Origin of the sequence: Streptomyces olivaceus (genome assembly GCF_000721235.1) — a bacterium.
Taxonomy (GTDB): domain Bacteria; phylum Actinomycetota; class Actinomycetes; order Streptomycetales; family Streptomycetaceae; genus Streptomyces; species Streptomyces olivaceus.
The window spans coordinates 1-56,094 of sequence record NZ_JOFH01000032.1; the positions used below are offsets into that span (position 1 = coordinate 1).

At 72.3% G+C, this 56,094-nt stretch carries 51 protein-coding genes, 1 tRNA gene and 1 riboswitch (1 of these 53 only partly in view); of the genes, 25 read left to right on the forward strand and 27 right to left on the reverse strand.

Annotated features, from left to right (window positions below):
• Positions 1 to 95: 95 nt before the first annotated feature.
• Together IG94_RS0129840 and fahA are read right to left on the reverse strand one after the other, a co-directional pair.
• On the reverse strand, positions 96 to 1,034 hold the full coding sequence (locus IG94_RS0129840) for a M56 family metallopeptidase (protein ID WP_031044192.1): 939 nt from the start codon (positions 1,032 to 1,034) through the stop codon (positions 96 to 98).
• Between the two features lie 165 nt (positions 1,035 to 1,199).
• Positions 1,200 to 2,567: a fumarylacetoacetase gene (gene fahA / locus IG94_RS0129845; RefSeq protein ID WP_224326565.1), complete on the reverse strand. Its 1,368-nt coding sequence runs from the start codon at positions 2,565 to 2,567 to the stop codon at positions 1,200 to 1,202.
• A gap of 407 nt (positions 2,568 to 2,974) precedes the next feature.
• Here fahA and IG94_RS0129850 point away from each other — a divergent pair, with 407 nt between their 5' ends.
• From IG94_RS0129850 to IG94_RS0129870, 5 genes are all read left to right on the forward strand, one after another.
• Positions 2,975 to 4,231 (forward strand): DegT/DnrJ/EryC1/StrS family aminotransferase, encoded by a 1,257-nt coding sequence (locus IG94_RS0129850; protein WP_031044196.1) that lies wholly within the window; start codon positions 2,975 to 2,977, stop codon positions 4,229 to 4,231.
• On the forward strand, positions 4,224 to 6,695 hold the full coding sequence (locus IG94_RS43705; RefSeq protein ID WP_043484921.1) for a lipopolysaccharide biosynthesis protein: 2,472 nt from the start codon (positions 4,224 to 4,226) through the stop codon (positions 6,693 to 6,695). Before IG94_RS0129850 ends, IG94_RS43705 begins: the two co-directional genes overlap by 8 nt.
• 81 nt (positions 6,696 to 6,776) lie before the next feature.
• On the forward strand, positions 6,777 to 8,801 hold the full coding sequence (locus tag IG94_RS0129860) for a glycosyltransferase (RefSeq protein ID WP_224326564.1): 2,025 nt from the start codon (positions 6,777 to 6,779) through the stop codon (positions 8,799 to 8,801).
• Positions 8,802 to 8,814: 13 nt separating this feature from the next.
• A complete protein-coding gene (locus IG94_RS0129865) occupies positions 8,815 to 9,315 on the forward strand; it encodes a hypothetical protein (RefSeq protein WP_224222449.1) in 501 nt (166 codons plus the stop codon).
• Positions 9,312 to 10,433, forward strand: coding sequence for a glycosyl hydrolase (locus IG94_RS0129870; RefSeq protein ID WP_031044209.1), 1,122 nt, complete (start codon positions 9,312 to 9,314; stop codon positions 10,431 to 10,433). Before IG94_RS0129865 ends, IG94_RS0129870 begins: the two co-directional genes overlap by 4 nt.
• Before the next feature lie 120 nt (positions 10,434 to 10,553).
• Here IG94_RS0129870 and IG94_RS0129875 read toward each other — a convergent pair whose 3' ends face one another.
• From IG94_RS0129875 to IG94_RS0129885, 3 genes are all read right to left on the reverse strand, one after another.
• Positions 10,554 to 11,390: a polysaccharide deacetylase family protein gene (locus IG94_RS0129875; protein ID WP_052410921.1), complete on the reverse strand. Its 837-nt coding sequence runs from the start codon at positions 11,388 to 11,390 to the stop codon at positions 10,554 to 10,556.
• Positions 11,387 to 12,679, reverse strand: a complete 1,293-nt coding sequence (locus IG94_RS0129880; RefSeq protein WP_372459491.1) for a glycosyltransferase family 2 protein — start codon at positions 12,677 to 12,679, stop codon at positions 11,387 to 11,389. The genes IG94_RS0129875 and IG94_RS0129880 overlap by 4 nt, the downstream gene beginning before the upstream one ends.
• Positions 12,680 to 12,807: 128 nt before the next feature.
• The gene (locus IG94_RS0129885) at positions 12,808 to 13,893 is read right to left on the reverse strand and encodes a GNAT family N-acetyltransferase (RefSeq protein WP_031044217.1); all 1,086 of its coding nucleotides are present in this window, start codon (positions 13,891 to 13,893) and stop codon (positions 12,808 to 12,810) included.
• A 274-nt stretch (positions 13,894 to 14,167) separates the two neighbouring features.
• Here IG94_RS0129885 and IG94_RS0129890 point away from each other — a divergent pair, with 274 nt between their 5' ends.
• Positions 14,168 to 14,983 carry a Cof-type HAD-IIB family hydrolase gene (locus tag IG94_RS0129890; protein WP_031044220.1) on the forward strand — a complete coding sequence of 272 codons (816 nt, stop codon included), beginning with the start codon at positions 14,168 to 14,170 and terminating at the stop codon, positions 14,981 to 14,983.
• Between the two features lie 32 nt (positions 14,984 to 15,015).
• On the opposite strand, the gene IG94_RS0129895 is transcribed toward IG94_RS0129890, so the two are convergent.
• Positions 15,016 to 15,504 carry a transglycosylase SLT domain-containing protein gene (locus IG94_RS0129895; RefSeq protein ID WP_031044224.1) on the reverse strand — a complete coding sequence of 163 codons (489 nt, stop codon included), beginning with the start codon at positions 15,502 to 15,504 and terminating at the stop codon, positions 15,016 to 15,018.
• Between the two features lie 4 nt (positions 15,505 to 15,508).
• Positions 15,509 to 15,665: riboswitch (cyclic di-AMP (ydaO/yuaA leader) on the reverse strand.
• Between the two features lie 623 nt (positions 15,666 to 16,288).
• Here IG94_RS0129895 and IG94_RS0129900 point away from each other — a divergent pair.
• The 4 genes from IG94_RS0129900 (at position 16,289) to IG94_RS0129915 (ending at position 21,057) form a co-directional block, all read left to right on the forward strand.
• Positions 16,289 to 17,299, forward strand: a complete 1,011-nt coding sequence (locus tag IG94_RS0129900; protein WP_031044227.1) for a polyprenyl synthetase family protein — start codon at positions 16,289 to 16,291, stop codon at positions 17,297 to 17,299.
• 314 nt (positions 17,300 to 17,613) lie between these two features.
• Complete coding sequence (locus IG94_RS0129905) at positions 17,614 to 18,894, forward strand: LolA family protein (protein WP_031044230.1); 1,281 nt, start codon at positions 17,614 to 17,616, stop codon at positions 18,892 to 18,894.
• Between the two features lie 77 nt (positions 18,895 to 18,971).
• Positions 18,972 to 20,090 carry an ABC transporter ATP-binding protein gene (locus IG94_RS0129910; RefSeq protein ID WP_107060733.1) on the forward strand — a complete coding sequence of 373 codons (1,119 nt, stop codon included), beginning with the start codon at positions 18,972 to 18,974 and terminating at the stop codon, positions 20,088 to 20,090.
• The gene (locus IG94_RS0129915) at positions 20,077 to 21,057 is read left to right on the forward strand and encodes an ABC transporter permease (RefSeq protein ID WP_224326562.1); all 981 of its coding nucleotides are present in this window, start codon (positions 20,077 to 20,079) and stop codon (positions 21,055 to 21,057) included. Before IG94_RS0129910 ends, IG94_RS0129915 begins: the two co-directional genes overlap by 14 nt.
• Here the strand turns inward: IG94_RS0129915 and IG94_RS0129920 are convergent.
• Positions 21,047 to 21,649: a flavodoxin family protein gene (locus tag IG94_RS0129920; RefSeq protein WP_031044238.1), complete on the reverse strand. Its 603-nt coding sequence runs from the start codon at positions 21,647 to 21,649 to the stop codon at positions 21,047 to 21,049. The genes IG94_RS0129915 and IG94_RS0129920 overlap by 11 nt on opposite strands.
• Positions 21,650 to 21,879: 230 nt before the next feature.
• On the opposite strand from IG94_RS0129920, the gene IG94_RS0129925 reads away from it, so the two are divergent.
• Entirely contained in the window at positions 21,880 to 23,340 is a 1,461-nt protein-coding gene (locus IG94_RS0129925; protein WP_031044241.1) for a hypothetical protein, read from the forward strand.
• 30 nt (positions 23,341 to 23,370) lie between these two features.
• Here IG94_RS0129925 and IG94_RS0129930 read toward each other — a convergent pair whose 3' ends face one another.
• From IG94_RS0129930 to IG94_RS0129970, 9 genes are all read right to left on the reverse strand, one after another.
• Positions 23,371 to 24,372, reverse strand: coding sequence for a M28 family metallopeptidase (locus tag IG94_RS0129930; RefSeq protein ID WP_052410922.1), 1,002 nt, complete (start codon positions 24,370 to 24,372; stop codon positions 23,371 to 23,373).
• Between the two features lie 220 nt (positions 24,373 to 24,592).
• The gene (locus tag IG94_RS0129935) at positions 24,593 to 25,063 is read right to left on the reverse strand and encodes a VOC family protein (RefSeq protein WP_031044247.1); all 471 of its coding nucleotides are present in this window, start codon (positions 25,061 to 25,063) and stop codon (positions 24,593 to 24,595) included.
• An 8-nt stretch (positions 25,064 to 25,071) separates the two neighbouring features.
• Positions 25,072 to 26,130: an EamA family transporter RarD gene (rarD, locus tag IG94_RS0129940; RefSeq protein WP_043484924.1), complete on the reverse strand. Its 1,059-nt coding sequence runs from the start codon at positions 26,128 to 26,130 to the stop codon at positions 25,072 to 25,074.
• Positions 26,131 to 26,297: 167 nt separating this feature from the next.
• Positions 26,298 to 27,152, reverse strand: coding sequence for an SDR family oxidoreductase (locus IG94_RS0129945; protein WP_031044253.1), 855 nt, complete (start codon positions 27,150 to 27,152; stop codon positions 26,298 to 26,300).
• A 180-nt stretch (positions 27,153 to 27,332) separates the two neighbouring features.
• Positions 27,333 to 28,334 carry a 2-oxoacid:ferredoxin oxidoreductase subunit beta gene (locus IG94_RS0129950; RefSeq protein ID WP_051159442.1) on the reverse strand — a complete coding sequence of 334 codons (1,002 nt, stop codon included), beginning with the start codon at positions 28,332 to 28,334 and terminating at the stop codon, positions 27,333 to 27,335.
• A 139-nt stretch (positions 28,335 to 28,473) separates the two neighbouring features.
• On the reverse strand, positions 28,474 to 30,402 hold the full coding sequence (locus tag IG94_RS0129955; protein WP_031044260.1) for a 2-oxoacid:acceptor oxidoreductase subunit alpha: 1,929 nt from the start codon (positions 30,400 to 30,402) through the stop codon (positions 28,474 to 28,476).
• 272 nt (positions 30,403 to 30,674) lie between these two features.
• Positions 30,675 to 31,364, reverse strand: a complete 690-nt coding sequence (locus IG94_RS0129960; RefSeq protein WP_230091624.1) for a response regulator transcription factor — start codon at positions 31,362 to 31,364, stop codon at positions 30,675 to 30,677.
• A 248-nt stretch (positions 31,365 to 31,612) separates the two neighbouring features.
• Positions 31,613 to 32,980, reverse strand: a complete 1,368-nt coding sequence (locus IG94_RS0129965) for a sensor histidine kinase (protein ID WP_031044267.1) — start codon at positions 32,978 to 32,980, stop codon at positions 31,613 to 31,615.
• Between the two features lie 110 nt (positions 32,981 to 33,090).
• Complete coding sequence (locus tag IG94_RS0129970) at positions 33,091 to 34,350, reverse strand: sensor histidine kinase (protein WP_031044271.1); 1,260 nt, start codon at positions 34,348 to 34,350, stop codon at positions 33,091 to 33,093.
• 195 nt (positions 34,351 to 34,545) lie between these two features.
• On the opposite strand from IG94_RS0129970, the gene IG94_RS0129975 reads away from it, so the two are divergent.
• From IG94_RS0129975 to IG94_RS0130035, 13 genes are all read left to right on the forward strand, one after another.
• Entirely contained in the window at positions 34,546 to 34,941 is a 396-nt protein-coding gene (locus tag IG94_RS0129975; protein WP_031044275.1) for an NADH-quinone oxidoreductase subunit A, read from the forward strand.
• Positions 34,932 to 35,555, forward strand: a complete 624-nt coding sequence (locus tag IG94_RS0129980) for an NADH-quinone oxidoreductase subunit B (protein ID WP_031044279.1) — start codon at positions 34,932 to 34,934, stop codon at positions 35,553 to 35,555. Before IG94_RS0129975 ends, IG94_RS0129980 begins: the two co-directional genes overlap by 10 nt.
• Entirely contained in the window at positions 35,552 to 36,763 is a 1,212-nt protein-coding gene (locus IG94_RS0129985; protein ID WP_031044284.1) for an NADH-quinone oxidoreductase subunit C, read from the forward strand. The genes IG94_RS0129980 and IG94_RS0129985 overlap by 4 nt, the downstream gene beginning before the upstream one ends.
• Complete coding sequence (locus tag IG94_RS0129990) at positions 36,760 to 37,728, forward strand: complex I subunit 1/NuoH family protein (RefSeq protein ID WP_031044286.1); 969 nt, start codon at positions 36,760 to 36,762, stop codon at positions 37,726 to 37,728. The genes IG94_RS0129985 and IG94_RS0129990 overlap by 4 nt, the downstream gene beginning before the upstream one ends.
• Positions 37,729 to 37,730: 2 nt before the next feature.
• Positions 37,731 to 38,315, forward strand: coding sequence for a NuoI/complex I 23 kDa subunit family protein (locus IG94_RS0129995; protein WP_031044287.1), 585 nt, complete (start codon positions 37,731 to 37,733; stop codon positions 38,313 to 38,315).
• Positions 38,312 to 39,127, forward strand: coding sequence for an NADH-quinone oxidoreductase subunit J family protein (locus IG94_RS0130000; protein ID WP_224326560.1), 816 nt, complete (start codon positions 38,312 to 38,314; stop codon positions 39,125 to 39,127). The genes IG94_RS0129995 and IG94_RS0130000 overlap by 4 nt, the downstream gene beginning before the upstream one ends.
• On the forward strand, positions 39,127 to 39,573 hold the full coding sequence (gene nuoK, locus IG94_RS0130005) for an NADH-quinone oxidoreductase subunit NuoK (RefSeq protein WP_031044294.1): 447 nt from the start codon (positions 39,127 to 39,129) through the stop codon (positions 39,571 to 39,573). Before IG94_RS0130000 ends, nuoK begins: the two co-directional genes overlap by 1 nt.
• The gene (locus tag IG94_RS0130010) at positions 39,570 to 41,564 is read left to right on the forward strand and encodes an NADH-quinone oxidoreductase subunit 5 family protein (RefSeq protein WP_031044297.1); all 1,995 of its coding nucleotides are present in this window, start codon (positions 39,570 to 39,572) and stop codon (positions 41,562 to 41,564) included. Before nuoK ends, IG94_RS0130010 begins: the two co-directional genes overlap by 4 nt.
• A 6-nt stretch (positions 41,565 to 41,570) precedes the next feature.
• Positions 41,571 to 43,169 carry a complex I subunit 4 family protein gene (locus IG94_RS0130015; RefSeq protein WP_031044298.1) on the forward strand — a complete coding sequence of 533 codons (1,599 nt, stop codon included), beginning with the start codon at positions 41,571 to 41,573 and terminating at the stop codon, positions 43,167 to 43,169.
• Positions 43,166 to 44,713: an NADH-quinone oxidoreductase subunit N gene (locus IG94_RS0130020; RefSeq protein WP_031044302.1), complete on the forward strand. Its 1,548-nt coding sequence runs from the start codon at positions 43,166 to 43,168 to the stop codon at positions 44,711 to 44,713. Before IG94_RS0130015 ends, IG94_RS0130020 begins: the two co-directional genes overlap by 4 nt.
• Before the next feature lie 252 nt (positions 44,714 to 44,965).
• Entirely contained in the window at positions 44,966 to 45,829 is an 864-nt protein-coding gene (gene htpX / locus IG94_RS0130025; protein ID WP_031044306.1) for a zinc metalloprotease HtpX, read from the forward strand.
• Positions 45,826 to 46,242 carry a YccF domain-containing protein gene (locus IG94_RS0130030; RefSeq protein ID WP_031044309.1) on the forward strand — a complete coding sequence of 139 codons (417 nt, stop codon included), beginning with the start codon at positions 45,826 to 45,828 and terminating at the stop codon, positions 46,240 to 46,242. Before htpX ends, IG94_RS0130030 begins: the two co-directional genes overlap by 4 nt.
• Positions 46,243 to 46,447: 205 nt before the next feature.
• Complete coding sequence (locus IG94_RS0130035) at positions 46,448 to 46,714, forward strand: GlsB/YeaQ/YmgE family stress response membrane protein (RefSeq protein WP_031044314.1); 267 nt, start codon at positions 46,448 to 46,450, stop codon at positions 46,712 to 46,714.
• A gap of 130 nt (positions 46,715 to 46,844) precedes the next feature.
• Here the strand turns inward: IG94_RS0130035 and IG94_RS0130040 are convergent, their stop codons facing one another.
• Complete coding sequence (locus IG94_RS0130040) at positions 46,845 to 47,333, reverse strand: YajQ family cyclic di-GMP-binding protein (RefSeq protein WP_031044317.1); 489 nt, start codon at positions 47,331 to 47,333, stop codon at positions 46,845 to 46,847.
• A 236-nt stretch (positions 47,334 to 47,569) separates the two neighbouring features.
• Here IG94_RS0130040 and IG94_RS0130045 point away from each other — a divergent pair.
• Positions 47,570 to 47,651, forward strand: a tRNA-Tyr gene (locus IG94_RS0130045).
• Between the two features lie 174 nt (positions 47,652 to 47,825).
• On the opposite strand, the gene IG94_RS0130050 is transcribed toward IG94_RS0130045, so the two are convergent.
• The 10 genes from IG94_RS0130050 to IG94_RS0130095 form a co-directional block, all read right to left on the reverse strand.
• Entirely contained in the window at positions 47,826 to 49,205 is a 1,380-nt protein-coding gene (locus IG94_RS0130050) for a site-specific integrase (protein WP_031044319.1), read from the reverse strand.
• A 56-nt stretch (positions 49,206 to 49,261) separates the two neighbouring features.
• The gene (locus tag IG94_RS0130055) at positions 49,262 to 49,447 is read right to left on the reverse strand and encodes a helix-turn-helix transcriptional regulator (RefSeq protein WP_031044323.1); all 186 of its coding nucleotides are present in this window, start codon (positions 49,445 to 49,447) and stop codon (positions 49,262 to 49,264) included.
• 445 nt (positions 49,448 to 49,892) lie between these two features.
• Positions 49,893 to 51,371: a hypothetical protein gene (locus IG94_RS0130060; protein WP_031044326.1), complete on the reverse strand. Its 1,479-nt coding sequence runs from the start codon at positions 51,369 to 51,371 to the stop codon at positions 49,893 to 49,895.
• Between the two features lie 2 nt (positions 51,372 to 51,373).
• Positions 51,374 to 52,222 (reverse strand): bifunctional DNA primase/polymerase, encoded by an 849-nt coding sequence (locus tag IG94_RS0130065; RefSeq protein WP_031044330.1) that lies wholly within the window; start codon positions 52,220 to 52,222, stop codon positions 51,374 to 51,376.
• Complete coding sequence (locus tag IG94_RS0130070; RefSeq protein ID WP_031044334.1) at positions 52,219 to 52,911, reverse strand: class I SAM-dependent methyltransferase; 693 nt, start codon at positions 52,909 to 52,911, stop codon at positions 52,219 to 52,221. The genes IG94_RS0130065 and IG94_RS0130070 overlap by 4 nt, the downstream gene beginning before the upstream one ends.
• 86 nt (positions 52,912 to 52,997) lie before the next feature.
• Positions 52,998 to 53,159, reverse strand: a complete 162-nt coding sequence (locus IG94_RS42965) for a hypothetical protein (protein WP_169752409.1) — start codon at positions 53,157 to 53,159, stop codon at positions 52,998 to 53,000.
• Entirely contained in the window at positions 53,156 to 53,344 is a 189-nt protein-coding gene (locus IG94_RS0130080) for a hypothetical protein (RefSeq protein WP_031044337.1), read from the reverse strand. The genes IG94_RS42965 and IG94_RS0130080 overlap by 4 nt, the downstream gene beginning before the upstream one ends.
• 21 nt (positions 53,345 to 53,365) lie before the next feature.
• Positions 53,366 to 53,617 (reverse strand): hypothetical protein, encoded by a 252-nt coding sequence (locus IG94_RS0130085; RefSeq protein ID WP_031044338.1) that lies wholly within the window; start codon positions 53,615 to 53,617, stop codon positions 53,366 to 53,368.
• A 151-nt stretch (positions 53,618 to 53,768) separates the two neighbouring features.
• Positions 53,769 to 55,871, reverse strand: coding sequence for an FtsK/SpoIIIE domain-containing protein (locus IG94_RS0130090; protein ID WP_031044340.1), 2,103 nt, complete (start codon positions 55,869 to 55,871; stop codon positions 53,769 to 53,771).
• Positions 55,872 to 55,962: 91 nt separating this feature from the next.
• Positions 55,963 to 56,094, reverse strand: partial view of a DUF6257 family protein gene (locus tag IG94_RS0130095; protein WP_078892477.1) — the 3' portion only. Its footprint extends 75 nt past the window's final position; 132 of the gene's 207 nt are visible here — the last part of the coding sequence; the start codon falls outside the window, past its right edge; its stop codon occupies positions 55,963 to 55,965.

Sequence of the window (56,094 nt, forward strand, 5' to 3'; positions counted from 1 at the left end):
GTCGCAATCCACACCGAACCGGAAGGCCCTCACCTGTTCAAGCTCCCCCAGCCGAGACCTGGCTCACCTGCCCACAACCTCCCCGGACAGAACAGCTAGGCCAGAGCCGTCAGGCCCGGGGCGAAGGTGATCAGGAGGGGGAGGAGGGGGACCAGGGCCGCTGTCGCCGTGGTGAGGGCGCGGTGGCGGGGGGTCAGGCGGGGCCGGGGCTCCAGGAGGCGGTCGACCCGTTCGCCGAGGAGGCGGTGACTGGAGGAGCAGGAGAGGACGCCCCGGTGCTGGTTCAGCTCGATCAGGGCCAGCGCGGTGGTCAGGTGGCCGCAGCGGCGGGACGCGGTGTCGTCCGCGGAGAGTTCGACCAGGCGGTGGGTCTGGTCGCAGAAGTGGGCGAAGAGCGGGACTCGCGGAAAGCCCGTCGCCAGGGCCGTCGACAGGTGCAGCAGCCAGTCGTGGCGGGCCCGGGCATGGCCGCGCTCGTGGGTGAGGACGGCGTCGAGCTGGTGGTCGGTGAGGCGGTGCAGGGCGCCCGTGGTGACGATGAGCTGGGGCGGGTTCCCGGGCATCCACCAGGCGTCCGGGTACTCGTCCTCCAGCACCAGCAGGGGCCCGCGGGCGGCGGGGAGGCCGGCGGGCAGGTCCGGGGCGCGCTCACGCAGATGGGCCCGCGACCGGGCGCGCCGGCGACGGGCCTCGACGAGTTCGCGGGCCAGCATCGCCGTCGTCCAGGCGGCCCCGGCCGCCAGCAGCAGCGTGACGGCTGCCGCCCAGGCGGGGCCGGCGGAGAGGTTGTAGGCGGCGGTCACCGCGGGCGGCGCGGGCGCGAAGAACTGGGCGCGGACGGTGCCGAAGACGGCGGTGGCGCCGAGGGTGAGGGCGGTCAGGCAGCACAGCAGGACGGTGGCGACCAGGCACTGCCACACCCACAGCGCCACGACGGGATCGCGTTCGGGCCACAGGGACCGGGTCAGCGCGCGCGGCACCGGCACCGCGGCGGTCACGGCGACGGCGAACAGCAGGAGCAGGCAGACGGTCATGCCACGGGCTCCGGATCCTGGTCGGAAGGACGGGCGGCGCTGGCTGTGCAGGGACGGACGGAGCGCACACGGACACCGCCCGACGCCAGTATGACGGTGCCGGGCGGTGAGAGTCAGGTGTCGGCGGAGACCGGACCCGGAATCGGGCAGTAGGGCAGCGGCGAGTCAGGCGTCCCCGGTTCCGCCTGTTTCTCCCGATCCCGATTCCGCGCCCAGTCCCGCGCCCGCTCCCGATTCCGCGCCCAGTCCCGCGCCCGCTCCCGATTCCGCGCCCGCTCCCGACCCCGCTGCTTCTCCCGTTCCGTGCCGGGCAGTTCGTCCGACCACCCGGCCGGTCACCTCGCCCAGCCCCACCCGTACGCCGTCCGGGCCCGGCGCCCAGGCCGACAGGGTCACCACGTCGCCGTCCTCCAGGAACGCGCGTCCGCCCCCGGGGAGTTCGAGGGGTTCGCGGCCGTTCCAGGTCAGCTCGAGCAGGGATCCGCGTTCGCGCTCGGACGGTCCGCTCACCGTGCCCGAGCCGTAGAGGTCGCCGGTGCGCAGCGAGGCGCCGTTCACGGTCAGGTGGGCCAGCTGCTGGGCGGCCGTCCAGTACATCGTGGAGAACGGCGGCTCGGAGACCACGTGGCCGTTGACGGCGACGGAGATCCGCAGGTCGTAGCCGCCCGGTCCGTCCTGCTCGCCGCCCGTGTCGTCGAGGTAGGGCAGCAGCTCGTGCGTGCGCTCGGGAGGCGACACCCTCGCGTCCTCCAGGGCCTCCAGCGGTGTGATCCACGCCGACACCGACGTGGCGAAGGACTTGCCGAGGAACGGACCGAGGGGGACGTACTCCCAGGCCTGGATGTCCCGTGCGGACCAGTCGTTGAGCAGGCACAGCCCGAAGACGTGCTCGCGGAAGTCGCCGAGCGCCACCGGCTCGCCCGGCTCCGAGGGCGTGCCCACGACGAAGCCGACCTCGGCCTCGATGTCGAGTCGGACGGACGGTCCGAAGACGGGAGCGGCGTCGGTGGGGGCCTTGCGCTGCCCGGACGGTCGTACGACGTCCGTGCCGGACACCACCACCGTGCCGGAGCGGCCGTGGTAACCGATCGGGAGGTGCTTCCAGTTCGGGGTGAGGGAGTCGGCGGCGTCGGGGCGGAAGATCCTGCCGACGTTGCGCGCGTGGTTCTCGGAGGCGTAGAAGTCGACGTAGTCGGCGACCTCGAAGGGCAGGTGCAGGGTCACCGACGACAGCGGGTGGAAGAGGGGTTCGAGGGTCTCGCGGTGGGAGGGGACCGTCACCCATGCCGTGAGCGCGCGCCGCACGTCCGACCAGGCGGTGCGGCCGGCCGCCAGCAGCGGGTTCAGGGTGGGCCGCGCGAGCAGGGCAGCGTACGGCGATCCGAGCGCGTGGGCCGCCGCGCCCGCGTCGAGAACGTGGTCGCCGAGCCGGACGCCCACCGTCCGCTCCCGCGTGCCGGGGATCGAGAACACGCCGTACGGAAGGTTGTGCGGGCCGAAGGGGTCGCCCTCGGGGACATCGAAGGGGGGCATCGGGTGCTGCCTCGCTTTCGTGTTCGCCATGTGCGCCGTGCGCGCCGTGTGCGCCACGTGGTCGTCGTGTGTCACGTGGTGCGTGGACCAGCCACACGTTACGGGTGACACGGCGCTCTTGGGCAGAGCGACGGGAGGTGGTGCCGCGAGGCGGGCAGGGCGCGCGCAGGCGGGCTGACGTGCGCGGGTGCCCCGGGCACCGGTGCGCGGGACGAGGGGAGCGAGCGGCACGGCCGGGGTGCGGTGGGGTGCGTCCGGCGTTGGTGGCGCTCCGCTTCCGCCCGTGCACGGGAAGTTGTCCACAGGCCGGGAGGCAATCTTGACGGAGTGGTGCGAACGGGGCGACTCTGGGCGGGTGCCGGACGGTCTCGGGGAGGGGGCCCTCGACGGCACCTCTGGGGGGACGGATGGCCATTGGGGAGGCCGGTCCGGGCGGGGCGCGGGACGGTTCGCAGCCGGGGAAGCGGCTGGAAGCGACCATGCGCGACCGGCTCGGCCGGGAATGCGTGTACGTGCCGTCGTGCCGTTTCGGGCTGTACGCGGCACTGCGTCACTGGTGCCCGCCCGGCGGCCGGGTACTGATGTCGCCGGTCAACGACGACGTCATCTTCTTCGTCGTCCTCGCCGCCGGGCTGCGCCCGGTGCAGGCGCCGCTCGACCCGTCGGACGCGTCCGTCGACATCGACGCCGTGCCCGACGAGGTCTGGGGCTCGCTGTCCGCCGTACTGACGACCAACCTGTACGGGAACCCGGACCCGGCGCCCCGGCTGCGGGCCCGCTGCGACGCGCTGGGCATCCCCCTGTTCGAGGACGCGGCGCACGCCATCGGCAGCGAGGTGGGCGGGCGGCCGGTCGGCACCTGGGGCGACGCGTCCGTCTTCAGCCTCTCCAAGCACGTCGGCGCCAAGGCCGGCGGCATCCTCGCGGTCGCCGACCCGGCGCTGCGCGAGACGCTGGAGAGGAGCTGCGCCGACCTGCTGCTGCCGCGCCGCACGACGGCCGAAGTCGCCTACGCCGTACGGCCGTACGCGGAGGCCGCCGTGCGGGGACTGCGGTTGCGGCGGGCCGCCTGGGCCACGATGCGGTTGCTGGGCCGGATGGAGCGCGAGGAGATCCGGATGCCGTTACGCCCCCGGGAGCTCGCCCGTGCGGCGGGTTCGGCGCCCGGACTCGACGCCCACGACCCCTGGGTCCGCGTCGACATGCACGACTACCGGCTGCGGTCCGGCCGGTTCCGGCTCGGCCGGATCGGGCGCAGGCTCGACCGGCTGGACGACGTACTGGCGCGCTGCCGGGCCGGGACGGAGCTGCTGCAGTCGACACGCTGGGCGGGACCGGCGGCCGGGGCGGGGCCGGCGAACGGCTCGCGGGGCGCGGTCCAGCCGCTGTTCCGGGTCCCGCTGCTCGTGGCGGACCGGGACGGCGCGGTCCGGGCGCTGGCCCGGCGCGGCATCGTCGTCGGCTACCTCTACGATCCGCCCCTCGACGACTACGCGGGCGCCGAGTTCACCGACCCGTCCCCGGCTCCCGACGGAGCGCGCTGGTTCGCGCGGCACGCGCTGCCCGTGGACCCGTTGCGGGCCCGCGCGGTGGTCGCGGCGCTGGAGGAGTCCGGCGTACGACCGGCCGGGGTACCGGAAGGGCTGGTCCCGTCGGGTGGCTGAGACCAAGGTGCACGAGACGGCGACGGTGCCGGGGAGCGGGGCCGCCACGTCGGCGGGGAGCGGACACGGCGGCGACTCGCTCTTCAAGAACGCCTACTTCCTCATGCTCAGCACCGGCGTCTCGGCCGTCCTCGGCCTGGGCTTCTGGCTCGTGGCCGCGCGCTACTACTCGGAGGAGGCGGTCGGGCAGGGCTCCGCCGCCATCGCCGCCATGCGACTGCTCGCCAGCATCACGGCGACCACGATGATCGGCGCCGTCGTCCGTTTCGTGCCCCGTGCCGGCCGGGCCACCGGACCGCTGGTGTGGCGTGCGTACGCGGCGAGTTCGGCGGTCGTCGCCGTCGCCGCCGCCGTCTTCCTGCTCACCCTCGACCTGTGGGGCGCCTCCTACGCTCCCCTCGGCACGGCCGAGGCGGGGACGCTGTTCGTCGCCGCGTGCGTGGCCTGGGCGCTGCTCACCCTTCAGGACGGGGTGCTGACCGGGCTGCGCAAGACGGAGTGGGTGCCCGCGGGGAACGCGGTGTTCTCGGTCGGCAAGCTGATCCTGCTGGCCGTCTTCGCCACCACACTGCCCGTCCTGGGCATCTTCGTGTCCTGGGCCGTGGCCATCGCCTTCTCGACCCTGCCGCTCGGCTGGCTGATCTTCCGCAGGCTCATCCCGCGCCAGGCCGCCGCCGACCGCGACGTGGAACCGCCCAGGGTCCGCGAGATGGGCCGCTTCCTCGCCGGGGACTCGCTGGGCGCGCTGTTCAGCCTGGCGATGATCAATCTGCTGCCGGTGATGGTCGCGGTCAACTTCAGCGCCGCGGAGAACGGCTACTTCTACGTGGCCTACACCGTCGGCGGCACGATGGAGTTCATGGCCATCAACATGGCCTCCTCCCTCACCGCGCACGCCTCCCACGACCCGCGCCGCCTCGCCGACGGAATCCGCGGAGCACTGCGCCGCATGACGCTGCTGCTGGTGCCGGTGGTGCTCTTCCTGGTCGTCTTCGCGCCGCAGATCCTCGCGCCCTTCGACGAGGACTACGCGGAGCACGGTTCCACGGTGCTGCGGCTGCTCGCGGTCGGGGCGCTGCCGAGGATCGTGGTGGAGCTGTACATCGGCGTGCTGCGGGTCCAGGGCCGCACCGGCGTACTCGCCGCCGTGCAGGGCGCGATGTGCGTGCTGGTGCTCGGGAGCGCGACGGTGCTGTTCACGCCGGCCGGGATCGCGGGGGCGGGCTGGGCGGTGCTGGCGGGCATGTCGGTGGTCGCGGTCGGCTGCGTGCCCGGGCTGCGGGCCGCGCTGCGCGGTGTCGACGCGGCCTACGGGGGCGGGGGCGGTGGGTCCGGCGGGCCTCGTGGGTCAGGGCCCGGGGGCTCAGGCGGGTCCGGGCCCGGGGGCTCAGGTGGGTCCGGTGGTTCCAACGGGCCGCGTGGTGATGGCGGTTCACGAGGACCGGACGCCCCGCCCGCGCCGGGTGCGTCGCTCGTGGCCGGTGGGCCGGCGGCTGCCGGTGGCGGGAGCCGGCCCGGCCGGGAGCAGCAGCGCCCCGGCACGTCCCACGGCACCGATTCGGCCCGGCTGAACTCCACCGCCGGGTACGGCACGACCTGGGCGCGGCAGGCGGCGTACGAGCAGCAGCGGCCGGACGGGGAGGGACGGGAGGACACGGTCGCCCTCTTCATCGGACGCCCCGGCTACGAACGCGAGGCACTGGAGGCGGACACCCTCGCGGTGATCGTCCGCCCGCCTGCCGACGCCGGAGCCGCCGCCGAGGCCGGCCCCGTCCCCGAGCGGCGTCTGCGGCCCGCCCTGTGGCTGCTGCTCGGCCTGGCCGCCGTCGCCTTCCCGGTGTCCCTGCGCCACCTGGCGTGGCTGGACGGCGCGCCCGACGTCGGAGCCGTGCTCACCGGACAGGAACTGCTGCGTGGACTGCCCCTGTCGGCGCTGGCCGCCGGAGCCGTACTGCTCGTGGTGTTCGTCGCGGCCGTGACGCTGTGCGCCAGGCCCGACCCGTGGCTGCCCGGCACCGCGCTGGGGGCCGCCCTACTCGCACTGCACGCGGCGCCCGTCGCCCTGGGCAGGCGACCGGACCCGGTCGACGGCGCGGTGTACGCGGGGGCGGCCCGGTTCCTCGCGGACGCGCTCGGTCTGGACGGACCCGGCCCGGTGCTGCGCTGGGGGCCGCTCGTCCTCCAACTGCTGTGTCTCGTACCGCTGTGGCTGCTCCTCGACAGGGCGGGCGGCCGGCTGCGCCTGTTGTGGCAGGCGCGCTGGGCAGTGCTGTACGTCGCCGCGGTGGGCGGCTGGGTCTGGCAGGAGGAACTCGCGCCGGTCGCGCCGCCCCTCCTGCTGCTCCTCGTCCTCACCGCGCTGCTCATGTCCCTGCGCCGCCCGCCCGCAGGGACGAGCGGCCCCGGCCAGGCGAAGCCGCCGCCCCCACCGCGCAGCAGACCGAACGGCACGCCAGAGCACTGATCGAGCACGGAGCCGAATCGTCAGGGGGGAACCGTCGTGCGTCCGCCAGCAACTCCACGGGAGAGATCCGCACCAGAGCCGGTGCCCGGGCAGCAGGTCCCGGACACGCCGCGGGCGGACGAGCCTCCCGCACACGACTCACGCACGCGGGAGGAACCGACGCCGCACACCACGCGGGAGCCGGCCACCGGCGCCCCCGCCACCCGGCCGGCCCGCGCGTTGGCCGCCTGGCCCGCCGTGCCCCTGCTCGCCGCGCTCGCCCTGTGGGGCTACGCCGTACGGCACACCGACGTGTCCGCCCTGGACGACTACGGGCTCGTCGGCGCGCTGCACCCCACGTTCTGGGTGGGCCTCGCCGTGCTCACGGCCGGGTTCTGGTTCACGGTCCGCGACCCGCGCCGACGCAGTCGCTGGCCCCTCGCCCACGTGCTGGGCCTGCTGGTGATGGAACGGGCCACGCAGGCCCTCCTCTACCCCACCCCGCTGTACGCGTGGGCGTGGAAGCACGACGCGGTCGTCGACCACCTGCTGACGTCCGGCGGACTCCAGGACGCCGACCGGCTCGGCGACATGGCCGTCTACGACCAGTGGCCCGGCTTCTTCGCCGCGCAGGCGGCCCTGGTGCGGCTGCTGGGCGTGGACAACGCCGCGATGTACATGGCCTGGTGGCCCCTGGTCTCCAGCGTGCTGCTGCTCCTGCCGCTGCTGCTGATCTACCGGACCTTCACCACGGACCGCCGGCTGATCTGGACCGCCGTGTGGCTGTTCTGCGTCGCCAACTGGGTGGGCCAGGACTACTTCTCCCCGCAGTCCGTCGCCTTCGCCCTGCACCTGGGCGTCCTCGCCGTCGTCCTGCGCCGCTACAGCAGCCGTACGAGCGGATCGAGCGGACCGAGCGGATCGAGCGCATCGAGCGGATCCGACGGTCCGAAGGGACTGGACGGTCCGGACGGGCGCGGTGGTGTGCGGCAGGGGCAGGCGGTGTGGGCGGTACTGCTCAGTCTCCTGGTCGTCGCGGTCGTCGTCTCGCACCAGCTGACCCCCGGCATGCTCGTCGTCACGCTCCTCGCGCTGGCCCTCACCCGCCGCCACCGCGACTGGTTGCCGCTGGTCACGACCGTCGTGATCTTCCTGGCCTGGTGCCTCACGGCGGCCCTGCCCTTCCTGTCCGCCGCCATGCCGGACATGATCCGCTCCGTCGGCGACGTCGGCGCCAACGTCGAGACGGGGTACGGCACGACGCCCACCGGCGCCGGAGCGGTGGCGATGTCGTGGGCGGCCCGGCTCCTGTCCGGCTCCGTGCTGCTGCTCGCGCTGGCCGGCGTACTGCGCCAGCGGGTGCTGAGGCGCCGGGCGTTCCCGCTCCTGCTGCTCGCGGCGGCCCCGCTGCCGATGTTCGTGGCGAGCAGCTACGGCAGCGAGATGATCTTCCGGGTCCTGATGTTCATGCTTCCCGGCGCGGCCTTCTTCGCCGCCGCCGCGCTGCTGCCCCGGGTCCGCGCGTCGGCCGCGGAGGCCGCCGACGCCGCCGACGCCGCCGCGCGGAACGCGGAACGGCCGTCCGGCCCGTCCCGCCGCCGGTTCGCGCTGCCCTCGTTCTCCCCGCCCTCGCCACCTCGCCTCCGGTACGGCGCGTGGCTGGCGCCGCTCGTACTGCTGGCCGGGACCCTCGCGTTCGTGCCGAGCTACTCGGGCAAGGACCGGATCAACTACTTCCCGCCCCGGGAGGTGGCCCTCGTCCAGCGGCTCTTCGACCAGGCGCCCGACGGCTCGCTGGTCGTCGCCGCCAACCGCAACTACCCGCTCGCCTACGAGCAGTACTGGCGGGTCGACCACTACTGGTTCCTCGACGACGACCGGCGCCACGTCGACGAGATCGTGCGGGACCCGGCCGGTGTCCTCGCCCGTGACATGGCCGCGGTGGACGCGCCGGCCCGCGCCTACTTCCTGCTCACCCAGGGGCAGACAGCCAACTCGGAGATGAACGGACAGCTCAACGAGGCCCAGTTGAGACACGTCAGGGAGTCCGTGGCCGGCTCGCCGCGCTTCGAACGCGTGGCGGAGAACAGCGCGGGCGTGCTCTACGTCCTGAAACCGGCGAGCTGAGGAGGCGCGCACCATGACACCGCAGGACCTCGTGATCCGTATGCTGCCCCCGTTCGGCGGCTGGCTGGCGCTCGCCTCGCTCGCCCTGCCCGACGGCTCCCCGCTGCGCGGCGCGGCCGTGGCCGCCTTCCTGGCCGTCGGACCGGGCGCCGCTCTGGTCAGAGTCTGCGGGCCCGCGCTCCGGGCCCGCGGCGCCGAGGGCCCCGCCGAGCGCCGGGACGCGGACTTCGCACACCACTCCGACCTGCTCGAACGGATAATGCTGGCCGTCCTGCTGAGCGTGAGCGCCGCGATACTCCTGTCCACGGTGCTGATCGCCGCGCACGCCCTGAGCGGGGACCGCGTCCTGCTGACGCTCACCCTGCTGACCACGCTCGCCGCGTTCTGCCCGGCCCTGCGCGCCCGCCCGGCACCCGGCACGACGCCTCGCCCGACACCCGGCACGACGCCTCCCGCGGCTTCCGGCGCGGCGTCGGGCGCCGCGCCGCCGACACGGAAGGGTTCCACTTCGTGAGGTTCGCCCGTCCCGCTCGCCGCACCCCCGCGGACTCGACGACCGGACAGCACCGCCGCAGGCGCCGCCTGCTGATCACCTCCGCGACGGCGACCTGCGCGATCCTCATCGCGGTGCTCGCCCTGCGCGACGCCTCCGGCCCCTCCGACCCGGCCGACGGAGCCGGCGGCGCCGGTGACCCGGCCTGTCGCCCGACCGCCCTCCTCGAACCGCCCTGCGGCGCCTGGTTCGGCGCCTTCGTCCCCCACGACAAGTCCGACCTGGCCGACAAGGTGGAGGAGTACGAGGAGCGCGCCGGCCGCACGCTCGACATCGTGTACACGTACCACGACATGTCCGCCGTCACGGAGACCCGTCTGGAGGGGCAACTGCTCACCGAGCAGGAGCAGCAGGTCGGCGAGGACCGCATGCTGCTCCTCTCCTGGGAGAGCAAGTGGTGGGGCGGCACCCGGGCCCAGCAGCCCACCTGGAAGGAGATCGCCGCGGGCGGCCTGGACGAGTCCGTGATCGACGTCCAGGCACGACGCGTCAAGGAGTACGGCGAGCGCACGGGCAAGAAGGTGTTCCTCTCCTTCGACCTGGAGATGGACACCCGCACTCCCGACAACGGCACCCCGGCCGACTACGTCCGCGCCTACCGGCACGTCCACGACCGGTTCCGCGCGCTGGGCGCCGACAACGTCGTGTGGACCTGGGTCATCACCGGCTACCTGAACCACACCGACCTGTTCGAGCGCATGTACCCGGGCGACGACTACGTCGACTGGATCGGCTACAACCAGTACAACTACTACCTCTGCCACAAGACGGAGTGGCTGAGCTTCGCGCAGACGCAGTACGCCAGCCACGACTGGATCCGCGCCCACATCTCCGACGACAAGCCCCTGATGCTCTCGGAGTTCGGCAGCGCCTCCGACCCGGAACGCCCCGGCCGGCAGGCCGACTGGTACGCGCAGGTGCCCCGGGTGCTCAAGGACCTGGACGGCGTCAAGGCCGCCCTCCAGTGGAACTACCGCGACCCGGGACCGCACTGCGACCTGGCCGTGGCGAACGACCGGGCGTGGGACAGCCTGCGGAAGGTGGCAGCCGACCCCTACCTCAACCAGCCGCGCGCATGAGGCGCCACACCGACGAGCCGCTCCGACGAGCCGTCCGGACGAGCCGTCCGGACGAGGGGTCCGGACGAGGGGTCCGGAACGAGATGTTCGCACGCGAGCGAAGCCGTCCCGCGGCGCCGCCTACCCCGCGAACTCGGGACCCCGCACCATCGCCCGCCCCCGCCGGTACCACCGCCACGCCACCGTCTTCGGGCCGTCGCGGTAGGGGGCGGTCCGTACGCCCCCGCCCGCCAGCCAGGACTCGACGTCGGCGACCGTGTGACCGCGCCGCACGATGAGCCGCGCGATGCGGTACCGCTCGTCGCGCTCCGAACTGAGGGCGTGCCGCACGGCGGTCGCCGTCTCGTACCCGGCGCGGGCCGACCAGGACCGCACCTTCGCGCTGTTGTAGCCGTGCGGGTAGGCGAGGTGGCGGACCGGGTGCCCGAGGGCGTCCTCCAGCACCGCCTTGGACGTGCGCAGTTCGTACGCCAGGTCCTTGCCGGGCAGCGTGTCGAGCTGGGCGTGGGTGACGGTGTGGCTGCCGATCTCCATGCCGGAACGTTCCAGCCCGGCCACCGCCGCCAGCGTCATCATCGGCGCGGGCGGCAGCAGACTGCGGCCGCCCGGCACGATGGCGCCGGTGGTCAGGTAGGCGGTGGCCGGCAGCGACCGCTCGGCGAGCGCCTCGGCGGTCGGACCGGGCAGGTCGGCGAAGCCGTCGTCGAAGGTGAGCAGCACCGGCCGGGGCGGCAGCGGCGCCCGGCCCGCCAGATGGTCGGCCAGCACGCCGATGGTGACGGGCGTCCGGCCGCTGCCGACGATCGCGTCGAGGTGGGCGGCGAACTCCTTCGGGGTGACGGTGAACTCGGCGATCCACGCGGGCGGATCGTCCATCACCGCGTGATAGAGGAAGACGGGGACGTAGGCCCCGCCGGCCGGGGCCGGCCCGTCCCGGTGCGTCCCGGCCCCGCTCATCGCGCCGCCACTCCGGCCGCGCGCAGGGCGCGGCGCGCCCGCAGGTAGCCGACCGGGCCGTACAGCATCCCCCGGCGCTGCAACCGCGCCAGGCGCCGCGGCCAGGGATGCGTACGGGAGTCGTGCCCGCCCGGCGCCGCACCCTCCCGGTCCCGGCCGCCCCCGCTCCCGCCGCCCCCGCGTCCGTCCGCGTCCCTTTTCCCGGCGGCGCGTACGGCCGTCAGTTCCCGGGCGTGGGCCAGCCCGCCCGGCACCCGTGCGAGGAAGGCCGGCAGCAGCGCGGGCCGGTTGACCAGGATCGCGGTGAGGTACGCGGTGAGGCCCGCGCCGTAGCCGTACGCCTGGGTCTCCAGGTCCCGCCAGGTCTCCCGGTGGTGGTGCCAGACCAGCGCCCGCGGCGTGTAGCGAAGGCGCCGCCCCTGGGCGAGGACGCGCACGAACCCGTAGAGGTCGTCACCGCCCCGCGCACGCGTGCCCGCGCCGGTCGCCGGGTCGAAGCCGCCGACCGCCCGCAGCACCGCCGTACGGAAGGCCATGTTGGCACCGGAGCCGAACCGCCCCGCGGTGAACGGGAACAGCGGCTCGCCGGCGGGTGGACACGCCGGATCGTACGTGCGCGGGGTGAAGCCCTTGGCGAAGCCGCCGTGGCTCTCCAGCAGCACCTGCGCGGGGGTGCGCAGCCGCGCGGGCAGGATCAGCCCCGTGGCGCAGCCCAGCCCCGGGTCGGTGGCGAACGGCGCGGTCAGTTCGGTGAGCCAGCGCGGGTCGGCGACCACGTCGTCGTCGGTGAAGGCCACCACCTCGCCCCGCACCACCGCCAGGCCCCGGTTGTGCGCGGCGGCGAGTCCGGGGACGGGCTCGCACACGTACCGCACGCGCTCGGCGTACTTCCGCTCGACGAGTTCCCGGGTCGAGCCGGTCACCGGCGCGTTGTCGACGACGACGATCTCGAAGTCCGGGTGGTCCTGCGCGAGCAGGGAGTCGAGGGCGCGGGCGAGCTGGTCCGCGCGTTCCCGGGTGGCGACCACGACACTGGCGCGGGGCGGCACGGGCGGTGCCTCCGGCGGCGCGGTGCGGAGCAGCCGGCGGGCGAGTCCGGCCAGCACCCGGGCCGCGTCCATGCCCTCGGGCACCTCGCCGAGGAGGGTACCGACGGGCACGCCCGCCTGTCTGACCAGCAGGAACACCGAGCCGGGCGTGACCGGCGGGCTGCCCGGACCCGGCCTGAGCACCACGCCGTCGTCCGCCGCGCCGGTGGAGTCGCCTAGGTCCAGCTCTGCCACCTGCACCGGCCCGAGACCCAGAAAGTCGCCAATCTCCCGCCGCGTCCTCTCCCGCCGCAGATCCCTCTGTGTCCTCTCCCGCCGCAGACCGGCCATGCGCCCCCCTCGTGGTAGCCCCTCGTGGTATCCCCTCGTCACGACCGGCGAAGCCGGGCCGCGCCCCGCAACGTGCGTGCCGCCAACGACGCCAGCCGGGGCCGTTCGCGCACGAAGCCGTGCGCGCGGCGGGCGGGCTCGCGGCCGAGCCAGTGCAGCGCGGCGCCCGCCCCCGGACGGGCCACCACCCCCTCGTAGACGGGCAGTTCGCCGGTCTTCAGGGAGTCCTTGTACTCCGCGGGCCCCCGCCCCATGTCGAGCAGCCCGATGCCCTCGGCGGCCGCGGCCTCGGCCATCCGCAGGTGCAGCACCAGCCCCGGCGAGTACTTCCCGAACTCCGTGTCGTACGCCGGGAACCAGCAGGCCAGGACGGTCCCCGAGCGCAGGCCGAAGTGGGCGGCGACCGGCCGCGACCCGGCGTAGAGCACGGACAGGGTGCCCGTGCACTCCGGCGCCCGGGTCTCGGCGAGCCGCGCGACGAGCCGGCTGATCCACTCCTGCGCGAACCGGTCCCGGCGCCCCGTCCTGCGGTACTGCGCCGACTTCCACTCCATGAGCGTCCGCAGTGCGGCCGGATCCCGCTCGTCGAAGACGAACCGCACGTCCCCGACCTGGCGGCCGAGCCTGCGCTCCTTGGCCAGGGTGGTCTTCAGGAACTTCGGCGAGCGCTCGCGCAGGGCCCTCTCGTACGCCTCGTAGCCGTCCCCCACGTCAATGACGAAGGTGGTGTGCTCCTCGACGGCGTACGGCACGAACAGCTCCTGCTCGGCCTCCAGGTTGTCGAAGGCGAGGCTCGACAGGGAGCAGGCCCGCAGCAGTTCGCGCGGGTGCGGGACGAGGTCCTGGCGCAGCACCGCGCCCTGGCAGTCCGAGACGCCGAGCCCGATGGCCCGGCCCTGGCCCAGCGGTCCGCGCTCGTACGGCAGGAAACCGGCCGCCTCACCGCCGTCGTACATCACCGCCACCCGCGCCCGCGGCCGCACCCGGCCCACGACGTCGGTGAACTCCGGTTCCATGAACGGGTTGCGCGGTGCCGCCGACTTGGCGCGCAGCTCCCGCCAGTGCTCCCGTTCCCCCGCGCTCAGCTCCTCCGGCCTGAGCACCCGCACCCGCCCGCTGTTCAACCCGACCCCCCGATCAAGTCCCCCCGGACCACTGCCTTGAACAGACACTGCGCCGAACAACAGGAAGGTACCTCCGGGGGAGCCTCGGGGGTAGGTAGCCCACCATGTTGTTGCCAACCGGTGCACAGGCCTTTAAGCGGCTTTAGCAGATGATGCGCCAGCTTTCGGACACGTACGGCCGCGTCCCCGGGCGCCTTCGAACGCACTCGCCACGTCCTCGTTCGGAAGCGGTCGCCGGTGAGTCGGGCAGGTGCGGTGTCCGTATTCTCTGATCATGCACCGCACCCCGTATTCCCTCGTCGCCACCGATCTCGACGGCACGCTGCTCCGCGGCGACGACACCGTCTCCGACCGGTCGCTGGCCGCGCTGGCGCGGGCGGCCGGGGCGGGCGCGCGGCATCTCGTGGTGACCGGCCGGCCGGCGCCCCGGGTGCGGCCGCTGCTCGCCGCCCTGGGGTGCACCGGACTCGCCGTGTGCGGGCAGGGAGCCCAGGTGTACGACGCCGGCGCGCACCGGATGCTGTGGTCGGTCACCCTGGACCGGGAACTGGCCGAGACCGCGCTCGGCAAGATCGAGGCCGAGGTCGGACAGGTGCACGCCGCCGTCGACCAGGACGGCGTCGACGGCCTCACGCTGATCGAGCCGGAGTACCGGATGTCCCACCCCACGCTGCCCGCGGTGCGGGTCGGGCGGCGCGACGAGCTGTGGCGCACCCCGATCAGCAAGGTGCTGCTGCGCCACCCGCAGCTGGGCGACGACGAGTTGACGGCGGTCGCGCGCGCGGTGGTCGGTTCCCTCGCGACGGTCACGATGTCCGGGCCCGGCACGGTGGAGCTGCAGCCCTGCGGCATCACCAAGGCGACCGGCCTGGCGCTCGCGGCCGAGTACCTGGGGGTGACCCGGCGGCGGACGATCGCCTTCGGCGACATGCCCAACGACATCCCGATGTTCGACTGGGCGGCCCACGGCGTCGCCATGGCCGACGCGCACCCGGAGCTCAAGGCGGTCGCCGACGAGGTCACCCGTACGAACGAGGACGACGGCGTGGCCGTCGTCCTCGAGCGGATCTTCGGTACCTCTGTCTCCTGAGTCTCCTGGCGCGGTGAGTCGCCCAGCGCGGCTCAGTAGGCGCTGAAGACGTTGTCCATCGAGCCGTACCGGTCCGCCGCGTAGTTGCAGGCGGCGGTGATGTTGGCGACCGGGTCGTACGGGTCCCAGGAGGTGCCCTCCACGTGGTACGCCTGGAAGGTCGGGTCGATCACCTGCAGCAGACCCTTGGACGGGGTGCCGTTGACGGCGTTGATGTCCCAGTTGTTGATGGCGAGCGGGTTGCCCGACGACTCCCGGATGATGTTGCGGTGGATGCCGTCGTACGTGCCGGGGATGCCCTGCTGCGCCATGATGTCGAGCGACTCGCGGATCCAGCCGTCGAGGTTGTCCGGGTACGCCGTCGCCGCCGTGGTGGCGGTCGGGGCGGCCGGGGTGGCGGCGGAGGCCGTGGTGGCGCCGATGAGCGGCAGCGCGAGCACCGCGGCACCGGTGCCGGCCACGGCGAGCTTCCGGGCGAGGCGGCCGGTGCGGGCGTGACGGTTGTGACCGTAGGCAGACATGTTGTGTCCCTCTCCTTACGCCTGCGAGGTGAGCTGTCGGGTTCGGGCGGGGAGGTGCCCGGCCGTGCCCCTGACGGGTACGGCTTCACCCCGAGCCGCTCCGGTCGTGACCGGTGCGGCGACTTACCTGGGTCCCCCGCTCCTGCCGGCGAGTGTGTTGGGTGGATGACTGTGCGGCCGGGCGGCGGCAGGATTAGGCGTCCGCCCGACAGGCCGGGAACGTATGCGAGAGCACATGTCCGGAACAAGTGCAGGTGTCACCCAACACGCCTGTTGACCTTGGTCTGGGGCATTTGATGCCCTTGATCCTTTGCGTCTGCCAAGTCCCAACTGGCGTGCGGGGCAAAGGGAGGACACAGGTTGCGGCGGGGTTGCTCCGGGGCGGTGACGAGTGAGCCAACTCACCCGGCTCAACAAGCGCGGCAAAAGGGGCATTCGCCCCAACTGTGCCTCAACCGGCCATCGGTCGGGAGGGGCTGTCCGTCGAGTGGGCGACGCGCTCGGAGTGCGATCCGCGTGCGATCTGCCGGGAGGGGTGATGGGATCTTCTGCGGCGGTCGCCGGTCCGCTCGCCGCCCGGTTCCGCGCCTCGGGCGTATCGTCCAATATCCGCTCATATCACCTGATCAAAAACATACCGCGCATGATCCGATACCGACCGGCCTGCAACGGTGGGCGCTAGCCGTGATCGAAAGGTGACCGGATACGCTGACTTGAGTGGTGGCAGCGACCTATCGACAAACCAGGTAATCGCCAGAAGACACCAGCAGACAGGAGACCCCTCGTGACCGTCGTCGGGCCGTTCGGGCTGAGCGTGCGGGACCAGGCTCTGGAAGCCGATGTCCAGGCCGGATTGGTTGCGGTCGAGGAAGGGTTGCTTGAGGCAACCAAAAGCGAGGTCCCGTTCATCACGGAGGCCGCCCAGCACCTGGTGCGAGCGGGCGGCAAACGGTTCCGGCCGCTGCTGGTGATGCTCTCGGCCCAGTTCGGCGACCCCTACGCCCCCGGCATCGTGCCGTCGGCCGTGGTCGTGGAGCTGACCCACCTCGCCACGCTCTACCACGACGACGTGATGGACGAGGCGGCCGTACGGCGCGGCGTGTCCAGCGCGAACGCCCGCTGGGACAACTCGGTCGCGGTCCTCACCGGCGACTTCCTCTTCGCCCGCGCCTCCCAGATCCTCGCCGACCTCGGGCCCGAGGCCGTCCGCGTCCAGGCCCTCGCGTTCGAGCGGCTGGTCACCGGCCAGATCCTGGAGACGGCGGGCCCGCAGGACGGCCGCGACCCGGTGGAGCACTACCTGGACGTGCTGGGCGGCAAGACCGGATCGCTGGTGGCCGTCTCCTGCCGGTTCGGCGCGATGATGTCCGGCGCCGACGAGACGGTGGTGGACGTGCTCACCCAGTACGGCGAGCGGCTCGGCGTCGCCTTCCAGCTCGCGGACGACGTCCTGGACATCGCCTCCGACTCCCACGAGTCGGGCAAGACGCCCGGCACGGACCTGCGCGAGGGCATCCCGACCCTGCCGGTGCTGAGGCTGCGCGAGCGCGCCGAACGGCTGGGGCTCGCGGAGGACGTCGCACTCTCCGAGCTGCTCGCCTCCGACCTGAGCGACGACGACCGGCACGCCGAGGCGCTGCGCCTGCTGCGCGCCCACCCGGCACTGGAGCAGGCCCGGCGGGACACCGTCCGGTACGCCAAGGACGCCCGGGCGGCGCTGGCCCCGCTGCGGGAGTGCGAGGCGAAGGCCGCGCTGGTGGAGCTGTGCGACGCCGTGGTGCACCGGGCCGGCTGAGCGCCGGGGCGTCCTCCCTCCCCGGCGATGTGCGTCACGGGGGGGGGAGGGGTGCCGCCGTGTCCGGGTGGCGTACCGCACCCCTACGGGCCGGTGCGGTGCTCGCCCCTCCGTGTCATCCCGTAGGAGTACGCGGAGTTGAGTCCGCGGTCTGACGCTTCCGCTCCGGTGATTTGGTCAGATGGACACCACGGAAAACACCAATCCTCACCGATTCGGGTGAGAATGGCGGCTCACGGGTAGCAGTGCGCGCACGGGTTGAAGGAGTGCGGGACCGCGAGACATCCGCCGCCGACGACGGAGGTAGGGCACACATGGCACCGATCGATACCGACGACAGCACGAGTGCCGGAGAGGGCGAGGAGCTGCGGGCCGGCCGGCGCAGGGCCGCGCGGTACGTGGTCCCGGTCGCGGTGATGGGAGTGGCCGCCGCGACGATCGGTCTCGTCCCCGCACTCGCCGACTCGGGAGACCCCGACCTGCCGAAGATCACGGCGGAGCAACTCCTGCAGAAGATGGCCGAGTCGGACACCGAGCAGCTGTCCGGCACGGTCCGGATCAACACCGACCTGGGCCTGCCCGACCTCGGCGGCCTGGAGAGCGGCCTGATGTCCGGGATGTCCGGCGGCCCGGGCGGTGCGGACGGTGGCGACGGCTCGGCCGCCGACCCGTCGGCCAAGCTCACCGAGCTGGTCTCCGGCAGCCACACGCTGCGCGTCGCGGCCGACGGCCCCGACCGGCAGAAGGTGTCCCTGATCGAGGACACCGCCGAGTACAGCCTGATCCACGACGGCAAGGACGTCTGGGGCTACGACAGCAAGTCCAACGAGGTCTACCACTCCACCGCCCCGGACGGCGCCGAGCGGTCGGGGAAGTCGGCGAAGGACGTGCCGGCCACGCCGAAGGACTTCGCCGAGGAGGCGCTGAAGTCGGTCGACGACACCACCTCCGTCACGGTGGGCGGCACCGCGCAGGTGGCCGGACGGGACGCGTACCGGCTGGTGGTCGAGCCCAAGCAGAAGGGTTCCACGGTCGGTGCGATCACCGTCGCCGTGGACGCCGAGACCGGTACGCCGCTGAAGTTCACGCTGACCCCCGCGAGTGGGGGCGCCGCCGTGGTGGACGCGGGCTTCACCAAGGTCAGCTTCGCGAAGCCGGACGCGTCGACGTTCGACTTCACCCCGCCCGAGGGCGCGAAGGTCACCGAGGGCGACGGGGCGAAGGCGCCGGAGCACGGGCGCAAGGGCGAGCACGGCCCCGGCAAGGGCACGCCGTCCGCGCCGGGCAAGGACGGCGCCGACGGCGCGGCGGACATGAAGGGCATGAAGGTCATCGGCGAGGGCTGGAACTCGATCGCCACCTTCGACACCGGCGCCCAGGGCCTGCCCACGGGTGCGGCGGCCGGCGACCTGAGCGGCATGGGCGACCTCGGAGGCTTCCTGGGCTCCCTCGGCGACCAGGTCAAGGGCGACTTCGGCTCCGGCACGGTCTTCAAGACCCGCCTGGTCAACGCCCTGATCACGGACGACGGCAAGGTCTACGCCGGTGCGGTCACCAAGGACGCCCTGGTGAAGGCGGCCGACGCCGCGAAGTAGGCAGGAGGGACGGCCGCCCCGCGGGCCGAGGAGTGACCGCGGCCCGCGGGGCGCATCGCACGGAGAATGGGGAGCCGATGGCCGAAGCGTCCGCCACGGAGCCGGAGAGCCGGGACCGGGGGAGCGCCGACCGCGGAAGCACCGACCTGGGAAGCGCGGACCGGGGAAGCGCGGACCGGGAGACCGCCGGCCGGCAGACCGCCGGTCCGGAGGCCGCGAACCCGGAGGGCGCCGGTCCGGAGACCGCCGGCCGGGAGCGGGCGGACGACGCCGTCATCGCCACCCGCGCGCTCACCAAGCGCTACCGCGGCGGACAGCTCGCCGTCGACGGTCTGGACCTGACCGTCCCGGCGGGCAGCGTCTTCGGCTTCCTCGGCCCCAACGGCTCCGGCAAGACCACCACCATCCGCATGCTGATGGGCCTGATCGAACCCACCTCGGGCAGCGCCCGGGTGCTGGGCCGGCCCATGCCGGGCGCGGCCCGCACCGTACTGCCCGGGGTCGGTGCCCTCATCGAGGGCCCGGCCCTGTACGGCTTCCTCTCCGGCCGCGACAACCTGCTGCGCTACGACGCCGCCGACCCGGCCGCCGACCCGCGCACCCGACGGGCACGGGTGTCGGCGGCACTGGACCGGGTGGGCCTCGTGGCCGCCGCCGGCAAGAAGGCCAGGGCGTACTCGCTCGGCATGAAGCAGCGGCTCGGCCTCGCCGCGGCACTGCTCCAGCCGCGCCGCCTGCTCGTCCTGGACGAGCCGACCAACGGCCTCGACCCGCAGGGCATGCGCGAGATCCGCGCCCTCGTCCGCGAACTGGCCTCCGACGGCACCACCGTCTTCCTCTCCTCCCACCTGCTGGACGAGATCGAGCAGGTGTGCACCCACGCCGCCGTGATGGCCCGGGGACGGCTGATCACCCAGGGCGCGGTCGCCGACCTCTCGGCCGGGGCGCGCGGCAGGCTGGTGGTGACCACGCCGGACCCGGCCGACGCGGCGCGGGTGCTGAAGGAACAGGGAGCCGGGGACGTCGTCGCCGTCGAGGACCGGGTGACGGCGGAACCTCCGGACCACGACCTCGCCGAGGTGAACGCCGCCCTTGTCGCGGCCGGTGTCCGGGTCCGCGGCTTCGGACTGGAACGGGCCTCCCTGGAGGACGCCTTCGTGGCGCTGACGGGAGAGGGATTCGATGTCGCGGGCTGAGACACGGGCACTGGGCGGACCGGACGGATCGGATCGCCCGGGAGGACCGGACGGCCGGGAAGGACCCGGTCATCGCCCGGGAGGACCGGGGCAACGGCCCGGCGGCGGGCTCGCGGTGCGCGCGCCGAGCCCGCTGTGGGCCTTCGGACTGCTCCGCAGCGAACTGCTGACCACCTTCCGGCGCTGGCGGACCCTCGCCCTCCTCGGCGTGCTGGCGGCCGTGCCGGTCCTGGTGGGCATCGCCGTGCGGATCGAGACGAGCGACGGCTCCTCGGTCGGCGGCGCAGGCGGCGGGGGACCGGCCTTCATCGCGCAGATCAGCAACAACGGCCTGTTCCTGGTCTTCACCGCGCTCGCCGCGACCCTCCCGTTCTTCCTGCCGATGGCCGTCGGCGTCGTCGCGGGCGACGCGATCGCGGGAGAGGCGAACGCGGGGACGCTCCGCTACCTCCTGGTCGCCCCCGCCGGGCGCACCCGGCTGCTGCTCACCAAGTACACGACGGTGATCGTCTTCTGCCTCGCGGCCACTCTGGTGGTCGCCGCCTCGGCACTCGTGGTCGGGGCGCTGCTGTTCCCGGTCGGCGACCTGGTCACCATCTCCGGCACCCGGATCACCTACGGCGAGGGCCTGGGCCGGGCGCTGCTGATCGCCCTGGTCGTGGCCGCCTCGCTGGTCGGCGTCGCGGCCCTCGGGCTGTTCGTCTCGACGCTGACGAGCAGCGGGATCGCGGCGATGGCGACCACGGTCGGGCTCCTGATCACCGTCCAGATCCTCGACCAGATCCCGCAGCTGCACGCGCTGCACCCGTACTTCTTCTCGCACTACTGGCTGTCCTTCGCCGACCTGATGCGTGAACCGGTCTACTGGGACGAGTTGGTGCGGAACCTCGGCCTGCAGGCCCTCTACGCGGCGGTCTTCGGTTCGGCGGCCTGGGCGCGGTTCACGACGAAGGACATCACCTCGTAGCCGTGGCGCCCGCCGCCTCGTACGGGAAACGGGCGAACGGCGCCTCGCGGGCGAAGAACGTCTTGGCGCGCGTCAGCGCGTCCGTGTCCCGCAGGACGTCACCGGGCCTGCTGCCGTTGCCGAGCAGTACGCCGCCGAACCGCATGCCCATGTAGGCCGCCGAGTTGTTCAGGGCGCCGATCAGCGGGTCGGCGACCTCCCGCTCCTCGTGGGCGAGCGCGGTGACGCCCCACAGGGTGCGGCCGGCCAGGGTCGCCCTGAAGTCGAGGCCGGGGGTGCGCAGCCACCCGGACCAGTGGTCGAGGTAGCGCTTGACCGGTGTGGACAGCGTGTACCAGTACAGCGGCGAGGCGATCACGATGTCCGTGGCGGCGAGGGTGGCGTCGAGCAGCAGACTCGCGTTGCCCTCCGTGGGGCGCGTGTGGTCGGTGTCGTGGCGCAGGTCCTCGAACTCGGGCAGGGGGTGCCGGGCCAGATCGATCCAGCGCTGCTCGACGTCCGCGGGCACCTGGTCGGCGGCGCGGCGGGCGAGCAGTTCGGTGTTGCCGTCGGGGCGGGTGCTGCCGGTGAGGAAGAGGAAGCGACGCGTCATGAGGGACCCCGGTTCGGTCGGCGATGGACGGTAACCAGCATGTGCATTATATGCGTACGCATTTACTTGTCCATGGGGGCGCCACCTGGAACGAGCCTGTGACACCCCGGTGACGTGAGAACCGCGGGCGAGCGGAGACACTCGACAATAGGTGCACGACAGGCACGACAGGCTCTGGACGGTACGGAGACACGATCCGCCGACGGAAGCCGCCGATGAGTGGGGGAACGATGTCTCGACTCGGCCGCGACGAGCAGCGCGATCACGAGGGCGCCGGGTGCTCGGCCGACCGCGCGGCGACGCCGATCGACGTCCGCGTACCGGCCGCCGGAGCCGGTGCGCGCAGCGCCTCGGTCGACGGTGCGACGGTCGTCGCGGCCCCCGGCGAGGAGATCCAGAACGCCGTGCTGAACCACCTCCACCGCCTCGCCCTCGCCGCCGGGCAGCCCGTCCTCGCCACGATCCACGACCGGCGCGTCGGCTACTCCGTCCCGCTCAGGGTCGACCCGGACGGTGCGAGCCACCTCGCCGCGGACCCGGTGCCGGCGCCGGCCGAGGAGGAACCCGCGGTACCCGCGGCCACGCCGGTGCCCGAGGAGACGCCGGTGCCCGAGCGGGCGGCGACCGGGTGGGACAGGCCCACGCACGTCCTGCGCTCCCTGGAGGCCGTACCGGACGGCGCCCCGGCGTTCCCGTCGCCGGCGGTGCCCGACGAGCGGCGGACACCGGCCGCCGGCTCCGCGCCGACCTTCGTGCTGCGTGCCCTGCCGGAACCGGCCGGGGGTGTCCGGCCGGGCACGGTGGCCCCGCCGACCGGGGTGTTCGGGCCGCCGCCCCGGATGGGCGACGCGGCCGCGGTCCCGGTGCCGGAAGGCGCGGTCCCGGCGCCGGAAGAGGCTGCCCCGCGCACCGCATCGCCCGCCGACCCGGAGCCGGCCCACACGCGCGCACCCGAACCGCCCCGCGAGCCCGCCCCGGCGCAGCCCCACGAACTCACCGCCCGCCCCGAGCCGTCGTCCTGCCCGACGCCCCTCCCCGAGCCGACGCCGCTCCCCGATCCGGCCGCCGCCCCCAAGCCCGTCACCGCCTCCAAGCGGCCCTCCGCCCCCGGGCCGTTCCTCGACGCCGACCCCGGCCCCAAGCCCACCCCCACGCCCGCCCGCGGCTTCGACGCCGTGGCCGAGGCCGTGCTCGGGGACGCGTTGCTCACGGTGCCCGGCGACGCCACGACCGCGGCGCTGCTCGCGGAGCCGACGGCCCGGATCAACGAGGCCGTCAGGGAGGGGCGCACCCAGACCGCGGCGCACCTGGCCGAGCAGGTCGTGACGGACGCCTCGCGGACGCTGGGGCCGGAGCACCCGGAGGTACTCCGGCTCCGCGAACTCACCGCGTACATCGCCTACTTGTCCGGCGACCCGGGCCGCGCCTTCGACCTCTCGCTGGAGCTGGCCCGGCTGCACCGGCGGGCGGGTGACGCGGAGGCCGCGTACGGCAACGTCCAGAGCGCGGCCACCGCCTGGCGTGCCGTACGCGACCCCGAGCAGGGGCTGGAGCTGGGGCGCGACCTGGTCGGCCTGTGGGACGAACTCGCCGCCGAGGAGGGCCCGGCGGCCGAGGACGCCGAGGAACTGGAGTCCGTACGCACCCGCATGGGCCGTCTCGCCGAGCGCCTCCGCACCCGGGCCGGCTGACCGGACCGCGCCCGCGTGGGGCCGCCCGTCCTACTGCGACAGTTCCCAGACTGCGTACGCGATGGCGTCGCTGTTGCGGTCCAGGGCCGTGTCGTCGACGTTGGCGGTCGTGTCGCAGGACGAGTGGTAGCAGGGGTCGAACGGCTCGCCCACGGTGCCGCCCCACTCGGCCGCCTGCGCGGAGGTCTTGCGGTAGTCGGCCCCGCTGAACAGACCGCCCACGGGGACGCCCGCGTTCTTGAAGGGGGCGTGGTCGGAGCGGCCGTCGCCCTCGGTCTCGATCTCCGTGGTGATGCTGAGGCCGGCGAAGTAGTCCTTGAAGGTCTTCTCGATCGTGGGATCGTCGTCGTAGACGAAGTAGCCCGGGTTGGGTGAGCCGATCATGTCGAAGTTCAGATAGCCGCTGATCTTCTCGCGGTCGGCGGAGCCGAGGCTGTCGACGTAGTGGCTGGATCCGACCAGGCCCAGCTCCTCCGCGCCCCACCAGGCGAAGCGCAGGTGCTTGGTGGGCTGGTAGCCGGAGCGGGCGACGGCGAGCGCGGTCTCCAGGACGGCCGAGGACCCGGAGCCGTTGTCGTTGATGCCGGGGCCGGAGGTGACGCTGTCCAGATGTGCACCGGACATGACAACCTGATCCGCGTCGCCGCCGGGCCAGTCCGCTATGAGGTTGTACCCGGTGCTGCCCGAGGCGGTGAACTCCTGGAGGCTGGTGGTGAAACCGGCCGCGTCCAGCTCGGCCCGCACGTAGTCGAGCGACGCCTGGTAGCCGGGGCGGCCGTGGGCGCGGTTGCCGCCGTTCGCCGTGGCGATCGACTGCAGTTGGGTCAGGTGGGCCTTGACGTTGGCCACCGGTATGTCGGGCGCGTCGGCGACGGCCGCGGGCCGCTCGGCGGCGGACGCGGCGCCGGCCGCCGAACCGCCGGCCATCAGCGTGGCGACGGCGACGGCACCGGCCGTCAACGCGCGCCCGGAGAGGGGGGACCGGGGCAGCTTCAGGGACTGGGGGAGCTGCACGGACTGGGGGAGCTTCATGTGGGGGGCTCCGAATTCCTAGGGAGTCCTCCGGAAGGGGACTCCACAGTGAATGGGGTGCCTGGATGGTGTGGCAGAGGTTGACCCTGCGTCAAGACCGCTGTCCGGTCACGAGGCCGCACATATCGGAAGCCATGAAGTCGAGCCCGAGGTGGAGCCAGAGGCCGAGCCCCCCACGTCCCGTCCTGAGGCCAAGCCCTACCCGTCCTGAGGCCAAGCCCTAATGGACGCAGAACTCGTTCCCCTCGGGGTCCGCCATCATCACCCACTCACCGCCCTGCTCCGTCACCCGGCGCAGCACGCCCGCGCCCAGCGCCTCCAGCCGGGTCACCTCCGCAGCACGCCCGCCGTCCGCGGAGTGCACGTCGAGGTGGAGCCGGTTCTTGCCGGTCTTGGCCTCCGGCACGCGCTGGAACAGCAGCCGCCGGCCCAGGCCGGTGCCGCTCTCCTCCTGGTAGGGGTCGTCGGGATGGCGTACGGCGGCGAGGTCGCGCCAGGCGCGGCGGCCGTGGGACTCGACGGTGGCCTCCACCGGTACCGCACCGGAGCCCAGCAGCTTCTCGATGAGCGCGCTGTTGTCCTCGACCTCGTAGTGGAGGGCGGCGGCCCAGAAGTCCGCCTGCGCGTGCGGGGCGGCGGCGTCGATGACGATCTTGAAGTGCAGAGGAGCGGGGCCCGGGGTCGGTGTCATCCGACCAGTTATAGCGTCTGCTGCCGCGCCTGCGTCCGTGTCTGCGACTGCTGTTCGGCGACCTCGGGAGCCGGGGTCCCCGAGGCCACGATCTCCGAGTCCCGCGCGGCGGTGCTCCCCTTGAGCGGGGCCACGCCCGCGCCCGTCCGGTCCAGCTGCTCCTTCAGGGCGCGCGCGGTCCGGCGCGCCGTGCGCAGCGCGTCCCAGGTCAGCAGCGTCAGCGCCAGCCAGACCAGCCCGAAGCCGGCCCAGCGCTCGGGCGGCATCTTCTCGTGGAAGTAGAGGACGCCGAGCAGGAACTGGAAGACCGGTGCCAGGTACTGCAGCAGTCCCAGGGTGGACAGCGGCACCCGGATCGCGGCGAATCCGAAGCAGACCATGGGGATCGCGGTGACCACGCCGGTCGAGGCGAGCAGCGCCGAGTGCCCGAGGCCCCCGGTGGTGAAGGTCGACTGGCCCTGGGTGCCCAGCCACAGCAGATAGCCCAGCGCGGGCAGGAACAGCACCGCGGTCTCGGCCGCCAGCGACTCGACTCCGCCGAGGTTGATCTTCTTCTTCGCCAGGCCGTACGTGGCGAAGGAGAAGGCGAGGCAGAGGGAGATCCACGGCGGCTCGCCATAGCCGACGGCGAGGACGAGCACGGCCGCGAAGCCGATCCCGACCGCCGCCCACTGCGCGGGCCGCAACCGCTCCTTCAGCAGCAGGACGCCCATCGCGATGGTGACCAGCGGGTTGATGAAGTAGCCGAGCGAGGCCTCCACGACGTGGCCGCTGTTCACGGCCCAGATGTAGACGCCCCAGTTGACGGTGATCACCGTGGCGGCCACGGCGATCAGAGCGAGCCTGCGCGGCTGCCGCAGCAGCTCGACGGCCCAGGCCCAGCGCCGTACGACGAGCAGGGCGGCGGCGACGAAGACGAGGGACCACACCATCCGGTGGGCGAGCATCTCGCCGGAGCCGGCGGGTTGGAGCAGCGGCCAGTAAAGCGGGACGATGCCCCACATCCCGTATGCCGCGAAGCCGTTCAGCAGGCCTATGCGCTGATCACTCCTGGACGACCCGGGCACGGGCACCTCCCTCTCCCACTCGGCATGCCGGGACGGTCGCATGCCACGACGAAGGTAACGCCGCAGCCCGCCGCCTGTCATGTCCGTATCGGCATACGGTCATGACAGGCGGGAATGCCGGAGATGTCGGAGAAGGTGGGGGTGCCGGTACCGGCGGACCGTCCGGGTCAGCCCTTGAGCGCGGCGGCGACGGCCTCGGCGAGCGGCGTGGTCGGCCGGCCGGCCAGCCGGGACAGGTCGCCGGTGGAGACCACCAGCTCGCCCTTGGCGATGGAGGCGTCCACGCCGGCGAGGATCTCCGCCAACGGCGCGGGGAGCCCGGCACCGGCGAGGATGCCGGTGTAGGCCTCGGTGGAGACCGGCTTGTAGACGATCTCCTTGCCGGTCTGCCGGCTCAGCTCGGCGGCGTACTCGGCGAAGCTCCAGGCCTCGTCGCCGCCCAGCTCGTACGCCTTGTTCTCGTGGCCCTCGCCGGTCAGTACGGCGACGGCGGCGGCCGCGTAGTCGGCGCGGGAGGCGGAGGAGACGCGGCCCTCGCCGGCCGCCTGCACGACGGCGCCGTGCTCCAGGACCGGGGCGAGCTGCTCGGTGTAGTTCTCGTGGTACCAGCCGTTGCGCAGCAGCGCGTACGGCACGCCCGAACCCACCAGCACCTCCTCGGTGGCACGGTGGTCGTCGGCGAGCGCCGCCTTCAGGCTCTCGGGGGCGCTGGTGTAGGCGAGCAGGGCGACACCGGCCTTGCCGGCCGCCTCGATCACGACGGTGTGCTGCTGGACGCGGCCCTTGTCGAACTCGTTGCCGGAGATCAGCAGCACCCGGTCGCCGGCCGCGAACAGGCCGTCGAAGGTCTCGGGCGCGTTGTAGTCGGCGACCGCGAGCCGCGCGCCGAGGGCGGCGAGGTCGGCGGCGCGGTCGCGGTCCCGGACGACGGCGGTGACCTGGTCGGCCGGCACCTTCTCCAGCAGTTGCCGCACGACAAGGCGGCCGAGGTGTCCGGTGGCTCCGGTGACGACGATGCTCATGGTTTCAGTACTCCTCGTGGGGGCTCGATGTAACTAACCCTAGGAGTTGCGCTAACCGAAGGAAAGTGCCCACTTTGAAGTAAGGTACTTACCTCTGAGTTAGCCGGGTAAGCCGTGAGGCCCGGACGTCGCCGTCCGGGCCTCACGTGAGCGGTCGCGCGCGGTGGACCGCCGCCGGCGTCAGCCGACGACCGTCCAGGTGTCGTTGCCCGCGAGCAGCGCGGCGAGATCCCCCTTGCCGTTCTGCTCGACCGCCGCGTCGAGCTGGTCGGTCATGAGGGTGTCGTACACGGGCCGCTCGACGGAGCGCAGGACGCCGATCGGCGTGTGGTGCAGGGTGTCCGGATCGGCGAGGCGGGTCAGGGCGAAGGCGGTGGTCGGGGAGGCGGCGTGCGCGTCGTGGACCAGGATGTCCGCCTCGTTGTCCGCCGTGACGGCGACGATCTTCAGGTCACCGGTGGCCGCGTCGCGTACGACGCCCTTGGCGCCGTCGGTGCCGAAACGGATCGGCTGCCCGTGCTCCAGGCGGATGACCGCCTCCTCGGCCTGCTGCTTGTCCTTGATGGCCTCGAAGGCGCCGTCGTTGAAGATGTTGCAGTTCTGGTAGATCTCGATCAGCGCGGTGCCCGGGTGGTCGGCGGCCTGGCGCAGGACCTCGGTGAGGTGCTTGCGGTCGGAGTCGACGGTGCGGGCCACGAACGTGGCCTCCGCGCCGAGGGCGAGGGAGAGCGGGTTGAAGGGGGCGTCCACGGACCCCATCGGCGTCGACTTGGTGATCTTGCCGACCTCGGACGTGGGGGAGTACTGGCCCTTGGTCAGGCCGTAGATCCGGTTGTTGAACAGCAGGATCTTGAGGTTGACGTTGCGGCGCAGGGCGTGGACGAGGTGGTTGCCGCCGATGGAGAGCGCGTCGCCGTCCCCGGTGACGACCCACACGGACAGGTCGCGGCGCGAGGCGGCCAGGCCGGTGGCGATCGCGGGGGCCCGGCCGTGGATGGAGTGCATCCCGTAGGTGTTCATGTAGTACGGGAAGCGGGACGAGCAGCCGATGCCGGAGACGAAGACGATGTTCTCCTTCGCCAGGCCCAGCTGCGGCATGAAGCCCTGCACGGCGGCGAGGATCGCGTAGTCGCCGCAGCCGGGGCACCAGCGCACCTCCTGGTCGGACTTGAAGTCCTTCATGGACTGCTTGCCCTCGGCCTTGGGGACGAGCTGGAGCAGTGCGCCCGCGTCGGTCGGCCCGGCACCCCCGCCGCCTCCGCTGCCGCCGGCCGGCCCCGTCGGCCCGGTCGCTCCGGCCTCCCGGGTCCCCCCGGTCACCTCAGTCATCGATGGCCTCCTTCAGCGCCGCGGCGAGCTGCTCCGCCTTGAACGGCATGCCGTTGACCTGGTTGTACGAGTGGGCGTCGACCAGGTACTTCGCCCGGACGAGGGTGGCGAGCTGACCGAGGTTCATCTCGGGGACCACCACCTTGTCGTACCGCTTCAGCACCGCGCCGAGGTTGGCCGGGAAGGGGTTGAGATGACGCAGGTGCGCCTGCGCGACGGCCTCGCCTGCGCCCCGCAGCCTGCGCACCGCCGCCGTGATCGGCCCGTACGTCGAACCCCAGCCCAGCACCAGGGTCCGCGCCCCGTCCGGGTCGTCGACCTCCAGGTCGGGGACGGCGACGCCGTCGATCTTGGCCTGCCGGGTGCGGACCATGAAGTCGTGGTTGGCGGGGTCGTAGGAGATGTTCCCGGTGCCGTCCTGCTTCTCGATGCCGCCGATCCGGTGCTCCAGGCCGGGGGTGCCGGGCACCGCCCAGGGGCGCGCCAGGGTGTGCGGGTCGCGTTTGTAGGGCCAGAAGACCTCGGTGCCGTCCTCCAGGCTGTGGTTGGGCCCCTGCGCGAACCGCACCGCCAGGTCCGGCAGTTCCCCCGGCTCCGGGACCCGCCAGGGCTCGCTGCCGTTGGCGAGGTAGCCGTCGGACAGCAGGAAGACGGGGGTGCGGTAGGTGACCGCGATGCGCGCCGCCTCCAGCGCGGCGTCGAAGCAGTCCGCCGGAGTGCACGGCGCGACGACCGGGACCGGAGCCTCGCCGTTGCGCCCGTACATGGCCTGCAGCAGGTCGGCCTGCTCCGTCTTGGTCGGCAGCCCGGTGGACGGGCCACCGCGCTGGATGTCCACGACGAGGAGCGGCAGCTCCAGGGAGACCGCGAGCCCGATCGTCTCGGACTTGAGCGCCACACCCGGACCACTGGTCGTCGTCACCGCGAGCGAGCCGCCGAACGCCGCCCCCAGCGCCGCCCCGATCCCGGCGATCTCGTCCTCCGCCTGGAACGTGCGCACACCGAAGTTCTTGTGCCGGCTCAGCTCGTGCAGGATGTCCGAGGCCGGCGTGATCGGGTACGAGCCCAGGAAGAGCGGCAGGTCCGTCTGGAGCGACGCGGCGATCAGGCCGTAGGCCAGGGCCAGGTTCCCGGAGATGTTGCGGTAGGTGCCGGGCGGGAACGCCGTCGTCGCCGGCGCCACCTCGTAGGAGACCGCGAAGTCCTCCGTCGTCTCGCCGAAGTTCCAGCCCGCCCGGTAGGCCGCGATGTTGGCGGCCGCGATGTCCGGCTTCTTCGCGAACTTCGACCGCAGGAACTTCTCCGTGCCCTCGGTGGGCCGGTGGTACATCCAGGACAGCAGCCCGAGCGCGAACATGTTCTTGCTCCGCTCGGCCTCCTTGCGGCTGAGGTCGAACTCCTTGAGCGCCTCCACCGTCAGCGTCGTCAGCGGCACCGGATGCACGTGGTACCCGTCGAGCGAACCGTCCTCCAGCGGAGAGGCGTCGTAGCCGACCTTCTGCATCGCCCGCCGGGTGAACTCGTCCGTGTTCACGATGATCTCGGCACCGCGCGGCAGGTCGCCCACGTTCGCCTTCAACGCCGCCGGGTTCATCGCCACCAGCACGTTCGGAGCGTCGCCCGGGGTCAGGATGTCGTGGTCGGCGAAATGCAGCTGGAACGACGACACGCCCGGCAGCGTCCCGGCAGGCGCCCGGATCTCGGCCGGGAAGTTCGGCAGCGTCGACAGATCATTTCCGAACGACGCCGTTTCCGACGTGAAACGATCACCCGTGAGCTGCATTCCGTCGCCCGAGTCACCCGCGAACCGGATGACCACCCGCTCCAATCGGCGGACGTCCTTCGTCCCGGCCGCTTTGCGCTGTTCTCCCACGACGGTCGAGTCGGCCTGCTCCGCTGGGCTGCTGACCTGGCTGGTCACTGAACTGGACCTCCCTCGGGACGGCTGTCCGGGGACTGGTCTCCCACTGATTGTCCCGGGATCAACACTACGTCCGCACGGTCTGGCTTCCGGTGGACACTCGCATCACGGACACGCCTTCGAGACGGCCCGCAGCCCCGGTGTTCCGGGGCATTTCCGCTTCCTGGCACTGGTGAGGACGCTCCCTTCCCGCATTCGCACATCTCGTTCGTCCGGATCAGTACCCGAGGCGCCGAGCCGGGCAACCGGTTCCAGGGGGCGAGCCGTCCGTGTCAGGAATTGAGATAGGTGAGAACGGCGAGGACCCGACGGTGATCACCGTCGCTCGGGGACAGACCCAGTTTCATGAAGATGTTGCTGACGTGCTTCTCGACGGCCCCGTCGCTCACCACGAGCTGCCGGGCGATGGCCGAGTTCGTGCGGCCCTCGGCCATGAGTCCCAGCACCTCGCGCTCCCGCGGCGTGAGCCCCGCCAGCACGTCCTGCTTGCGGCTGCGCCCGAGCAACTGCGCGACCACCTCCGGGTCCAGCGCCGTACCGCCCTCCGCCACGCGCACCACCGCGTCCACGAACTCCCGGACCTCGGCCACCCGGTCCTTGAGCAGATAACCGACGCCCCGGCTGGACCCGGCCAGCAGCTCCGTGGCGTAGCGCTCCTCCACGTACTGGGAGAGCACCAGGACACCGAGCCCCGGATGCGCCTTGCGCAGCCGTACCGACGCGCGCACCCCCTCGTCGGTGTGCGTCGGCGGCATCCGTACGTCCGCCACCACCACGTCCGGCAACTCGCCCTGCGCGTCCAGCTCGGTGATGGTCTTGACCAGCGCCTCACCGTCGCCCACCCCGGCCACGACCTCGTGCCCGCGGTCCGTCAGCAGCCGGGTCAGCCCCTCCCTGAGCAGCACTGAATCCTCGGCGATGACCACTCGCACCCTGTCCTCCACGATCCTCGGTCCCCCCATGAAGCCGCCCACCACCCCACGGCCCGCGCGGCCCGCGCCGCGTCCACGGACCGTCCGTGCGACAGCTCCAGCATCCCAGCATCGGCGGCCGGGGGCCCGGGAGCAACGGGAAGACGACGGGAAGACGGCGGGAGGGGGCGGAACGGGACGGCGCCGGGAGCCGTCCGGGACGGACCGCGCCGTCCGCCGCCTGCCACGAGGGGGCAGGCGGCGGACAGCGGGCCGTACGCGGTCGGCGGCCGGTCGCCTCAGCCGGTGACCGGCTCGCTGCGCCACGGCAGCTCGGCCGTCACCCGTGTCGGGCCGCCGGCCGGCGAGTCCACCACCAGGATCCCGTCCACCGCGTCCAGCCGGTCCGCCAGTCCGGCGAGCCCCGACCCGGCCGACGCGTCCGCGCCGCCCACGCCGTCGTCCACGACCTGGAGCAGCAGCCGGTCCTCCACCCGCCACACCTCGACGGCCGCCGCCGTGGCACGCGCGTGCTTGCTGACGTTCTGCAGCAGCTCCGAGACGGTGAAGTAGGCGATGCCCTCGATGGCCGACGCCGGCCGCTCCGTCAGGTCGACCTCCACCCTGACCGGGACGGTGCAGCGCGAGGCGACCGACGAGAGCGCCGCGTCCAGACCGCGGTCGGTCAGGACGGCGGGGTGGATGCCCCGGGCCAGGTCCCGCAGCTCCTGGAGCGCCGTCTTCACCTCGCCGTGCGCCTCGCCCACCATGACCGCCGCGGCGCGGGGGTCCTCCTTCAGCTTCTCCTTGGCCAGTCCCAGATCCATGGCCAGGTTGACCAGGCGGGCCTGGGCCCCGTCGTGCAGGTCCCGCTCGATGCGCCGCAGGTCCGCCGCGGCCGTGTCCACCACGACCCCCCGGTCCGACTCCAGCTCGACCACCCGCGTCGCCAGCCGGGACGGCCCCAGCAGCCCGTGCACCATCACCCGGTCCACCGTCGTCAGCGCCCGCACGATCCACGGCGTGGCCAGGGTGAAGAGCAGCCCGACCAGCGCGGTCACGGTGATCTCGAAGGGGTTGTCCAGGTAGACCCGGTGCGTCTCGTCGCCGTACAGCTGCAGTCCGCCCTGCCCGGCGTACATGGGGAACACCCAGAACCACAGCGGGTACGTCAGCATCGTCCAGCCGACCGACCAGAAGGTCACGGCGACGACGAAGGAGAACACCGCCCACGGGAACTGCAGCAGCGCGTACAGCAGGCTCCGCCACGAGGTGCCGCTCTTGAGTACGGCCCCCATCCAGCCCATCGCCCCCTGCTTCTTCAGCCGCAGAGGCTCCGGCTCGGACACCCGCAGCCCCAGCAGGGCGCGGGCCCGCGCCCGCTCCAGCGCCCCGAAGCCCCGGCACCCCGCGAGCGCCGCCGCCAGCACCGGCACGCCCAGGAACGTCACCAGCAGGCCCGCCCCCAGCGACACCATCGTGACCGCGTACGTGAAGAGCAGGATGCTGATCGGCAGACCCAGCAGCACATGGCCGAACTCCCGCCAACTGCGCGCCTCGAACGGTGCCCGCAGCCCCGCCGGCAGCCGGTGGTGACGCGCACCGGTGTCGCCGGGGAAGCCGGACCCGTTCCCCAGCCCGTAACCGTGTCCGTAATCCGTGGCCATCGGTGCCGTCCCTCTCCTCGTCCTACGGCTCTGCCGTCCTAGCTCCACCCTCCTCCCGAGCCCCTCGCGCGACCATGGAGCCCGTCGGCGTCCCGGGAGGGGGGTTTTCCCTACCTCCCGGACCGCTGCCGGGACCGCCCGGACCCCGAGGGGGCGGAACCGGCCGCGTCGTCTCCCGTACGGTCGCGCCAGGGCAGCTCGGCCGTGACCGTCGTCGGGCCGCCCTCCGGCGAGTCCACGACGAAGAGGCCGTCGACGACGGACAGCCGGTCGGCGAGGCCCTTCATGCCCGTACCGCCGCCCACGCGGGCACCTCCCCGGCCGTCGTCCGCGACCTGTATCAGCAGCCGGTCCGACGCCCGCCACACCTCCACGGAGGCGTTCCGCGCCGCACTGTGCTTGCTGACGTTCTGCAGCAGCTCCGAGACGGTGAAGTACGCGATGCCCTCGATCGCCGCCGCGGGCCGCTCCGCGAGGTCCACCGTCACCCCGACCGGCACGGTGCAGCGCGAGGCGACCGACGAGAGCGCCGCGTCCAGGCCGCGGTCGGTCAGGACCGCCGGATGGATGCCCCGGGCCAGGTCCCGCAACTCCTGCAGGGCCAGCTTCACCTCGCCGTGCGCCTCGTCGACCATGGCCGCCGCCGCGTCCGGGTCCTCCAGGAGCTTCTCCTTGGCCAGACCGAGACCCATGGCCAGGTTGACCAGGCGGGCCTGCGCCCCGTCGTGCAGGTCCCGCTCGATGCGCCGCAGGTCCGCCGCGGCCGTGTCGACCACGATGCCGCGGTCCGACTCCAGTTCGGCGATCCGCCGCTCCAACTCGTCGGACGGCGACAGCAGCCCGCGCACCATGGCCCGGTCGGCGTTGGCCAGACCCCGCGCCAGGAACGGCAGCACCGGCCACAGCACGAAGCACGACGCCAGCACGAGAACGAACGTGAGGATGCCCCACGGGAGCCGCACGAACCCGTACAGGACCGTGCGCCAGCCGACCGGGTCCTTCAGCGCCATCCACAGCCGCGGGAAGAACCCGTCCCCGCTCCGCACCGGCAGCGGGCTCGGTTCGTCCACCCGCACCCCGAGCAGCGCCCGGGCCCGCCCCCGCTCCAGGCGCCCGAGCCGGCGCGCGCCCAGCAGGCCCGCCGCCAGCAGCGGAAGACCGATCACCGTGACCGTCAGCCCGACGCCGACGGACAGCACCGTGACGACGTACGTGAAGCCGATCAGTGACGCCGGGAGATTCGCCAGCAGGTGGGCGATCTCCTTCCAGGTGTGCCGGTCGTAGGCGAGACGGACCGGCGGCAGGCGGTCACCGGTCCCTCCGCCGGCGCCCCGGCCGGTGAAGGGGGATCTCGAGAGGTCTTCGGTCATAGGAGCCAGCGTGCCGTGCGGCGCGGGCCGGCGCCATGAGGCGGACCGCCGGGGACGCACTGAGGAAAACCCCACCCCGCACTTCCGGTACGACGGGCTGCTTACCGCCTCTTTAACAGGCTCTAGACTCCCGTGCGTACGGAAGCGTACGGAAGCGTACGGATCGCAACTCGGGAGAAGGAGCGAGGAACGCACGTGCCGGAACCGACCGTCGGGCTCGCCGCGGACTACTTCCAGTCGTACTCGGTCGTCGGACTGCTCGCCCTCGTGGGCGTCCTCTTCGTCGCCGTCGCCTTCGGAGCCGGACGACTGCTGCGTCCCGTCGTCCCGACCCCCGAGAAACTGCTGACGTACGAGTGCGGCGTCGACCCCGTCGGCGAGGGCTGGGCGCACACCCAGGTCCGCTACTACGTCTACGCGTTCCTCTACGTCGTCTTCGCCGTCGACTCGATCTTCCTCTTCCCCTGGGCGACGGTCTTCGCCGCTCCCGGGTACGGCGCCACCACCCTCGTGGAGATGTTCATCTTCCTGGGCTTCCTCGCCGTAGGCCTGTTGTACGCATACAAGAAGGGCGTCCTGTCGTGGACGTGAACTCCTCCGGAACCGCCCCCGTGCCGCTCCCCGAGCCCGTCCCGCTCCCCGAGCCCAAGAGGCTGGGCACGCTGGCACGCCTCGCCCCCGAGCCGATGAAGGTCGTCCTGAACTGGGGCCGCCGGTACTCCCTCTGGGTCTTCAACTTCGGCCTCGCCTGCTGCGCGATCGAGTTCATCGCCGCGTCGATGGCCCGCCACGACTTCATCCGGCTCGGCGTCATCCCGTTCGCGCCGGGCCCCCGCCAGGCCGACCTGATGGTGGTCTCGGGCACGGTCACCGACAAGATGGCGCCGGCCGTCAAGCGCCTGTACGAGCAGATGCCCGAGCCGAAGTACGTCATCTCCTTCGGCGCCTGCTCCAACTGCGGCGGCCCGTACTGGGACTCCTACTCCGTGACGAAGGGCGTCGACCAGATCATCCCCGTCGACGTCTACGTCCCCGGCTGCCCGCCGCGCCCCGAGGCGCTGCTCCAGGGCATCCTCAAGCTCCAGGAGAAGATCGCGCGGGAGTCGTTGGGGGAGCGGTACGGCGCCGGGCACCGCCCGTCGACGGCCGCGCTGCGGAGCGGCCTGGTGCCACCGCCGGTCCCGGACCCGGGGGAGGCCCGATGACCGCGGCCGGCTGGCTGCCCGCCGACCCCGGGGAACTGTTCGGCGCGGAGGCCACGGCGGAGGAGTCGTACGGCCTGCTGACCGTCGACGTGCCGCCGGCGTCCTGGATCCCCGCCCTCCGGACCGCGCGCGACCGGCTGGGCTGCACGTACTTCGACTGGCTGAGCGCCGTCGACGAGCCGGGCACCGGCTTCCGCGTCGCGGCGCACGTCGTGGCCCTGGGGCCGGTACGCCGGTTGCTGCTGCGTACGACCGTCCCGCACGGGTCCCCGGTGCTGCCCACGGCCGTCGAGGTGTACGCGGGCGCCGCCTGGCACGAGCGCGAGACCCACGAGATGTTCGGCGTCGCCTTCGAGGACCACCCCGCGCTGGACCACCTCCTGCTGCCGGAGGGCTTCGAAGGGCACCCGCTGCGCAAGGACTTCGTCCTCGCGGCCCGCGTGGCCAAGGCCTGGCCGGGCGCCAAGGAGCCCGGCGAGTCCGAGCACGGCGGGCCGCGCCGCCGCCAGATGCTGCCGCCGGGGGTCCCCGACCCCAACGAGTGGGGCCCGCTCAAGGGCCAGTTGCCGCCCGCCCCGGCCCGCCCGGCACGCGGGGCGGGGCGGGCGGCGGGCGAGCGTCCGGCCCGCGCTGCGGGCGACAGGCCACCCCGCCGGACCCGCACGGCCGCCGAGGGCTCGGCCACCCAGACGACGACCGGCGCGGGGGCCCCGGCGTCCGGTGCGGGTGCTCCGGCGTCCGGTGCGGAGACCCCGGCCGGCGGTGCGGGGACGCCCGCGTCCGGTGCGGGGACCCCGGCCGGCGGTGCGGCACCCCGGCGGTCGCGCAGTGCGAGCCAGGGTTCGGCGAGTCAGCGGGCCGCCGCGACGCCCGCCGCATCGCCCCCCGACGAGGCGGCCGCCGAGCCGTCGCCCTCGGCACCGCGCAGCTCGGACGCCCCGTGGCACCACGCCCGCCCGGCGTTCGACGAGCCGACCGGGACTGCCGAGCCGACCGGGGCTGCCGAGCCGGAGACTCCGGACACTCGGCGAGTGTCCGACGAGTCCGAGGCCACCGAAGAGCCCGAGGCGGCGGACAGCACCGACGCTCCCGGCGATTCCCCGAACCCCACGGACCCAACGGACCCACCGAAGCCACAAAAGTCACCGCCCCCGCCGCACCCCTCGAACCCACCGGATCCCCCGACCCCGTCAGGAGGCACGCAGTGAACGACGCGCTCGACGTCACCCTGCGCCTCCTGATCGTCTTCGTCGTCTTCCTCGCCTTCCCGCTGATCGTCGGTCAGACGGAGCACAAGGTGATGGCCCACATGCAGGGCCGGCTGGGCCCGATGTACGCGGGCGGCTTCCACGGCTGGGCCCAGCTCGTCGCGGACGGCGTGAAGTTCGCGCAGAAGGAGGACGTGGTCCCCGCCGACGCGGACCGCCGCATCTTCCAACTGGCCCCCGCCGTCTCCCTGCTGCCGTACCTCCTGGTGCTCCTGGCCATCCCCGTCGGACCCGGTGAGGGCGCGGTCGGCCAGGTCGTCGACGCGGGTGTCTTCTTCGTCCTCGCCGTCATGGGCGTGGGCGTGCTCGGCTCGCTCATGGCGGGCTGGTCCTCCGCCAACAAGTTCTCCCTCCTCGGCGGCCTGCGCACCGCCGCCCAGCTCCTCGCGTACGAACTCCCGATGCTGCTCACCGCCGCCTCGGTGGCGATGGCGGCGGGAACCGTCTCGCTCGTCGGCATCCTGGACGTCTTCGAGTGGTGGTGGCTGCCCTGGCAGATCGTCGGTGCGATCGTCTTCTTCGTCGCCGGGCTCGCCGAGCTGCAACGGCCCCCGTTCGACATGCCGGTGGCCGACTCGGAGATCATCTTCGGCGCCTACACCGAGTACACCGGTCTGCGCTTCGCACTCTTCCTCCTCGCCGAGTACGCCGGGATCGTCGTCCTGTGCGGCCTGACCACCGTCCTGTTCCTGGGCGGCTGGCACGGCCCCTGGGGCGCCGACGGCCTCGGCTGGGTGTGGACCCTGCTGAAGACGGCCGTCCTCGCCTTCGTCGTGATCTGGCTCCGCGTCACCTATCCGCGCATGCGCGAGGACCAGTTGCAGAAGCTCTCCTGGACTTTCCTCGTCCCCCTTTCCCTCGCCCAGATCGCCCTCACCGGCATCGTCAAGGTGGTGATCCAGTAACCATGCCCCCCATCCCCGGCTCGGGCCTGGCCAAGGGCCTCGCCGTCACCCTGCGCACGATGACGAAGAAGACCGTCACCGAGCAGTACCCGGACGCCCAGCCAGAGCTGCCGCCCCGCACGCGCGGCGTGATCGGCCTGTTCGAGGAGAACTGCACGGTCTGCATGCTGTGCGCCCGCGAGTGCCCCGACTGGTGCATCTACATCGACTCGCACAAGGAGACGGTCCCCGCGGCGGCCCCCGGAGGGCGCGACCGCAGCCGCAACGTCCTCGACCGTTTCGCCATCGACTTCTCCCTGTGCATGTACTGCGGTATCTGCATCGAGGTCTGCCCCTTCGACGCCCTGTTCTGGTCCCCGGAGTTCGAGTACGCCGAGACCGACATCCGCGACCTCACCCACGAACGCGACAAGCTCCGCGAGTGGATGTGGACGGTCCCGGCCCCGCCGGCCCTCGACCCCGGCGCGGAGGAGCCGAAGGAACTCGCCGCCGCCCGCAAGTCCGCCGACAGACTGGCCGCCCAGCAGGAAGCCGCCCGAGCGGCCGGACCGACGGCGCCCGAGCCCGGACAGGAGGGCCCGGAATGACCCTCGCAGCGGCCGTCGGCCACCTCGCCGCGGACTCCTCCACCGCGGCCCCCGCACCGCACGGCTTCCTCTCCCCGACCGGTGTCGAGATCGCCTTCCTCCTCGTCGGTCTCGTGACCTTCGGCGCCGCCGTCGTCACCGTCACCACCCGGCAACTCGTCCACGCCGCCCTGTGGCTGGTGGTGGCCCTCGGCGGCCTCGCCGTCGAGTACCTGCTGCTCACCGCCGAGTTCATCGCCTGGGTGCAGGTCCTCATCTACGTCGGTGCCGTCGTCGTCCTCATCCTGTTCGGCCTCATGCTCACCAGGGCGCCCATCGGGCGGTCCCCGGACGCCGACTCCGGCAACCGCTGGGCCGCCCTCGCCGTGGCCGCGGCCGCCGCCGCGTCCCTGGTATGGGTCGTCGTCGACGCGTTCCGCACCACCTGGATCGACCTGGACGGCCCGGCGGCCGGCTCCACCGACGTCACCGGAGCAAGCCTGTTCCAGAACTGGGTCCTCCCCTTCGAGGCCCTATCCGTCCTCCTCCTCGCCGCCCTGGTCGGCGCGATCGTCCTGTCCCGCAAGGCCCAGCCGGCCGCCACCCCGGCCGGAAGCGCCCCAACACGCCCCGACGCCGCGAACGTCCCCGGCGGGAACGGCGAGACGGGCGAGCACGGCAGGAACGGTAAGACCGGCGAGAGCGGCAAGCCCAGCGAGCACCGCGAGAGCGGCGGGAACGGCGGGAACGGCGAGCACCGCAAGACCGGCGAGAACCGCGAGAGCGGCAAGGCCGATGAGGCCGGCAAGGCCGGCAAGGGGGACGACCGCTGATGCACCTCGCCTACCCCGCCGTCCTCTCCGCCCTCCTCTTCTGCACGGGCGTGTACGGCGTCCTCGCGCGCCGCAACGCGATCCTCGTCCTGATGTCGGTCGAGCTGATGCTCAACGCCGTCAACCTCAACCTGGTCGCCTTCGACGTCTGGCTCAGCAGGGCCGCCGAGGAGACCCTGCACTCCGGCCAGGCCCTGACCCTGTTCACCATCGCCATCGCCGCCGCCGAGATCGGCATCGGCCTCGCGATCGTGCTCGCCGTCCACCGCAACCGCGGCACCTCGGACATCGACAAGCTCCGCGACACCGCCGAGGGCCACGGACCCGACGGACCCGCCGACCCCGACGACCCCGACGACCCGGGCGACCCGGCTGTCCCGGGCGGCCCCGACACCGACACCCCCGCGACCGGGACGGCCGCCGAGAAGGCTGAGGCCACCGCGTGACCACGACCACCCTCGCCGTACTCGTTCCCCTCGTCCCGTTCCTCGGGGCGGTCGCCGGGCTCCTCCTGGGCCGCACTGCCCCCGGTTTCGTCCGCCCGCTCGCCGTCCTGCCGACCCTGGCCGCCCTCGTCCTGGCCGTACTGGTCGCGGCCCGCCAGGGCGGCGGCGCGGCCGTCGACGCCGCCACGGAACTGACGCCCACCGGCTCCGTCCCCGTCGAACTCGCCCTGCACGTCGACGGCTTCGCCGCCCTCGTCGCCGTCCTGGTCGGCACCGTCGCCACGTGCGTGCAGCTCTACTCGACGGGCTACCTCCGCGACGACCCGCGCTACGCCTCCTACGCCGCGCTCGTCTCCCTGTTCACCTCCGCCATGTTCCTCGTCGTCTACTCCGGCGACCTGATGGTGCTGCTGGTCGGCTGGGAGATCATGGGCATCTGCTCGTACTTCCTGGTCGGCCACTACTGGGAGACACCCGAGGCCCGCGCCGCCTCCCTCAAGGCCTTCCTGGTCACCAAGCTCGGCGACGTCCCCTTCCTCATCGGTCTGCTGGCGCTCGCCACCGAGGCCGGCTCCTTCCGCATCACCAGGATCCTCGGCGCGGTGGCGCACGGCTCGCTCGACCACCCGACGCTCATCGCCCTGCTGCTCCTGGCCGGTGTGGCGGGCAAGTCCGCGCAGTTCCCGCTGCACACCTGGCTTCCCGACGCGATGGCCGGCCCGACTCCCGTCTCCGCGCTGATCCACGCCGCCACGATGGTGGCCGCCGGCGTCTACTTCGTCGCCCGCCTCCTTCCTTTCTTCGAGGCATCCCGGGCCGCGATGGTCGTCCTCGCCGTCATGGCCGCCGTCACGATGGTCGGCTCGGCCCTCGCCGCGCTCGCCCAGGACGACATCAAGCGCGTCCTCGCCTACTCGACGATCGGCCAACTCGGCTACCTGACCGGTGCCCTCGCCGCCGGCGACCGCTCAGCCGCCGTCTTCCACCTCCTGTCCCACGGCGCCTTCAAGGCGCTGCTGTTCCTCGCCGCCGGCGTGATCATCCACGCCGCCGGCACCAACTCGCTGGCCGCCATGTCCCGTATGCGGGGCCTGCGCGACCGCGTCCCTGACGCCTACTGGACGACGACCGTGGGGCTGCTCGCCCTCGCCGCCATCCCGCCCTTCAGCGGCTTCTTCTCCAAGGAGTCCGTCCTCGGCGCCGCGGAACACGTGGCCACCGGCCACACCGAGCACGCACCCGGCGCCGCGGGCTGGACCGTCCTCGTCGCAGGCCTGATCACCGCCCTCCTCACCGCCGCGTACGCGACGCGCCTGTGGCTGCTGGCCTTCCGCGGCAGCGGCGCCGAGGCCCCGGACCACGGCAGGCAGCCCGTCGTCATGAACGCCGTGCTCTGGGTGCTCGCCATCCCCTCCCTCGCCCTCGGCGGGCTCGTCTTCCGGCTGCTGCCCGACTGGTTCGACGGCCAGGACCTCACCCCGACCCTCACCACCTCCGTGCTGGGCACGGGCGTGGCCCTGGTCGGCGGCATCGTCACCTACGCGGCCTGGCGGCACACCACCGTGCTCGCCGCCCGTACCCCGCTGAGTGCGGTCGCGGCCCACCCGGAGGGCGACGCGGCGCTGGTGGAGGCCGAGGCCATCGCCAGCCACCGGCCCGCCTACGGAGACATCGCCGGGGCCCCCGACCCGGCGGACCCCGGCCGGCTCCTGCTGGGCCCGCTGCACCGGCCCGCGGCCGCCGGCTTCCATCTGGACGCCGTGTACACGACCCTCTTCGTCCGCCCCGTCCGGGCCGGCGCGAGCCTCGTACGCTTCCTCGACCGCGAGGTCGTCGACACCTACGTACGTGCGGCGGGCACGTGGCCGCGCTGGCTCGGGGCCGCCGTGCGACGGGCCCAGACCGGCAATCTGCAGACCTATGTGAGCGCGGTGCTCGCCGGCACCGTCGTCCTCGCGGTCGCCGCCGTCCTCGTCGCCACGGGAGCGTGAGCAGGCGTGATCGATATCAACGAGTCCGTGATGCAGTTCCTTCTCGCGTTGGTCGTCGTCGGCCCGCTCCTGGGAGCCGCCGCCGCCCTCCTGCCGGCCCCGCCCGGACTGAAGGGGAAATCTCCCGAACAGGCCGTCCTGCGGCACGGCGTCACCGTCACCGGTGCCGTCCTCGCGGCCGTGATCGTCCTCGCGCTGGGCTTCGACCACGACCACCCGTCGAAGATGCAGGCCGGCACGGACATCAGCTGGATCCCGGCACTCGACGTGCGCATCCACCTCGGCATCGACGGCATCTCCCTCCCTCTGCTGGTCCTGACCGCGCTGCTGACGTTCCTCTGCGCGCTCTACTCGTACTTCGAACAGCGACAGGAGCGGCTGACGCCGCGGGCCCCGCGCCCCAGCCCGAAGGCCTTCGTCGCGCTGCTGCTCGTCCTGGAGTCCGGCACCCTCGCGACCTTCGCCGTCCTCGACCTGGTCCTGTTCTTCCTCGCCTTCGAGACGGTCCTCATCCCGATGTACTTCCTCATCGCCCGTTGGGGCGGCGAGTCACGGGCCGCGGCCGCCTGGAAGTTCATCCTCTTCACGCTCCTCGGCTCCGTCGTCATGCTGCTCGGCCTGCTGCTGATCGGACTCAACGCGGGCACATTCGACATGGTGGCACTCGCCACTGACAACGGCCGGTCGCTCACCGCATCCGTGCAGGTCGTCGCGGTTCTGGCGATCGGGATCGGGCTCGCGGTGAAGACGCCGATGTGGCCGCTGCACAGCTGGCTGCCGGACGCGCACACCGCCGCTCCGACCGTCGGTTCGGTCCTGCTGGCCGGGGTCCTGCTGAAGATGGGCACGTACGGGTTCGTCCGGATCCTGCTCCCGGTCGCGCCGGACGGCTTCCACACCTTCGCGCCCTACCTCGCCGCCTTCGCCGTGGTCGGCATCGTCTACGGCTCCCTGGCCTGCCTGGCCCTCGCCAGGAGAGGCGCCAGGGGCGACCTCAAGCGCCTCATCGCCTACTCCTCCGTCGGCCACATGGGCTTCGTCCTGCTCGGCATCGCGACCATGACCCCGACCGGCGTGAACGGCGCGCTGTTCGCCAACGTCGCCCACGGCCTCATCACCGGCCTGCTCTTCTTCCTGGTCGGCGCCCTCAAGGACCGCACCGGAACCACCGACCTCGACACCCTGGCCGAGGAGTCCGGTCACGCCCTGTACGGCAGGGCGCCCCGCCTCGGCGGCCTGCTCGCCTTCGCCGCGGTCGCCTCGCTCGGACTGCCGGGCCTGGCCGGGTTCTGGGGCGAGATGCTCGCCCTGTTCGGCGCCTTCGACCCCCACGACGACCTCAGCCGGCCCGCCTTCCTCACCTTCATGGCCGTCGCCGCGTTCGGCACCCTGCTGACCGCCGCGTACATGCTGATCGTGGTCCGCCGCGTCTGCATGGGCGCCGTGCCGCGCGAGGCCCCGGAACTCACCGACGTACGCGGCTACGAGTTCGCCGCCTGGACCCCGCTCGTCGCCCTGACCGTCGTCGCCGGACTGTGGCCCAGGACCCTCCTCGGACTGACCGACCCGGCCGTGCAGCAGCTCCTCTCAGGAGGCACCCGATGAGCTTCCCGGCCCAGAACCTCGCCGAGGCAGCGTCGCAGCCCCCGGCCCAGAACCTGGTCCAGTCCGTCGACTGGCTCGCCATCGCGCCGCCCACCATCACGGCCGTCGTCGGGCTCGTCGTCCTCGTCGCCGACCTGTTCGTCGCGGACCGCCGCAAGCCGCTGCTCGGCTGGGTCTCGGTCGCCGGACTCGCCGCCTCCGCGCTCATGCTGCTGCCCCTGGTGAACGGCGACCGCTCGGCGTTCTGCCTGGCCGGCGACCCCGGGCTGTGCAGCTACACCGCGGACACCTTCACCCTCGCCGTCCAGTTCCTGGTCCTCGGCGGCGCCCTCCTGACCGCCCTGCTGTCGGTCACCGCCGTCAAGGACGCCGACCGGGGACTGCCCGAGGGCGAGTTCTGGTTCCTGCTGCTCTCCTCCGCGGCCGGTGCCGCGCTCCTCCCCGCCTCCCGCGACCTCGCGACCCTGATCGTCGCCCTGGAGGTCGCCTCGCTGCCCGCCTTCGCCCTCGTGGGCCTGCGCCGGGGAGACCGCAGGTCCTCCGAGGCCGCCCTGAAGTTCTTCCTGTCCTCGGTCACCGCGACCGCGGTCTCCCTCCTGGGCGTCAGCTTCGTGTACGCCTCCACCGGCACCCTGTACCTCACCCAGGTGGCCGAGCGCATCCAGCACGTCGACGGGCAGCTCACCACGCTCGCCCAGACCGGCGTCGTCCTCACGCTCGTCGGCTTCGCCTTCAAGACGGCCGCCGTACCCTTCCACTTCTGGGTGCCCGACACCTACGTCGGCGCGCCCCTGCCCATCGCGGCCTACCTGTCCGTGGTGGGCAAGGCGGTCGGCTTCTCCGGACTCGTCCTCGTCACGGTCGTCGCCCTCCCGTCGTACGCCGACGCCTGGGGCCCCGCCCTGGCGGCGCTCGCCGCGCTCACCATGACCGTCGGCAACGTCGGCGCCCTCCGCCAGCAGGGCACGCGCGCGTACAGCGCGGTACGCCTGCTCGCCTGGTCGTCCGTCGGCCAGGCCGGCTACCTGCTGGTGCCGATCGCCGCCGCCGCGTACTCCGACGACCCCGAGGGCGCGGTCGGCTCCACCGTCGCGTACGCGCTCATGTACGCCGCCGTGAACCTCGGGGCCTTCGCGGTGGCCGCCGTGGTGGGTCGCACCAGGTCCCTGAACCGCGTCGCCGACTACCGCGGCCTGTACGCCTCGAATCCCCTGACCGCCCTCCTGCTGGCGTTCTTCCTGCTCTGCCTCGCCGGGCTGCCGCCCGGCGTCATCGGCCTCTTCGCCAAGGTCACGGTGTTCTCCGCGGCCGTCGACGCCGGACTCGGCTGGCTGGCCGTCGTCATGGCCGTCAACGTCGTGATCGCCCTCTTCTACTACCTCCAATGGACGGCCCAGCTGTTCCGGACGCCCGAGGAGGCGACCGCCGGGCACCGCCTCCCCGCTCCGCTCACGGCCGCGATCAGTCTCACCGCGGTCCTCGCCGTCGCCCTCTCCGGAGCTCCCCAGCTGATCCTCCGCTTCGCGGACACCGCACTGTTCTGACCCGTCCCCACGCGCGCGTGCGGCACCCGGCGCCCACGCGCGCGTGCCGTCCGCCGCGCCGTCACCCGTACGGACCACACGCACCGCCGGGGCGCCGGGGAACTGGCGGCCCTCGCCTCGCGTTGACCAGTACGGAAGGGTCCACTGGACGTGCTGCCACGGCACCGGTGGCATCGGAGACCAGGAAGCCACCACAGCGAGCGAGACCAGCAAGCAAAGGGTTCCCCTGCTGCACCACTTGGAGGGCGTACCGTGCACCGCCGGCACAACGGGCTCAGGACCGCAGTACTCCTCGGAGGACTGTCGGCACTCATCATCGTCATCGGCAGCTTCTTCGGCCGAGCGGGGCTCGTCGTAGCCGTCCTCGTCGCCCTGGGCACCAACGCGTACGCGTACTGGAACAGCGACAAGCTCGCGCTCCGCGCGATGCGGGCCCGCCCGGTCAGCGAGTTCGAGGCCCCGGCGCTGTACCGCATGGTCCGCGACCTCTCCACCCAGGCCCGGCAGCCCATGCCCCGCCTGTACATCTCACCGACGGAGGCACCGAACGCCTTCGCGACCGGACGCAACCCGCGCAACGCGGCCGTGTGCTGCACCGAGGGCATCATGCGCCTGCTCGACGAACGTGAGCTGCGCGGCGTCATCGGGCACGAGCTGAGCCACGTCTACAACCGCGACATCCTGATCTCGTCCGTCGCCGGGGCCCTCGCCTCCGTGATCATGTTCCTGGTCAACTTCGCCTGGCTGATCCCCGTCGGCCGGTCCAACGACGACGACGGCCCCGGTCTGCTGGGCATGCTCCTCATCATGCTGCTCGGCCCGCTCGCCGCCACCGTGATCCAGCTGGCGATCAGCCGCTCCCGGGAGTACGAGGCGGACGCCTCCGGCGCGCAGCTCACCGGCGACCCCCTCGCCCTCGCCGGCGCCCTGCGCAAACTGGAATCGGGCACGAAACAGCTGCCGCTGCCCCCGGAGCCCCGAATCGAGACAGCCAGCCACATGATGATCGCCAACCCCTTCCGCCCGGGGCAGGGACTCTCCAAAATGTTCTCGACCCATCCGCCGATGGCGGAGCGAATCGCCCGACTCGAAAAGATGGCAGGTCGCCAGCAGTGAAGACCATTCTCAACGTCATATGGCTCGTGCTCAGCGGCTTCTGGCTGTTCCTCGGCTACCTGTTCGCCGGCGCGCTGCTCTGCATCACGATCATCGGCATCCCCTTCGGGATCGCGGCCTTCCGCATCGGCATCTACGCCCTGTGGCCCTTCGGATACATGGCGGTCCAGCGCCGCGACGCCGGAGCCGCCTCCTGCATCGGCAACGCGCTGTGGCTGGTCCTCGCGGGCTGGTGGCTCGCCCTCGGCCACATCGTCACCGGCGTCCTGCTGTGCGTCACGATCATCGGCATCCCGCTCGGCGTCGCCAACTTCAAGCTGATCCCCGTCTCCCTCCTCCCGCTGGGACGCGAGATCGTGCCGACGGACCAGCCGTTCACGGTCGCCGCCGCGAACCAGCGGACCGGCTGGTAGCGGCACCGGCGCGCACCCCGGCAGGCCGGCCGCCCCGCCACGGAGAGGACAGCCACCGCGGCGCACCCGCACAGGCTCCTACTGAGCGGCGCAACCATCGTCCGGGCGCCCAACGTCCTCCCCGCTAAGAGGACGTGAACACCACGGAGGAAACGCCGCGGCACCTGGAAGGTGCGGGCACCGCGAGAAAGGGCAGGGTCACGGCATGACCGTCATCAGCTGGATCATCCTCGGACTGCTGGCCGGAGCCATAGCCAAGTTCCTGCTGCCGGGCCGCGACCCGGGAGGCTTCGTCGGCACCACGCTCATCGGCATCGCGGGCGCGTTCATCGGGGGCTGGATATCGGCCCGCTGGCTGGACCACCCGATCAGCAAGGGCTTCTACGACGGCGCCACCTGGGCGGCGGCCATCGGCGGATCGCTCGTGCTCCTGGTCGCCTACCGGCTCCTCTTCGGCAACTCGCGCAACTGAACGCGCCCGTACCGCGGACGGGAAGGACGGGAAGGACGGGAACCACCGGTGCCCACCCTCCCCACTTGTCCGATTCCCTCGTACTCCTCGTACTCCTCGTGCCGGGCCAGCGAGCCGTCGGCTCAACGAGTCACCGGTAGTTGACGAACTGCAGGGCGAAGTCGAAGTCCTGGCCCTTGAGCAGGGAGATCACGGTCTGCAGGTCGTCCCGGCTCTTCGAGGACACCCGCAGCTCCTCGCCCTGCACCTGGGCCTTCACACCCTTGGGGCCCTCGTCGCGGATGAGCTTGGCCACCTTCTTCGCGTTGTCCTGGGAGATGCCCTCCTGGATCGACGCGAAGATCTTGTACTCCTTGCCGGAGAGCTGGGGCTCGCCCGCGTCCAGAGCCTTCAGCGAGATGCCGCGCTTGATCAGCTTGGACTGGAAGACGTCGAGGATGGCGTTCACCCGGTCCTCGGAGTTGGCCTCCATGAGGACCTGCTCCCCGGACCACTTGATCGAGGCGCCCACGCCCTTGAAGTCGTAGCGCTGCGAGATCTCCTTGGCGGCCTGGTTGAGGGCGTTGTCGACCTCCTGCCGCTCGACCTTCGAGACGATGTCGAAACTGGAGTCGGCCATGTCCTGTGGCTCCTTGTATCTGGGGCGTGTCGGGCCGCGTATCGGGTCCGTACCGGCATACGTCGGCGGCCGCCGGCACCCGGCAGGGGTCCTCGGCCGCATTCGCACAAGCCTAGCCACCCGCCACACCGCGGGCGGCGATCAATCGGGTGGCGGAGCACCCCCGCGTATCAGGTATTGTTTACGTCGTTGCCACGGAGCACCGCCGCAAGACGGCGCGAAGGGCAGCGAACCCCGGCGGTGTGCCCGAGCGGCCAAAGGGAGCAGACTGTAAATCTGCCGGCTCAGCCTTCCCAGGTTCGAATCCTGGCGCCGCCACGCTGAGGGAAACCCCCTCTGACCAGTGAACAGTACTGGTCAGAGGGGGTTTCTTCGTGCCGTATCCCGTTCGATTCCCGGCGGGTACGGCTCGGGCGTGTCTCACCTCGTACCGCCCGTATCCCACCTTCGATCAGTGCGTGTCCCCCAGGTGTCCCCCGGGGGTGAGTGTGATCACTCCGGTTCGTTCCACTCCCGCAGAGCGGCATCAATCCGGCTGTTCGCGTGCTCCCGCGTCTGGTCAAGCACCTTGGCGTACACCTTGTGCAGCACAGCGATGCTGTGGCCGGCCCGACGGGCGCACTCCATGGCGTCCACTCCGGAACTGAGCCAGAACGACACCCCGGCGTGCCGGAGGTCGTAGGGGCGGCGGGCCAGCAGCGAGGCCGTCTCAGCATGGCTCAGCACGTCGCCCCTAGCTTTGGCCCAGACCTCGCCGTATCCGGTCTCTTGCAGCAGACCACCCCGGTTCGTCCGGAAGAGCCGACCATCGGGCGCCGTGCCGTGCGAAGCGACATGCTCCCGCAGCAGCCGGACGAAGTGCGGCGGGATCGGGACCGGACGGGAGTCGTTCTTGGCACGGGCCTTGAGGTGACGTGCCTCATGCGCCGTGCCGTCGTCGGTCCAGCTCCGTCCGGCCCGAACGATCCCCTGCCGCAGGGTGAGCGTCCCCCACCCCGTCTCCGGGAGGTGACACTGGCTCGCGCGCAGCGCGGCGGCCTCGGCCGGCCGCATGGCCGCGTAGTACAGGCACCCGAAGAAGGCTTCCAGGTGCCGCCCGCGCGGCCCCTGCTCGCGCACCCCCGCCAGCAGGGCGCGGACCTGGCGCGGGTTGGCGACGCTCTCGGGGTCGACCTCTTCCACCGACTTGGGGGCGGTCCATTTCACGGCACCGATCGGATTCACCGGCATGCTGAAGTACTGCTCTTCCACGGCGAGCCCGAGAACGTCACTCAGGCAGGCCCGCTTGCGCTTCGCGGTCCGCGGCGCCGCCTCTTTGCCGTCGAGCCGCAGGGAGAGCGCATCCAGCGCCAGACGCACGGTCGCGGGGTCCTCCAGAGCGGAGACGGGCAGCGAGTGCTTGGCGACCCAGGAGAGAGCGCGGGCCACGTCGTCCGGGGGCGTCTCGCCCCAGCGGTTCCGGTTGTACGCCCACCCGTAGAGTGCGCGCCGCATGAGGGCGGCGTCGGGCATCCCCGTTCGCGTCTTCACGAGGGCGGGGGTGATGGTCGCCAGCGCGTCGGCGTAGTTCTTCCGGGACTTGGCCGGCGCCAACGCCCACTTGCGATCGACGTACGCGCGGCTGTGCTCGTACCAGGTGATAGAGCCCAGCTTGGCGCGCAGCTCGGAGACCGGAAGCCCCGTCTCCTCGTCGAACTGGTCACCGCGTCGCACGGCGGCCATGAGTTCCGACCGGCGCCCTTCGGCCTGAATCTTGAGCGTGTAGCTCTTGGAGTGCTTCCGCGTTCCCACCAGCCACCGGACGCGGTAGGGCTTGGGCCGCTCCTTGCGGATCTCGATGGAGTAGAGGCGAACGTCGTAGGTCAGTGCCATGGGAACTCCAGAGGGGCCCGCCGGAAGCGGGCCCCTCGTTTCTCGTGCGGTGATGGTCAGGCGGCGTCTTCGATGGACGTCCACCAGGCGTCAAGGTCGGTGCGGCGGCAGCGGATCTGCCCGTTCGGGAGCTTGATGAGCTTGGGGGCCTTGCCGCGGGCGCGCATGCGGTAGAAGGCGGCGCGGCTCATCTCGATCTCTTCGAGGACTTCGGGGAGCTTGAGCATCTTGGGGCGGGCCATCGTTGAGACTCCTCGGTCAGTGCTCTCAGGGTGTTGGTGTGTCCGAGGTTCGGATTTCTGCGTCACCGCGTCACCTGCGTCACCGATGCTGTCTGACCTGCGGCTTTTGGGTGACGCAGTGCGCCGGGGGTGCGTCACCGGTGACGCAGGCTGTCCGTCACCGGTGACGCGGGTGACGCGGGGTGACGCAGACTTTCCGGCTCTGCGTCACCCCTGTCTGTGCAGGTCACGTGCCGTATTTGGGGTCGCGGTGACGCAGGTGACGCAGCGTTCCCTACTTAGGAAAAAAGGAGGGCGTCTGTGGGTGGTGTGGGTGCGGCTCAGGGAGTGGAGAAGGAGCCGCTTCGCGGCGCGTCTTGCGCAGGGCGGCGCGCCGCCGAACGGCAAGAGGAGCACCAAGGCGCAGGGTGCTCCTCTTGCTTGTGAGCGGCGTGGTGCCGCGCGGTCAGAAGGCCGCTTCCTGCTCGGACGCCGGTGGCACGGTGGCCGGACGCGCGATCTCGATGTAGCGGGCGGCGTTGGTGCGTCCCCAGTCGATGAGGACGCCCCGGGCCGCGAGGGTGGGCTGTAGGCGCTTGAGCCGGTCCGAGAGCACCTTGCCCGTGGTCGGCCACCCTTTCGGCAGGGGACGGAAGTCCTCGCCTGTGTAGAGGCCGGTGAGGCAGTGCAGCCATTCGGCCGATGCCATCCGCTGCTCGGTGCCCGGCTCGACGCCGGCAGCGTGCTTGAGCACGGTCTGTGCCAACAGGTCGCCCTCGATGACGTCGTCGTTGAGGTCGTCCAGGCTGGCCCGGTACGCGGCCAGCGCCCCGAGTCCGGTGGCTGCGTCGAGCTGGGCGCACAGGTGAGCGAAGTCCGCCATCCGCAGGTCGGTCGGGGTGTCCGCCTCGGCCGCGCGGACCTTGACGGTGAGGTCCAGGAGCGAGCCGAGGACGACGGGCAGGACTTCGGCGTACTCCGTCCACAGCTCATCCTCGGTGCGCCGCACCTTCGGCCGTTCCAGGCGCAGGGGCAGGAGGCGTTCGGCGAGGTCGCCGCGGATGAGGCCCACGTCGATGCCGGTCAGGAGCAGGGGGCGCCGGTATCCGACGCGGAACACGTCCCCGTCGGTGAACAGGGCGCGCTTGACGTTCTCCGCGCCGGTGACGATGCAGCACACGGCGTCGGACAGGTCCGGGGTGAGGTGGGAGAGGTTGTCCAGCGCGGTGACCCATCCGGCGGCGACGGCCGCGATCAGGTTCTCCTCGTCCTTGGGGGCGCGGCGCAGGTCGCCGGTCATGCCTTCGATGATCCGTACGAGCATCCGGCCGCCGGTGGACTTGCCGGCGCCCTGCGGCCCGGTCAGGAACGGGGCGGGGACGGGTACGGACGGTCCGAGACAGCCGATGAGCCATGCGATGGCCAGGCACTCGGTCTCGGCGGTGGCGAAGTTGCACAGCCTGAGCAGGAGGTCGATGCCCTTGCCGTCGGTGTCCTTGACCGGCACCGGCAACTCGCCCGTGAGCTGTGTGCGGCGCCAGCACACCTCACGCGGGTCGGGAACCGTGACCTCCCACCCGGCGGGGTGGATACGGACCGACCGGCCGTCGGCGCGTCCCAGGTCCAACCAGGTCGCGCCGTCGAATCCTGGGGCGACGCGGATGTGCACGGGCTGTACCTCCTCGGTCAGCGCCAACGCCTCGATCAGGTCGAGAGCTTCCTTGAGGGCGGTGCCGTTGAAGACGCCTTTCCCGTCGCGGAAGAGCCCGACCATGAGTTCCTGCCGGTGACTGCCCGTCGTGCCCTGGGAGCGCATAGGGCGGGCCACGGGGTGGCCCTTGCGCTGCGCGTACACGGTGCCGTCGGCGGTACGGAAGTACCGGAAATGCTCCTGCGCGTAGTCGGTGATGATCTCGCGTGCCGGAGTCTTCTCGTCCTCGGACATGATCACAGTCCCAACGTGGTGAGAGCGTTGGTCCACGCGTCCGTGCAGTGCCGGGCCGTCTCGCCCTTGGCCTGAGCGGCGGCGAACAGCCGGTTCACGTGGGCGTCGGTAAGGCAGCCGCACCGGCCGTGCCGGGACAGCACCGCGAGGAACGTCCGGTACACGGTCGCGTGCACCGCGCTGGGCGCGTCGGTGATGCGCTGCACGGCCATGGCGATACCGCGTTCCAGGAACGCGGCTGTGCGGTGCGGGCACTGGCCCTGACCGCCCCTCAGGAGCCCTGAGAGCGTCTGTGGCGCCTTGCGGGCCGGGGACGGTTCCTTTACTGCCAGGGCGCGCACAGCGTCCGGCAGAGCGGCCGTGGCGCCTGTGCCGTGTCCGAGCCAACGGGCGTAGGCCATGGTCGACTTGATGTCGACACCGGGCCGGACCGCGTTGCGTGAGGCCATGGCGCCCCGGTAGATCCAGTGTTCCCCGCGCGTGGTCGGCACGGTCCGGGTGCTGGGCAGGGTGGTGCGGGCCCATGCGATGGCGTCCGTGTGGTCGAGGTCGACGACGGTCAGGCCGGCGCCGCCGGGGTGGTAGGCGACGCACACCGCCTGCCCCCATGCCGCCGCCCACGCCGGGGAGACGATGACGGCCGGATCGGTGGTGGCAGCGGCCCACCCGTGGCACGGGGCCGCACACCGGCACGGACCGGGCACCTTCATGTTCGGCCGGCCGACGCACGCGTTGTCGGCGCACGCCGTGCAGTTCCCGAACGGGACCTTGCCCCGGCGTAGGGGCAGTACCGGGACGCCGGACGCGGCGAGGCTGAGCGCGGTGTGCTGGGGGTGCGTCGTCGCGTTCATGCCGCTACCCCCAGTACCGGGGCGAGGTGGGCGACGGCGGCGCGGCCGATGTGTTCGGTGTAGGCCGGGGGGATGCACTCGCGGATGCCGTCGCGGTTCATCCACGGCACCCCCAGCACCCGACGGGCCAGGGGCACGCCGGAGAAGTTGCCGACGAACTGCCCGTAGTGCCCGGACGGGACCGGACGGCCCATCTTGGCCTGCGGTACGAGGTGGGCGGGGTGGCCGGGCTGGGTGAGGGTGAAGCCGCCGCCGGTCTCGAAGTACCGGTGCCGGTAGTTGGCCAGGGCGAACATCTGCCCGCACAGCATGACCGGGGCGCGGAGCTTGGGCACCGCGCCGCCCACGTTCTCGATGACCCACGGCCGTCCGGTCGTCTCCAGCGCGGTGCGGGTGGGGGCGATCAGGTCGGGGTGGGTGTTGCCCTGGATGCGCTGGCAGTCGGTGTCGTGCTGGCACGGGGGCGAGGCGTGGATGAAGTCGAACGCGGCGCCGTGTTCGAGGGCGAACGCGATCGCGTCCGCCTGCACGAACCGGTACGGGTAGCGGGGCTGCGGGGCGAGGTCAACGCCGGTCACGTCGAACCCGGCGTCGGTGTAGCCCTTGGCGGCGCCGCCCTGGCAGCAGTACAGGTCCAGCATCGTCGGCCGTCGACTGAGTACTCGCCGGATCGGGGCGGGTTGCGTCATGCTGGGGTATCTCCAGTTCCTTGACGGGTCTGGCAGACGGGAGCGGCCTCAGGCTTTGGCGAGACGGGGGCCGCTCTCGGCGTGTGTCAGCGGGGGGTTGCGGTGATGTAGAGCCGGACCTTGTGCCGGTCGCGGGTGGGGTAGGTCCGGGTGGGGCCGGTGGTGAAGGTCTGGGCGAGGGCGGCCGTGATGCGGTCGGCGTCGCCGGGCGGGCAGATGATGCGGATCTCGAACGGGCGTGGTGTCACAGGTTCGGGATGGCGTCGATGACGGCGGTGGCGAGGTTGTTGATGGGTTCGGCGGCGCCGGTGGAGGCGAGGAAGAACCCGAATCCGGCGGCGGTGAACGCGGCTCCGGCGCTGAGGCTGTGGGAGCGCAGCAGGAAGAAGAGCACCAGGCCGAAGAGGACGACGAGCGAGACGGTCACGGCCATGCCGTGCGCCTCCCTTCCGGGTCAGGGTCGGGTGGTGGGCCGGTGGGGTCGGGTGCCGGTGTGGTGGATGTGGCGGCCGGTGTTGAGCAGGCGGCGGCCGGCGCGGAGGCGGTAGCGGTCGCCGCGGCAGCGGCGGCAGAGCTTGACCGTGCGGCGGCCGGCGTGGCGCACGCCGGTGCCGGCGCACTTGCGGCACGGCGTGAACGGCTGCACCGCACACAACGCTGCGTAACCGGCGAGGAGGAGCAGGACGGCGAGGCTAGCGAGAGCCATCGGGGGTTCACCCCCTTTCTCAGGCTGGTTTCCGGGGGTTTTCGCAGGTGGGCCGCTAGACGCTAGATCACTGGTCAGCGGCCGGACGGGATGCTAGCGAGGCTGCTAGACCTAGCAAGCGCGGCTGCTAGGTCTAGCAGTGCTGCTCGGGTCAGGCGGCGGCCCGGTCGGCGTCACGGCGTGTAATTGCGGCCGTGATGTCGGCACGCTCGATGCCGCGCCGGTTGGCGCCCTTGCCGTCATCGGTCTGCCCCCACACCTGCCCCGGCTTGATCCCCCAGGGCTTGAGCGCTGCGGTGACGTTCTCGCCCTTCCACCCGGTGTAGGCGTCGGGCTGGGCGGTGGCGAGGCGGGCGGCGATGCGCTCGCACCACACGGCCTTCTCGTCGGCCGCGATGACCGCCAGGACGTCGGCGAGGACGTCGGTGCCGGGGCCGGTGCGCTCGGGGCCCTGGCCGATGGCGTGGCCGGTGACGTTGCCGTAGGCCTCGCGGGCCTGCCGGGCGCGGGCGGCGATGCGTTCGGCGGCGACCGCGTCGACGAACGCGGACGCGACGATGCGCGGGTCGTCGCCCTCACCGGCCATCCAGCAGATCCCCCGGTCCGAGCGGGAGAACATGGTGGCCCGGTAGCCCGACTTGTACATCGAGGTACCGAGGACCATGTCGTTGGCGGGCTGGCCCATGACCTTGAGGCAGAACCGCAGGACGGCGTTGGCGCTGATGCCGGTGGGCAGGGACTTGGCGTCGGGGCGCTGGGTGCCGAACATGGCCACGATCCCCAGGGCGGGGCCGCGCTTGACCAGGTCGGTGCAGATGGCCTCGATCTCCTTGCCGTGTTCCTCGTGCTCGAACGGCACTTGGCACTCGTCGAACCCGACGACGATCGGGTGCAGCCCGAGCGACTTGTCCCCGGCCAGTTCCCCGGTGACCTTGGACTCCGGGCAGCGGGTGCGGGGCAGGGACTTGATGACCTTTGCCCGGCGGCGTAGCTCTTCTTTCAGTTCCCGCAGGGCGTCGAGGACGTAGGCGATGTCCTCGTCTTCCTCACCGGCGCGGTAGCGGTGGCAGACGGGTTCGAGGGCGCCGAAGTCGCCGGTGCCCTTGAAGTCGAACGCGTGGACCTGCGCGCGGGGGTCGAGGGCGGCGATGAGCAGGAGCAGCCGCATGAGGAAGGTCTTGCCCATGCGGGGGATGGAGCCGACGACGATGGAGGCGAACATGAGCGTGACGGACACGTCGCGCATGCGCTGGTCGTTGCCGAACACCACCGGCCGGAACAGGTCCACCGTCCCCGTCTTGGCCAGCGGCCAGGCGGGCTTGGCGGTCTCGTTCATCGGCTTGTCGCCGACCCACAGCACGAGGCGGCCCTCGTGCTGCTCGGGGTCGGGGGCGGGCCACACGCAGCCGACCTTGCGCCGCAACCCCGAGGCGAGGGGCTTGCGGGCCTCCATGATGTCCTCGGGGGTGACGCCATAGGGAAGGTCGAGGTCGGCGCGGTAGCCGGGGCCGTCGCGGACGATTTCGGAGACGAACCGCAGGCCGTTCATGTCGCCGCCCTTCTTGACGGCGGCGGTCACCTTCGCGTTGCCGATGTTGTCCAGACCGCGCAGCACGATCGACCCGGTGAGCTTCTGCACCTCGGTCTTCAGCACGGCCGGACCGACCACGGGCGCGTCCGGCTGCTGTCCGGCCATGCCGAGCAGGAGCACGCCGCCGGCGGCGAACGCGTACAGGAACGCGGGGGCGAGAACGTAGAGGTAGAGGGCGAATCCGGTACCGAACACGGCGGCGACCAGGGTGACCAGGCCCCGCAGGCGGACGCGGCCGGAGCGCAGGCGGGCGAGGCGCATGTACTCCTCTACGTCCTCGGTGCGCACGGCGAAGTCGCGCAGCGGGGCGGCCTCGCGGTCCCACACCCAACGGTGGGTGGAGGCGACGAACCGGCACGCGCCGCGCGGCGACATGAGGGCGAGGCGGCCGGCATACACCGGCAGCCGCACGGTGTGGAAGGCGGTGGCGTAGGCGGTGTTGGCGCCGGCGTGGCGTGCGGTGGCGAGGAAGTCGCGCCGGTTGGTCAGCCATCCGGCCAGCACCGGCTTGCGCTTCTCGATGCTCACCTTCGGGTCTGGCAGCGCCGGGTTGTCGACCGGCACCGGCGCGGCCGGACCGTCCTCGGTGGTGTGATCAGCGTCGGCGGCGGGGTTGGGGGTGGGGACCGGCCGCAGGTGCGCGGCCGAAGCGGTCTCGGTCATGCTGGGGGTCTCCTGCTGCTCGAACGATGGGCGGGCGGGGGCCCGGGGCGGCCGGTTGGCTTGGCGGCATGTCGGCCGCCCCGGGGTGTATCTACCTGCGGTTGCGCGCCTCGCGGGCCTCGCGCTCCTCGCGCTTGCGGGCCTGCTTGATGACCCGGTCGACCTTGCGCTGCAAGTCGCCCTGGTGCACGTGGCCGACGGTCTTGTCGTCGGCGATGCCCCG

Bases quoted from the DNA above. Each gene is read 5' to 3' on its own strand.
- IG94_RS0129840 (WP_031044192.1), bottom strand. From the start codon at position 1,034: ATGACCGTCTGCCTGCTCCTGCTGTTCGCCGTCGCCGTGACCGCCGCG.
- fahA (WP_224326565.1), bottom strand. From the start codon at position 2,567: ATGCCCCCCTTCGATGTCCCCGAGGGCGACCCCTTCGGCCCGCACAAC.
- IG94_RS0129850 (WP_031044196.1), top strand. From the start codon at position 2,975: ATGGCCATTGGGGAGGCCGGTCCGGGCGGGGCGCGGGACGGTTCGCAG.
- IG94_RS0129865 (WP_224222449.1), top strand. From the start codon at position 8,815: ATGACACCGCAGGACCTCGTGATCCGTATGCTGCCCCCGTTCGGCGGC.
- IG94_RS0129875 (WP_052410921.1), bottom strand. From the start codon at position 11,390: ATGAGCGGGGCCGGGACGCACCGGGACGGGCCGGCCCCGGCCGGCGGG.
- IG94_RS0129890 (WP_031044220.1), top strand. From the start codon at position 14,168: ATGCACCGCACCCCGTATTCCCTCGTCGCCACCGATCTCGACGGCACG.
- IG94_RS0129895 (WP_031044224.1), bottom strand. From the start codon at position 15,504: ATGTCTGCCTACGGTCACAACCGTCACGCCCGCACCGGCCGCCTCGCC.
- IG94_RS0129905 (WP_031044230.1), top strand. From the start codon at position 17,614: ATGGCACCGATCGATACCGACGACAGCACGAGTGCCGGAGAGGGCGAG.
- IG94_RS0129910 (WP_107060733.1), top strand. From the start codon at position 18,972: ATGGCCGAAGCGTCCGCCACGGAGCCGGAGAGCCGGGACCGGGGGAGC.
- IG94_RS0129915 (WP_224326562.1), top strand. From the start codon at position 20,077: ATGTCGCGGGCTGAGACACGGGCACTGGGCGGACCGGACGGATCGGAT.
- IG94_RS0129920 (WP_031044238.1), bottom strand. From the start codon at position 21,649: ATGACGCGTCGCTTCCTCTTCCTCACCGGCAGCACCCGCCCCGACGGC.
- IG94_RS0129925 (WP_031044241.1), top strand. From the start codon at position 21,880: ATGTCTCGACTCGGCCGCGACGAGCAGCGCGATCACGAGGGCGCCGGG.
- IG94_RS0129930 (WP_052410922.1), bottom strand. From the start codon at position 24,372: ATGAAGCTCCCCCAGTCCGTGCAGCTCCCCCAGTCCCTGAAGCTGCCC.
- IG94_RS0129935 (WP_031044247.1), bottom strand. From the start codon at position 25,063: ATGACACCGACCCCGGGCCCCGCTCCTCTGCACTTCAAGATCGTCATC.
- IG94_RS0129945 (WP_031044253.1), bottom strand. From the start codon at position 27,152: ATGAGCATCGTCGTCACCGGAGCCACCGGACACCTCGGCCGCCTTGTC.
- IG94_RS0129950 (WP_051159442.1), bottom strand. From the start codon at position 28,334: ATGAAGGACTTCAAGTCCGACCAGGAGGTGCGCTGGTGCCCCGGCTGC.
- IG94_RS0129960 (WP_230091624.1), bottom strand. From the start codon at position 31,364: ATGGGGGGACCGAGGATCGTGGAGGACAGGGTGCGAGTGGTCATCGCC.
- IG94_RS0129965 (WP_031044267.1), bottom strand. From the start codon at position 32,980: ATGGCCACGGATTACGGACACGGTTACGGGCTGGGGAACGGGTCCGGC.
- IG94_RS0129970 (WP_031044271.1), bottom strand. From the start codon at position 34,350: ATGACCGAAGACCTCTCGAGATCCCCCTTCACCGGCCGGGGCGCCGGC.
- IG94_RS0129985 (WP_031044284.1), top strand. From the start codon at position 35,552: ATGACCGCGGCCGGCTGGCTGCCCGCCGACCCCGGGGAACTGTTCGGC.
- IG94_RS0129995 (WP_031044287.1), top strand. From the start codon at position 37,731: ATGCCCCCCATCCCCGGCTCGGGCCTGGCCAAGGGCCTCGCCGTCACC.
- IG94_RS0130000 (WP_224326560.1), top strand. From the start codon at position 38,312: ATGACCCTCGCAGCGGCCGTCGGCCACCTCGCCGCGGACTCCTCCACC.
- nuoK (WP_031044294.1), top strand. From the start codon at position 39,127: ATGCACCTCGCCTACCCCGCCGTCCTCTCCGCCCTCCTCTTCTGCACG.
- IG94_RS0130020 (WP_031044302.1), top strand. From the start codon at position 43,166: ATGAGCTTCCCGGCCCAGAACCTCGCCGAGGCAGCGTCGCAGCCCCCG.
- IG94_RS0130035 (WP_031044314.1), top strand. From the start codon at position 46,448: ATGACCGTCATCAGCTGGATCATCCTCGGACTGCTGGCCGGAGCCATA.
- IG94_RS0130040 (WP_031044317.1), bottom strand. From the start codon at position 47,333: ATGGCCGACTCCAGTTTCGACATCGTCTCGAAGGTCGAGCGGCAGGAG.
- IG94_RS0130050 (WP_031044319.1), bottom strand. From the start codon at position 49,205: ATGGCACTGACCTACGACGTTCGCCTCTACTCCATCGAGATCCGCAAG.
- IG94_RS0130055 (WP_031044323.1), bottom strand. From the start codon at position 49,447: ATGGCCCGCCCCAAGATGCTCAAGCTCCCCGAAGTCCTCGAAGAGATC.
- IG94_RS0130060 (WP_031044326.1), bottom strand. From the start codon at position 51,371: ATGTCCGAGGACGAGAAGACTCCGGCACGCGAGATCATCACCGACTAC.
- IG94_RS0130065 (WP_031044330.1), bottom strand. From the start codon at position 52,222: ATGAACGCGACGACGCACCCCCAGCACACCGCGCTCAGCCTCGCCGCG.
- IG94_RS0130070 (WP_031044334.1), bottom strand. From the start codon at position 52,911: ATGACGCAACCCGCCCCGATCCGGCGAGTACTCAGTCGACGGCCGACG.
- IG94_RS0130080 (WP_031044337.1), bottom strand. From the start codon at position 53,344: ATGGCCGTGACCGTCTCGCTCGTCGTCCTCTTCGGCCTGGTGCTCTTC.
- IG94_RS0130085 (WP_031044338.1), bottom strand. From the start codon at position 53,617: ATGGCTCTCGCTAGCCTCGCCGTCCTGCTCCTCCTCGCCGGTTACGCA.
- IG94_RS0130090 (WP_031044340.1), bottom strand. From the start codon at position 55,871: ATGACCGAGACCGCTTCGGCCGCGCACCTGCGGCCGGTCCCCACCCCC.